Below are 57,671 nucleotides of genomic sequence, written 5' to 3'. Positions count from 1 at the left end.
TCAAGTGTCTCACTTAAAAAAGAAAGGGATTGTTGAGCTTGAAGTTACAACGCTTTCTCCTGAATTATCAAAAGATATTTTGACTTGGCTAGTTAAGGATTTGAATGAGTTTTGGAAATTACGTGATACAAAGAAATCCTCAAATACGATTGAATATCTACAAGACAAAGCAAATGAAACAAATGTTAGCGAGTTGAGAACCATGTTTTATGAGTTAATTGCAGAACAGACTCGTAATAAGTTGCTGTCTTCTGTGAGTGAGTTTTATCTTTTAGAACCGCTGTCACCGCCTGTTTATCCCGAGCAAAAGTCAGGCCCCTCTAAAGCGTTAATATGCGTAGCTATTACCTTTTTGGGCGGTTTATTGTCTATGATCATTGCGCTTATACTTGCGCTTCGAAGCAACTCAGATAAATCTTAAGGGCTGGTTAGCATATGAATAATAGTGGTCAGCCTAGTGTGGTCATTACGAGTAACCAATATAGACCAAATATTGGGGGAATTGAAAACTCATTGTACCACTTGGCCCAAGAATATAGAGCGATGGGTTATCAAGTCATTATTGTAACCAGTGATTTAAACCCCGACAATAGTACATTACCTGAACTTGAAGAAGAGCAAGGGGTGCGCATTTATCGATATCGCTCATGCCAAGGAACTGGGGCTTTTGGCTTTATTAAACATATAAATAATGCGTATCGTGTATATAAAAAAGTATTATCTTTATACTCACCAGACTTTACTGTCTGTCGGTTTCATTTTAATTTATTGATTTTGAAATATGCAGGTTACAAAAATATCGTTTACCTTGTCCCCGGAGTTGTTAAGAATGAAACTCGGGCTAGTTATCAGGTCGAAACAACTTTAACGAGAAGAATAAAAAGTGGGTTGTCATTCTCACTTCATAAGGTGATGCAATATTTTGCAACCAAATTTACTGATCAGCTATTTGTATTTAGTGAAAACATGCGTGAGCAAGTTTTAACCATTTCAAGCTTGAATAATATTAAGATATGTAAGCCTGGTGTAAGCTTGGAGCGATTTCAAATTTGCGATGAAAAAGAAAAGGCTAACCTCAAGCTGGCCTTAGGCTTAGATGCTAATAGAAAAGCATTTTTATGTATTGGTCGATTTGTAAAAGCTAAAGGCTTTGAAACAGCGATAAAGGCATTCGCAGAGCTGAGACATGACAGCGCTCAATTGTGGATGCTTGGAGAGGGGCCTTTAGAGGCTGAGTTTAAGGTGCTTGTAGCTGAACTAGGGGTTGAAGACAAAGTGCTTTTTTTAGGAAAGCAGGCGCAGCCTGAAGCTTATTATAAAGCAGCTGATTTCTTTATTATGTCATCGACCTATGAGCCGCTTGGTCAAACTATATTGGAAGCTTTAGCATCTGGCTTACCAATTGTTGCAGCGCATTCTGGTCCACAAGTGGTTACCGCAACTTCAGAGATCCTAACTGATTCTGATAACTTGTTATGTAGCGAATACTCAACATCACATTTTGGTGAGCAATTTACTGAGTGTATGAACATGACGTCAGATAGATATCTAAAAATTCAAAAAAGTAACCGAAATTTGGCTGAAACACGGTTCAGCTGGTTTAAATTAGCTGAGGATTTACGTCATCATGTATAAGCTTTTAGGGACTTACTATAGCTTACGAATTGCCAATACTCTGTTAAAAAGTAACCGTTTGGCTGCAGTCGTTGCTAAATTAGGTTACCAACTGCAAGTTGCTAGGTATGAAAAGAAGGGAGCTTCAATAGGTAAAAATAGCCAGCTAATATGTTGTACTCTTTCGTCGTCATCTAAAGGGGACCGATTTTTTATAGGTGATAATTGCACGATAACTGGGGTGACGTTATTAGCACATGATGCTTCACCAACACTTTTTATTGATGAACTCATAAATAAAAAAGAAAGTTACCTACCGGGTGCAAGGCGTTCATATCGCGACCCGATCACTATTGGCGATAATGTATTTATTGGTTGGGGAAGTATTGTTTTACCAGGGGTTAATATCGGTAGTAATGTTGTTGTTGGAGCCGGTAGTGTGGTGACAAAGGATATCCCTGATAATGTAGTTGCGGCTGGAAACCCTGCAAAAGTAGTTAAAAGCACCGAAAGATATGTTGAATCGTACCGGGAAAAATTGATGCAATATCCGGAAAGATTTTAATGCTTAAGTCTTTAATTTTGAGAGAAGAGCAACCTGGTACGTTGCATGTCTTGATTTGTTATGCAATGTCGCTCTATTTGCTGGCTGATATTGCGAGTGGTTTTACGGTATTGCAACTCGGCATCGATCTGAAAATTTCATTATTGTATAAGCTTCCTTTGTTTTGTACGTTGCTTTTGTTGTTACTTACATTAAATGCTAAGTATTTTCTTTATATGATGGTTTTGTTCTTTGTCTTGACTTTGAGTCCAACAATTCAATTACTATCCCGAACTGATGCTGCATTATTTATAGCTGACTTTTCACGTGCGACAAAATTACTCATGCCTATGAGTGTATTTCTGTATTTTGGACTCATGGCTCAGCGCTGGCCTCAATTTTCAGAGTATTGGATAAAGCGTATACTTTTATGTAACTTTACTATTTTATGCTTTAACTTAATTATTGGTTTGTTAGGGTTTGGGCGCCCGAGTTATGTGTTAGGTGAGGATGAAACGGCTGGTTCAAATGGCTTTATTTATGCTGCCAATGAACTCGGAGCAACGATTGTTGTTTTATTTTGTTTTGCTTTGCATATGTGTTGGAACCATTATAAGCGATGGTACTGGCTTGCTGCTATCTTATCATTATTTGCGGGTATTACGGTTGCGACAAAAACTGCGATGTTAGCATCTTTTCTTATCGTATTTATTATTCCATTAGCAAACGAACGAGAGCGTTTTTTTAAGTTTACTAAACTTAAAGCAGCTATATTTATACCCGCTTCAACTGTGCTTACCATTGTTATTATAATGATCGCTGATTTACTTAAATCAATTGGTTTATATGAACGAGTGATGTGGGTTTTTAACCAAAAAGGTATTGTAGGTATTATTTGGTCTGATAGGGAAAAGTTTGCAAAAGATATCTTAGAAGTTTATTTCAATAGTTTAGAGTTTTGGCAGCAGATTATAGGGGTCGGTAGTTCAGGTATCGCTGTATATATTCCCCGTAAATATGCGGCCGAAATTGATCTGATAGATACATTAATGTGGTTCGGCTTTTTTGGTGCATTTTTATGTTTGTTTTTTTACATTAGTATTTTTGTTAAAGCAGCTATTAACTTTCGCAACGCAACTTGCCTCTATAGCCCCGCAGTACTCGTTGGAAGTTTTATATTACTAATGTTATCTCAATTGAGTGGCCATATTTGGATTTCAGGTACATTAGGTATATCGTTGGGAGCGTTTGCTTCATTGCTTTGGTTAGATGAAAGGCGTGAGGTAAGCCAATGAGCATGAATCAACCTCTAGTTACAGTATGGTTACCAACCTGCAATAGATTAAGTCTGTTAAAGCGAGCGGTAGACTCTGTTTTATCACAAAGCTATGAAAACATAGAGCTGTTCATTGTCGATAATGGCTCTACTGATGGAACTTCTGAGTATTTAACTCAATTGGCACTCGATCATAATAACGTTAAATATCACTGTTTTTCTGAAAATAAAGGGGCGTGTGCTGCACGAAACTTTGCTATTTTAAATGGTACAGGTTTATTAGCGACAGGCTTAGATGACGATGATGAATTCTTGCCTAATAGAGTCGAAAGCTTAGTGGAGTCTTTCGAGCCAGAGTTTTCATTTGTCTGTAGTAGCTACGCTTGGGATTACGGTAAATACCGAAAACATTTATTGAATACTAATAAGGTTATTGAACTTGGATCGCAATTGAACTTTAATCAAGCGTCTAATCAAGTGTTAACTTACAGAAAGAGGTTAATTGAGGTTAACATGTTTGACGTTGATATTATTTCTTCGCAAGATTGGGATATTTGGACTCGCTTAATTATAACGTTTGGTAAAGCAAAGCGTATCGCTGAACCTTCATATATTGTTCACACTGCCCACGATAAACCAAGGATCACTGATAGCTTAAATAATAAAGTAAAGGGCCTTGAGCAGTTCTATTCGCGCTATAAGCACCATATGACGGATGAAAATAAGAAATGTTTTGCATTTTTGCTCCATTATAGTCGAGGTGATAAAATACGGCTTAATGATGTCAAGCGCTTTTTTTGTAAACCAATCGCCTATAAGTTATGCAAAGCATGGTTAGCATCACAGTTTCCGTCGCTGGCAAAAAAACGCTTAAACTATTTAAAAAAAGATATTTAGTGTGAAAAAAATTTGTTTTATTTCTAATATGTTTCCTTCGGTTAAGGATCCTTCGTATGGTAGTTTTGTTGGTAAGAGTCATAGGCAACTCCAAGACGTTGGGTTTGAAATAACAGAAACGGTTGTCATCGACCAAAGGGCAACAGGGCTTACAAAGCTACGGCTGTACCTTTCTTTTATTTCTAAAGGGATGAAAAGCTTATTTCAGAAAAACTATGATTTTGTTTACTTTCATTATTTGACTTATTCGACACTGTGCTTGTTGCCGTTTTTATTTTTAAGTAAGCCTAAGTATATTATCAATATTCATGGTGATGACCTTGTCGGTTGTTCTTGGGTGCATAAAGTGATGGGTACTTTCTCAGGTGTGATTTTAAAACATTGCGTTGCAGTTGTTGTACCATCTGAACATTTTAAACAAGAACTGATAAAGCGGTTTAGCTGGTTTAAAGAGCATAAAGTTATAGTGTCACCGTCAGGAGGGATTAACTCGGAGATATTTTATCCGATGCATAATAATGAACTTGCGGGATATAGCCTGGGTTATATATCCAGAATTGATGAAGGGAAAGGGTGGCCAGAGCTTTTACAAGCGATTGCAAAGCTAAAGACATTAGCCCCTGCGTTATATGACAGGATCTCTCTCGATATGTATGGTACAGGTTCTCAAGTTGAACAAATGAAACAGCTTATCGGTGAATTGCAATTAGAAGGTACTATTATTTACCATGGTGCAGTTTCACAGCCGGAGCTTGGTGAAAAGTATAGACAGATGACATGTTTTGTTTTCCCAACGCATAGAGAAAGCTTTGGCTTAGTTGCTGTTGAGGCTATGTCATGTGGGTTACCAATATTAGCCAGTAATGTAGCGCCGGTGAATGACATTGTTCAAAATGGGCGAAATGGACTGTTGTTTAATGTTAAAGATGCTGATTCATTAGCAAAGGCTATAATTGAATTCTTTGATTTAGAGCTAGCTGAGCGATTGGACCTATCACGTGAGGCCTATTCTAGTACAAGAGAGTTTCAAGCGCCTTTGGTTGCGGAACAACTTAAACATGATTTAGTTAAGGTAATAAAAAATTAATGGCTGAACAAACAAGTAAAGTTAAAGTAGCTGTAGCAGGTACTGGGTATGTAGGGTTATCGAATGCACTGCTCCTTGCACAGTATAATGACGTTGTCGCTTACGATATTGATGAAAAGAAAGTGGCATTACTTAATGAGCAAATATCGCCAATTTTGGATGAAGAGATATCGGCGTTTTTGAAATCTCAATCATTAAGTTTTAAAGCAACGCACGACAAAGAGCTGGCGTACGCAGGTGCCGACTATATTGTGATAGCCACGCCTACAGACTATGATCCAGAAACTAATTACTTTAATACTCAATCGGTGGAGTCGGTAATTGAAGACGTTCGGGCTATTAATCCGGATACAACGATCATTATTAAGTCAACAGTGCCTGTTGGTTATACGGCATCACTTCAAAATAAAAATCTAGATTTAGAAATTCTATTTTCTCCTGAGTTTTTAAGGGAAGGCCGGGCTTTGTATGATAACTTGTACCCATCTCGTATAATTGTGGGTGGTGAGCATAAGCATGCTAAGTTGTTTGGCCAGCTGTTGTCGCAAGGTGCAGCTAAAGAGGATGTGTCGGTGTTGTTTACAAATTCAACAGAAGCTGAAGCCATTAAGCTATTTTCTAATACCTATTTGGCAATGCGAGTTGCCTATTTTAATGAGTTAGATAGCTACGCTGAAACACATGGTTTAGATTCAAGGCATATAATAGAAGGGGTTGGCTTAGACCCAAGAATTGGCTCTCATTACAATAATCCGTCATTTGGGTATGGTGGTTATTGTTTACCCAAAGACACTAAGCAGCTTTTAGCCAATTATCAAAACGTGCCTAATAATATGATAGCAGCCATTGTCGATGCGAATACAACGCGAAAGGACTTTATAGCAAACTCAGTATTGGCAAAAAAGCCAAAAGTGGTCGGTATTTATCGACTGGTAATGAAAACTGGATCAGATAATTTTAGGGCCTCAGCCATACAAGGCGTGATGAAGAGAATAAAAGCTAAAGGGATCCCTGTTGTTGTTTATGAGCCTAGCTTTGAAGGGGATTCCTTTTATCATTCGCGGGTAATGAAATCGTTGCAAGAGTTTAAAGCTACGTCAGATGTAATCATTTCAAATAGGATGGTTGACGAACTATTAGATGTCAAAGCAAAAGTCTACACACGAGATATATTTGGTTGTGATTAATATTACTCCTCTTAATTATGTTTATTGAGGTATTTTGTCCTTGTGCTGGTATTGAGCAAGTGCTGTAATTGGCTATTTTACGTGATGGTCATTGCTCTTGTAATGATTTATGTTGTTGCTTTTGAGTATTGAAAGTAATTTTTCGAAATGTTTAGTAATGGGTAGTACAATGAAATCGCAGTTTTTTGGCTTGAATTTTCGCGGGTTAAATTTAAAAGATGTTTTAACATTATCAGAAGAAATCAAGTTTATTGTTACAGTTAACGCTGAATTTGTGATTGAAGCCCACAAAGATGAAAGTTTCAAAGGCATTGTAAATGATAACATATCGACACTTGACGGCCAGATCCCCTTTTTTTTCGCAAAGCGAAAAACGGATAAAATAATTGATAAAATTAGCGGTTCTGATTTGATTTTTAACGTTGTTAAAAATGCGTCAAATAAGCATAAAGTATTTTTGTTAGGCGATAAGCCTGAACATAATGCTAAGGCTGTTGAGGTTGCAAAAAGTCAGTATGGCTGCAACTGTTACGGCTACTCACCTGAGTTCGAACCTTTTCCATTTTCAATGCAAACAAATAAAAAGATTTGTGATGAGATAGAGCAGGTTCGCCCGACTTATTTATTTGTTGCATTTGGCGCTAAGAAGCAGGAGTTTTGGATTCAAGAACATCTGGAGTTTTTGGAAAAAACGGGGGTTAAGTGGGTAGTTGGCTGCGGTGGCAGTATTTCTTTTTTATCTGGAAATGTAAAAAGGGCCCCGAAAATAGCGCAAAGGGTTGGGCTTGAAAGTGTATTTAGGCTTTTGCAAGAACCAAAACTATTCAGATTTGTTAGGATTTTAAAGAGTTTTGCTTTTTTTAAATATGTATTTAAATAAAGTATTCTCGTAATATTATATGAGTTCAAGATGGAAAATTTAAATATTTGCCCAGTTATTATGGCTGGCGGCTCTGGCACACGGCTATGGCCTTTATCCAGGGGCAATTATCCAAAGCAATTTCTTTCACTGGCTGATGGTTGTGAAACAATGCTGCAAGAGACAATATTGCGCTTAGACGGCATCGCAGATCACCCCCCAATGTTGATCTGCAATGAGGAACATCGCTTTATTGCCGCAGAGCAACTTCGGCAAATAGATAAAAAGCACAGTGGAATTTTTTTAGAGCCTGTAGGGCGAAATACAGCCCCTGCTATTGCATTAGCTGCTTTTCAAGCATTAGAAGCTAATAATGATCCTTTACTTTTGGTACTTGCAGCAGATCATGTTATTGATAATGTTTCTGCTTTTCATCACTCAATAAAAATGGCTGTTGAGCATGCTGAATCAGGAAAGCTGGTCACTTTCGGAATTGTTGCTAATGCCCCTGAAACTGGGTATGGGTATATAAAAAAGGGCACTCAACAAGGTAGTGGTTTCATTGTTGAGCAATTTGTTGAAAAGCCTGATAGAAAAACGGCAGAAGACTATTTGAAATCAGGCGAATACTGCTGGAATAGTGGGATGTTCTTATTTCGAGCAAGCCGTTATCTTGATGCATTGAATTCATGTCGGCCTGATATTTTTGAAGCATGTAAAAAAGCAATTGGGATACAAGTACGCGATTTAGATTTCATTCGTATTGATAAAGAAGCCTTTATAGCGTGCCCCGATGAGTCGATTGATTATGCTGTTATGGAACATACCTCTGACGCAGTGGTGGTGCCAATGGATGCTGGTTGGAACGACATTGGCGGATTTGAAGCATTATGGCAGGTTTCTAAAAAAGATACCAAAGGGAATGCTGTGACAGGGGATGTTCACCTTGTTAATTGTGAGAATTCTCTAATTCATACAGAAAGCAAACTAGTCGCAGCAATTGGAGTACAAGATTTGATTGTTGTAGCGACAAAAGATGCGCTGCTTGTCGCTGATAAATCTCAAGCACAAAATGTGAAGTCAATCGTCCAATCATTGAAAGATGGTGGGAGAAAAGAAGTTAAGTTTCATCGTGAGGTATACAGGCCTTGGGGTAAATATGATTCAATAGATAGTGGTGAGCGGTTTCAAGTTAAACGTATCACAGTAAAACCTGGAGCGAAATTGAGTGTACAAATGCATCACCACCGTGCGGAACACTGGATTGTTGTTTCAGGAACGGCTAAGGTCACAATCGACAGTGTAGAGCAATTTTTGACTGAAAATGAGTCTGTGTATATTCCAATTACATCGGTACATGCCCTAGAAAACCCAGGTAAAGTGAACTTAGAGTTAATTGAAGTTCAATCTGGCAGTTATTTGGAAGAAGATGATATCGTTCGGTTTGAAGACAGGTATGGCCGCAGTTAAACAAAAAACTAAAAGGTTTTGAACGTTATGTTAGTGAGTTCAGAGGTTATTAAGCAAAGCGGTGTTGCTTTTGGTACAAGTGGAGCTAGAGGTTTAGTAGAAAGTTTATCAGAAAATGTCTGTGCTGCTTTCACTGTTAACTTTATTAATGCAATGCGTACGTCTTTTGATTTTAATGAAGTGGCGATCGCAATTGATAATCGACCAAGTAGCCGAATGATGGCTCAGGCGTGTTCGCAAGCATTATTACAACTTAATATTAAAGTAATGTATTTTGGTGTTATTCCGACTCCTGCGCTGGCGTATAGTGCGATGCTCGATGGTATACCTGCAATTATGGTTACTGGTAGTCATATCCCGTTTGATCGGAATGGGCTTAAGTTTTATCGGCCTGATGGCGAAATATCAAAACAAGATGAAGCTAACATACTCAATGCCAATGTTGAATTTGAACCACTCGAAATGTTGTGTGACTTGGATGTAAGCCAAGTTGCTGAAACACGCTATATAAAGCGATATACATCACTATTTAATAGCAAGATTTTAAGTGGTAAACGTATTGGAATTTATGAGCATTCAAGTGCCGGGCGCGATTTATATTCTAAAATATTCACAGAACTTGGCGCTGAAGTTATTGCGCTTGGAAGAAGCGACGAGTTTGTTCCTATAGATACGGAAGCCGTTTCAGCTGAAGATAAAAAGCGAGCACTTGAGTGGGTTTATGAATATCAGCTCGATGTGCTGTTTTCTACGGATGGAGACGGTGATAGGCCATTGGTTAGTGATGAGCAGGGCGAGTGGTTGAGAGGCGATATACTCGGTCTTTTATGCGCTAAAGCACTTAATATAAGCACTTTAGCGGTGCCTATTAACTGTAACAGTGCTATTGATTTGAGTGGTGCTTTTGCTCATGTTACTCGAACAAAAATTGGTTCACCTTATGTTATTGAAGCATTTAATAACCCACATACAGGTGATGCAAGAACTGACCTAGCTAGTTGTATTAAAGGGTCTGTCAACTTGGCTGGTTTTGAAGCTAACGGCGGGTTCTTACTTGGCTCATCTGTTCAATACAATGGTGAATTACTAAGTGCTTTGCCTACAAGAGATGCTTTACTACCAGCGCTGGTGGTGTTGGTCGAAACTATTTTACAAAAAAGTGCTCTATCTTCTTTGGTTAAAGGGTTGCCAAGTTGTTATACCGCCAGTGACCGCTTGCAAAATGTACTACCTATGATAAGCAAAAAGTTACTGATAGAGGCAGAGTCAAACCCCGTTGCTTTTTTAGATATGCTAGGGGTTGAGGTTCGGCAAGGTATTGTAGTAAAGACTAATACCTTAGATGGTTTAAGAATGCATTTTAATAATGGCGAATGCTTACATATTAGGCCTTCTGGCAATGCTCCTGAATTACGTTGCTATGTTGAGTCAAACTCAAAGCAACTAGCACAAAACTTATTATTAACTGCGATGGCTGGCCTTGAAAAAAGACTTCTAAACTAGGCTAAGTTGACTCTATATCAATTAGCGGACTAATAATGGCTTGATAAATCAACTTCATCAAGAGCTTCACAAGATGAGCGAGCAATCAATGCTCGCCTATCTTAAAAATGTCAAAATCACCAGTTTTGTGGCTGTAGGCGAGGCTTCATGCCTCGCATGTCTTCATGCTTTGCAGTTATTCAGGTGATACACCTTACCTCTGGCCATACGCCTCGCCGGCTTAGATTTTTACCTAATTCTTCAGGCATTACCCCAAATTCAATGTCAACCCTATTCCTGAAAGCAAAACCTCTGTGATAGAACTTACAAAAATCAATCAACCACCTCACAAAATAAGCGAGCAATAAATGCTCGCCTACCGCAAACGCACCAATTACCACCGCCCCCGTAGGAGAGGCTTCATGCCTCGCATGTTTTAAGGTTTTATGCCACATGTCTTAAGGCTTTGCATTTTTTCAGGTGTAGCAGCTCACCTTTGATCATACGCCTTGCTGGCGTCAAGTATTACCCCAAACTCAATATCTCTATATTTCAAGACAAAACCACCGTCATGGAATTTACAAAAACCAATCAACCACGCTTACAACACAAGCTAGCAATAAATGCTCGCCTACCGTAAACGCACCAATTACCAACGGCCCCGTAGGAGAGGCTTCATGCCTCGCATGTTTTAAGGTTTTATGCATCACATGTCTTCAGGCTCATGCCTTGCATTTATTCAGGTGAAACACCTTACCTTTGACCATGCGCCTCGCTGGCTCGGGTTTTTAACTATCATTTCAGGCATTACCCCAAACTCAATACTACTCCTATTCCTGAAAGCAAAACCACCGTCATAGAATTTACAAAAATCAACCAAATACCTCAAAACACAAGCGAGCAATAAATGCTCGCCTACCGAAAAATGCATCAATTGCCACAATCACCAACCCTACCGCTGTAGGCGAGGCTTTATGCCTCGCATTTTTAAACGTCTCGAATATTTATGCTTCACACCCCACATTATTTCATGTTCTGCTCACCAATCACCTCTACACACCATCTAAATCCACTTAAAGCGCCACCCAATTCAAAAAACAATTTGAGCTCTAATCCAATCGTATACCATTATTTTAATTTTATGCACACTAGCTCTTTACAACTCAACTTAGCGAACTATAATGTGCGACAATTAAATTGTATTCTTTTTGGCAGGCTATGGATTGCTGCAATATTCTAAACCTTTTACTACGTGCTAGGCTTAGTTTTACGCCATTTAAAGCAAGGTCGCTTTAAATTCCATATTTCTTCCATATTTTATTGTTTTAATTTGCTAAATAAAAACTAGCGAGTAAGTAAAGTTTTTTTAATCTTTAATTAACATGTGTGCGGGTAGTGCTTGCGGTCTGCTTGTGCTCGTGTTTTAATTCGGTAGATAACTGTCTTTAAAAAGCTATATGGAATAAAAATGGCTAAATGTTGTATTAAACTTCTTTCATCACTCGCGCTTATTTCACTTTCTGGTTGTAACATTATTCCTGGTAGCCACTTTGAAGGGCTAAGCGGTGGGCAAGACTATAATAATGCCCAACAAGAGCTAGAGCACGTCAATGTTAAAATGATTGACTCCCACCTTATACGTGCACAAAAACAAAGTTTACAAAAGAGTGCGTTAGCAACTCAAAAGTCACCTTCTCAAGGTGTTGATGTTACTGGTTATGAATATAAGCTAGGCATTGGCGATGTGCTGAGTGTGGGGGTCTGGGATCACCCTGAATTAACGATTCCTGCAGCAGTGCAAAGAACCGCTGAATTTGATGGTTTTAGAGTACAAGCCGATGGTAGCCTGAACTTTGCTTATGCACCCGGTATTAAGGCCGCAGGCCAAACGGTTAATCAAGTACGCACAGAATTAGTCAAGCGCCTAAGTCGCGTAATAGAAGATCCGCAAGTAGATGTAAAAGTAGTGGGCTTTAAAAGTCAGCGTACGTATGTGACAGGCGAAGTAAATAAACCAGGTGTATATGCTATTACAGAAACACCATTAACACTTATTGATGCAGTAAGTCAGGCTGGTGGCTTGACAGATAACGCAGACTGGCAACAAGTGAGCTTCACGCGCGGTGATGTCACTGAAAATATTGAGTTAAACGCATTTTATGCTGCGGGCGACATTTCACAAAATCGCTTATTACAACACGGTGATATTATTCACATATCACGTAATGATAAACAAAATGTATTTGTATTGGGCGACGTGAAACGAGCGGGCACCGTACAAGTTACCCGTTATGGTTTGAATTTAGCACAAGCGCTCAGTGAAACGGGTGGCTTAAACGAAACCACCGCAAATGCCAGTGGTGTGTTTGTATTACGCAAGCGTGACTTTGAACGCGATGGTGTGCTTGCCGATGTATATCAGTTAGATGCAAAAAGCATCGCTGCGCTCGTTATGGCTGAGCAGTTTGAATTACAGCCTAGCGACATAGTGTATGTAACCAGTGCACCACTGGCGCGTTGGAACCGTGTCATTAGTTTATTGTTACCGTCGCTTTCTACCGTCGATGCATTACAAGATATCGAAAACCAGTAAGGGCAGAATATGTTTGATAGTATTTTAGTGGTCTGCGCTGGTAACATATGCCGTAGTCCCACCGCTGAGTATATTTTAAAAGACAAGTTACAAGGTAAATCTATTCGCGTTTCATCAGCTGGCTTAACTGCACTTGAAGGCAAAAGTGCGGATGCAACCGCGGTTGAACTGGCACAGCAGCAACATATCGATATGTTAGCTCATAAAGGCAGGCAGTTAAATTCATCACTGGTTGCTGAAAACAGTGTGATTTTAGTGATGGAACAGCGGCATTTATCTGATTTATGTAATCGTTACCCGCAAGCACGAGGTAAAACTTTTTTGTTAGGCAAGTGGCTTGATGATAAAGAAATACCCGATCCATATCGCCAATCGCGAGAAGCGTTTGAACATGTTTACGAGTTAATTGAGAGCGCTTGTAGCGCTTGGCAAAAGTATTTATAGGGATAAAGGTGCGTTTATGAATGCTCAGCCTAATTTTGTTACAAATCAACAGGCAAAGCCTGTGCGAGAAACAGCTCAACAAGACTCGCAAGAAATAGATTTAATGGCGCTGTTTGGTACCTTACTAGACAGAAAACTTTTTATTATTTTAGTCACAACGCTATTTATGCTGGTCGGTATTGCTTATGCACTGTTAAGTACGCCAATATACCAAGCAACGGCCATGATCCAAGTAGAAGAAAAGGGCGGTTCAGTCCCAGGTTTTGATGATATGGCTGGCATGTTTGAAAGCACCTCTGCAGCTGTTACTGAAATAGAACTCCTTAAATCACGCAGTATTATTGGTGAAGCAGTTGATGCCTTAAAACTTGATATTGCGATTGGTTATAACCACTACCCGCTTATTGGTGGAAAGATGTTCCGTTCGTTTTCACCCAGTCAGCCTGATGAGCTGGCTGCACCGAGCTTTGGTGCCGGCAGCTATGCTTGGGGCGGTGAACAGCTAGATGTTTTTAGATTTGACGTACCAGCCAATGCGATTGGTCAGCAATTTACATTAGTCGCGAAAGAACAAAATAAAATTGAGTTATTTGATGCTAATGGCAATGTGATTTTAAGTGGTTTAGTCGGTAGCGAGCTAACTAATGGCATGTTTACGCTAACAGTCAAAACGTTAACCGCGAGAGCTAATACCGAATTTTTCATTGTAAAAAGAGATAGATTAAACACAGTGCTTGATTTACAAGCAGCGATTGGCGCAAGTGAAAAAGGCAAAGATTCAGGCATTATAAACTTAAGCTTACAGCATGCAGATTCGGCGTATGCTGAGCAAGTACTGGATAAAGTGGCTAGTGTTTATGTACGCAGAAACGTTGAGCGCAATAGTGCAGAAGCACAAAAATCATTAGAGTTTTTAAACGTTCAACTACCAGAAGTAAAAAAGCAACTTGAAGAAGCTGAACAGTTATTTAATGAATACCAAGTAAAGCGTGAATCAGTTAATATTTCATTAGAAACTCAAGCAGTGCTTGAGCAAATAGTAAAGCTCGATACAAAGCTTCAAGAGCTTGATTTAAAACGCTTAGAGCTTAGCCGCAAGTTTAAAAGAGAGCACCCATCGTACCTAGGAGTTATTGAGCAAATTGATGTAGTAAAAGAGCAAAAGCGTAAGTTGGCAGGCGAAGTACAAGTTTTGCCTGAAACACAACAAGAATTATTACGCCTAACGCGCGACGTTGAAGTGAATAACGAAATTTATACACTCTTACTTGCTAAAACTCAAGAGCTAGACATAGTACGCGCAGGCACTGTGGGTAACGTACGTATCATAGATTACGCCGAAGTAAATCGCTCAAAACCGGTTAAACCTAAAAAAGCATTAATCGTGGTACTGGCAACTATGTTAGGCGGTATGCTTGCTGTTTCGATTGTATTGGTGCAAAAAGCAATGCATAAAGGGATTGAAGACCCAAGTGAAATTGAAGCGTTAGGCTTACCTGTATATGCAAGCGTGCCTTACTCAGAATATCAAGTTAAACTGACTGGTTTTGCAAGGGCACGTAAAGGTAAAACCCAAAAAGCGAAGTCAATACTCGCTGTAGATAATCCAGCGGACCTCTCGATTGAAGCATTGCGAAGCCTAAGAACCAGCCTTCATTTTGCCATGATGGAAGCCAAAAATAACATCATTGCTATTTCAGGCCCAAGCCCTGGCGTTGGTAAGTCATTTATTTCAGTGAACCTAGCAACAGTGCTCGCACAAAGTGATAAAAAGATACTGATCATTGATGCTGATATGCGAAAAGGCTACCTGCAAACTCAGTTGGGTTTGAATTGGGATAACGGTTTGAGTGACTATTTATCAGGCCGGTTAAGTTTGACTGATGTGATTAAGCCTAGCCAAGTCGCTAATTTAGACGTAATTACCAGAGGCCAAATACCGCCAAACCCTTCAGAGCTTTTGATGCACAGTAATTTTAGCAAATTAGTTGAAGAAGTAAGTAGTAAGTATGATTTGGTCATTATAGATACTCCTCCCATCTTGGCAGTCACAGACCCTGCTATTGTGAGTGCCCATGCAGGCAGTACACTACTGGTAACGCGCTTTGGTCAGAGCCATGTAAAAGAGCTTGTAGTAACGCGCAATCGTTTTGAACAAAACGGTATTGATGTAAAAGGCGTTGTATTTAATGGGGTGGTTAAAAAGGCAAGTAATGCTTATGGATATTATGGTTACTACAATTACGAATACAAGTCTGAAAAATAGTAATTCATTAGGGTGTCGTAGCTCTTCATTCAGGTTTATAAACGAAGAGTTATTTTCAAGCCTCATTAGTAGCTACAAGTGATTAGTTAATGTAAGTCGTCATTTATAGCTAAAAATACACTTAACATTTTATAGCAAAAGTTTAGTCCTGAACTAGTTTCAAGGATAAACGAAATAATGAAAAATATAGGAAAACCTGTGAAAGTTCTTACAGTATTCGGCACAAGACCAGAAGCAATAAAAATGGCACCGCTTGTTCATACGCTTGCAATAGACGAACGTTTCGACGCGAAAGTATGTGTAACGGCACAGCATCGTGAAATGCTTGATCAGGTGTTAGAACTTTTCAAAATCATCCCTGACTATGACTTAAATTTAATGAAATCGGGTCAAACGTTACCTGAAATTACAGGGCGTATTTTGTTAGAATTAACGCCTGTTTTAAAAGAATTTAAACCTGATGTAGTGCTAGTGCATGGTGATACAGCAACCACATTTGCGGCAAGCTTAGCAGCATATTATGAGCAAATAGCTGTCGGCCACGTTGAAGCCGGTTTACGTACTGGCAATATATATTCACCTTGGCCTGAAGAAGCAAATCGAAAACTAACCGGTGCATTAACTAAGTATCATTTTGCTCCAACTGAAACATCTAAGAAAAACCTATTAACTGAAAACTACAGTGAAGAAAATGTTTTTGTTACTGGTAATACAGTTATTGACGCTCTATTAATGGTCAAATCGCAAATAGAACAAGATAGTGATTTATCTTCGGCGCTAGCTGCGCAATTTCCATTTTTAGATGAAACAAAAAAGCTTATTTTAGTTACAGGTCATAGGCGTGAAAGTTTTGGCGGAGGCTTTGAGCGTATTTGTGAAGCTTTAGCTCAAATCGCTAAAAATCATCCTGAAACACAAATATTGTACCCAGTACATTTAAACCCTAATGTGCAAGAACCGGTAAATCGCATTCTGGCAAATGTTGATAACGTCCATTTAATTGAGCCTCAGCAATACCTACCCTTTGTTTACTTAATGAATCGTGCGCACATTATCCTGACCGATTCAGGAGGTATTCAAGAAGAAGCCCCGAGTCTTGGTAAGCCAGTATTAGTCATGCGCGATACAACTGAACGACCAGAAGCGGTTGAAGCAGGCACAGTTAAGTTGGTAGGCACAAATGTTGAATTAATTACTTCATCTCTTAAAGGATTGCTTGCGAACGAGAATAGTTATGCAGAGATGAGCCGAGCCCACAATCCTTATGGTGATGGTAATGCATGCTCGCGAATTTGCGATATTTTAGCTAGCTAAAAAGAATATATAATGAATTTAATTTTGCTCATTGCTCATTGCTCATATATTTATAAAAAGGGATATCATGTCTTTTGAAACAATTTCAGTTGTAGGCTTAGGTTACATCGGGCTACCGACAGCAGCGATGTTTGCATCCCGTAAGAAAAAAGTAATTGGTGTCGATGTTAACCAAAATGCAGTAGATACAATTAATCGTGGTGAGATTCATATTGTAGAGCCAGATTTAGATATGTTGGTAAGTGCGGCGGTACAGCAAGGTTATTTAAAAGCTGTTACGACACCAGAGGCTGCTGATGCATTCCTAATTGCGGTTCCAACACCATTCCTTCCTATTGAAAATGAGGGTGATATTCCAAAACCTGAACTGCGTTATATTGAAGCCGCATCAAAAGCGATTGCACCGGTACTTAAAAAAGGTGACTTAGTAATTTTAGAATCTACATCACCTGTCGGTGCTACCGAGCAGATGGCTGAATGGTTGAGTGAAGCGCGCTCCGATTTAACATTTCCACAAAATCACGGTGAAGGTGCCGATGTCAATGTAGCACATTGTCCAGAGCGCGTTTTACCTGGCCATGTCGTGACAGAGCTTGTACAAAATGACAGAGTTATTGGTGGTATGAGTAAGCGCTGTTCAGAGCGCTGTGTTGAATTGTATAAAACCTTTGTTATGGGTGATTGTGTTATCACCAATGCACGCACCGCTGAAATGGCAAAGTTAACAGAAAATAGTTGTCGTGATGTGCAAATTGCTTTTGCTAACGAATTGTCGATGATTTGTGATGAATTAGATATTGATGTATGGGAGTTGATTGCTCTAGCTAATCGCCACCCTCGCATCAATATTCTTCAGCCTGGACCTGGTGTTGGTGGGCATTGTATTGCAGTTGATCCTTGGTTTATTGTTTCAAAAACACCAGAGTTAGCAAAGTTAATTAAAACTGCGCGTGACGTTAATGATAAAAAGCCTGAATGGGTAATTGATAAAGTTAAAATTGAATTAGCTGAATTTTTACAAGCTAATCCATCTAAAACCGCTAAAGATGTCACTATTGCTTGCTACGGCTTAGCATTTAAACCTGATATTGATGATTTACGTGAAAGCCCAGCACTAGACATTACAGAGTCAATTGCTGAATTTCATACCGGAGAGGTATTAGCCATCGAACCAAATATTGAATCAATCAACCATGAAAAAATCAAGTTAGTGACTATTGATGAGTCATTAAATAGAACAGATATACATGTTATGCTTGTAGACCATCAGCAGTTCAAGAAGTTTAAATTGCATGACTCTTTTGTGATTGATACGAAGGGTATCTGGTGAGGCAAAAGATGCTCTTTGGTAAGATCTAGCGGCTACCCTAGAATCTATAAAGGAACGAAGTTATATATTTAAGTTGCACTAAATGTAAACGAATGAATTGCGCGAAAACCATATAAGTAAGGTTTGGAAATTTTATGTGGAAGGGCGTTCATGCGCTTAATATATTAAAATATCACTTTACTACAATGAGTAAAATAATAATCATGAGCAAAAAAATATACTATATAACCCGTTCTTTTTATCCATATCAAAGTGGAGGTGGACCATTAATTAGAAAATCTGCAGTTGAATGGATGGAACGACAAGGTTTTAAAGTAGTAGTTGTCATGCCAAATTATGAGTCGAATAAAATCATAATGGATGAGAACATGATTCAAATTCCTTATCAGAGTGCAGTGTCTAAGTGGTCAAAGTTACTAATAAGAAAAGATCATTTATTAACTAGAATTGGAATCAACGATGATTATTTAGATAGTTGGGTGGATAGTGCCTACAATAAATTAGTCAAAGTAATAAAAAAAAATGATACCATATTTAGCACGACAGGGGGGGAGCTGGGGTGCATAAAACTTGGTGGAATGCTAAAAGAAAAATTAGGTTGCAAGCATGTTGTTAACTACCATGATCCAATAAACCATACACTTGTTTTTGGCCTAAAAGTAAATAAAAAATTCCATGTAAGCCGAGAGGAAAACGAATCAAAATATATATCAAAATCGGACATGATCATCACATCATCAAAGACGAATGCAGGTTCTTTGATTGAGAAATACCCTTATTTAAAAAGCAAGATAAAAAATAATTACTTTGGTTATATTGTCGATGCAAAACCTGAAGAGATAATAAAGAAGAAAAGTACTAGATTGAGAATAGCATACTCTGGTTCAATGGATAGCAAAACGCAGACACCAGAACTCTTATTAGATTTGTATCGAATGTTAAAAGATGAAATGGACTTAGAGATCTATTTTATTGGAGATGCTAGCTCCAACGAAAAAATATATGATTTGGATGGTAATGTTAACATTATGGGGTTAATGCCACATGATGAATATATGAGTTTTATGACAGAAAATATTGATATCGGTTTTGTTAGTCTGGGTGATGAATATTTCAAAGCTTGCGTTCCATCTAAAATATACGAATATATTAATCTTCATCTTCCTATAATTGGGGTTTTACCTGAAGGCGACGCGAAAGCGATTGTGAATGATAATCAATTTGGAAAAATTGTAAGTAAGCAAGAATTAGGTGAGTTGAGAGACTATGTGATTGGTCTGAAAGATCCAAGTAATTTAAATGTTTTAACAAAAAATGTAATTAGCAAAAGAAATCTATGGTCGATGGAGTATACATCAAAAGAATTGAAAAGTTTACTTAAAATGATAGAAAATTCATAAGGAGTGGCGCGTGGGGGTTAGCATTCTTATTTGTGATGAGAAAGATTTTAAGCCAGGTAGTTATGAAAGCTTTGATAAAATATACGTAGTATCAAATGAAGAATATCGAAATAGTAATGTGATATCAGTACAGCCTAATCGACTGTTTATTAAGTCTCACAAGAGAGGTAGAGAATTCAACAGGCACTTGATAGAAACAAGCCCAATAGGTAATAAGTTAACTTTGTCTTTGCTTAAAAGTATTGACCTTAGAGTTTTTCAATGCATGAGACTAATAGAATGCATGATAGATATCAATCTTGAAAAAGGAAGTCGAGTTAGTTTTCTGTCTTGTGAGCCTGAATTTTTAACTTACATATTGAAGTATTTTGATTTTAGTTATGAAACTATTTTTCCCCTTCCATCAAAAAGAAAAATAACATTAGGGCTTAAATTATATTTAAAGTCGCTTATTTTATATATTAATGGCCTTTTTTTTAGGGGGAATACAAGTAATAAAGTATTTATCTCTTATGATGATTCTGTTGCATATAGAATACTGGAGCCTTACGAAGAAGAATGCACAATTTACCCATTGTTGACGAATAACTTGATTTTTTCCAAAGGGTTAAATTTTTCAAAAGGACATTTTGACAGAAAGTTCTTGTCTTATTTTGGTTTTAAATATTTTTTATACGCATCAATAATGACTCGAAGAACTATAAAAAACAGTACGTTACCTAGCGTTATAAAAAATATATTCCTTGGTCAAGTTACTGAGCTCGAACTCGAGGTCGCTCAAATACTTAGTGTGAAAGGGAAGCAAAAAGAACTAACTCATGTTTATGGTTTTTTTGATACTTGCGGCTATATTGACTACGCAACAGAAAAATTAAATAATCTTCAAAGCGTAACGACAGTTTGCATTCCTCATGGTGTAAATTATAAAGAAAAGTGTCATTATATTTCTTATGGAACGAATATTTATTCTCTTTGGAGTGATAATCACTTTGAAAGAATGGAAAGTAGTAACTTATTAAAAGAAGAAGCAACTACAAAGTTAATTACCGGTCATATTGGGTATTATAAGAACGTTTTGGTGCCTAAAACGGTCGCTAAGCAAAAGAATATCCTAGTTGTAGGAGAGTATTTTTCAAAAGACGGCTACTATTCATCACCGTTCAATGAATCTACATCGAGGCGTTTATTTTCGGTTCTGAAACAGTTCGCAGAGCAAACTAATACCTCTATCACTATAAGAACACGTTTGGACGATGATTATATGAAGGTTGCTCAATACTATGCTTGTGAAAAAATAGTGATATCTACGGCCAATGTAAATTTAGTGGACCAGATACTGAATCATGATTTAGTGATTTCCGTTTTTTCAAATGTTTTACACGAAGCATTAATCTTAAAGCGTGATGTGTTGCAGGTTAATTTTTTGGGTATTTCTAATTATAGAGATTTAGCTAGTGATAACTTGGTCCACTACGCTACAAACGAACAGCAGTGTTATAATCTTTTATTTTTGTGGCATGAGTGTAATTTGCCAAAAATTGATTTTGACTACCATCTAAAAAAATATTGTAACGATGGTAAGTTTAATAAAGTCATTTGTTGAATAAGTATGAGCATGAATATCTGGGAAACAATAAAAAAACATGCTTTTAAGTATGTTGTCGGTTCGTTAGTTGCATCTATAACTGCTCTTTTAATGACCAAATATTATACAAGTGTTCTATCGCCAAGTGACTTTGGCATATTGGCGATGTATTTGCTTATGTTTAAGTATATTACAATATTTTGTTCTATGGACATGCAGAGTGGTTCAACACGCCTATATTTTGATTATGAAGGTAAAGAGAAATATGAATATATAAATACAATTGCGATACTGATTACTATAATAAGCGCGATTGTTTTTGTTTTTGGAATTTCACTACAAAGTTACATATCTCCTTGGATTGAGGTTGAAGGAAATGCTAGTTATATATTAGTTATTTTCTCTGGCATTATCTCGGTATATGTTACATTCTTTACTAGGATTCTAGTAAATGAGCAGAAGTCTTCGTTAGTGATGAAAAGCACATTAGTTCAGACTTTTTGCAATCATTCTACTTCAGCTTATTTAATGTATATCATGCAAAACGGTATATTTTCTAGATTACTAGGGCAGAGTATTGCTTTGGTTGCTGGATTTTTTATAGTATATAAAGATTTGGGGAAATTTAAATTAACTAAATTCTATTTTTGTTTTAATAAATCAATGGCAAAAGAGACTGTTAAGTTGTCTTTTCCTACGATGTTAGCAACACTTCAAACTTTAGTCTTTTCATATTTAGATCGGATATTTTTGAAATATTTTAATGGCGACTACGCTGTGGGTGTTTACAGTTTAGGTTTTATTTTGGGACAAGGGATATCAATAATATATGAGTCTATAGCACAATCTATATTACCTAGAGTTTATTCTGGATTGAATGAGAACTATGAGAAATCAAGATCTGAACTTGAGACTTTTTCTTTTTATTACTATATTGCATTATTATTCATAACCATATTCACTACCTACTTGAGTCCTTTTATAATAAAGTTTTTTTCAAATGATAACTATATTGACTCGTCTCTCGTTTTACCCTTTATAGTTGTAGGTTTTATGATTGCTGGGTTCTATAAAATACCCGCACTTATGCTTTCATTTCATAAGTTGGTGTGGTTTTACCCAATTTTAGCATTTGCTTCTTTCGGTGTTAATGCTGTATTGAATTGGCTCTTGATACCAAGCTTTGGAGTTGTAGGAGCTGCTTTTTCTAGCTTTGTTGGGCTATATTTATATTCTATATCTCTACAGTTACTAGCATTCAAGTATTTTAGCGTTAAATATAGATTTTTTGTTTCTTTGATTTACTGTGCAGTGCTATTATTTGTCGTTATTGGTTTTTTTGAAGTTAAGGTTAGATAACCATGAAGTTTTTGATTGTTAGTTATTATAATGCTGATGATATTACCCCTCGAGGCTTTCGGACAAGGGAAGTTTTTTTAGCACTGACTAAGTCCGGGCACGAAGTAGAGTTGATTTCCCCGAGTAAGAGCAAAAGTGAATCTTATAATGGGTTAACTAAAAAAGAAGGAAAAATAGGTTTTAAGATTAGAATTAAAAACCTTCTAAAGTACATACTTCCTGGGGGAAGGGATTTAAAGTGGTCCTTTGTCATGATACCAAAATTAGTAGATAAGAAGAAAACCTACGATTGCACTATATCTATAGGGCTCCCTTTTTCCGTTCATATAATGGTTGCCCTTTTGAAAGTGTTAGGGAGGCTAAATAGCCGTGTTCTAATAGCTGATTATGGAGACCCGTTTAGTCAATCTAATGCAACGAAATTTATATTTTCGACTAAAATAGAACGATGTGTTCTGAAAGCTTTTAATAAGGTTATTATTCCTACTCCTTTAATGCTACCTGCTTTTGATAACTTAGTACATCGTTCAAAAATTAAGATTGTCCCTCAAACTGTTGAGCATAAAGAATATAGAGTCGATTGCTATAAGGAAGGAAGTTCAATTAAATTTGCTTATGCTGGTGTGTTGTATCCAGAATTAAGAGAGCCTAAAGAGTTTTTCGAATATTTAGCGAAAATCCAAATGGATTTCATGTTCGTAGTTTATACAGATATGGACAACCATTCTTCTATGGAGCTATTCAGTGAGTATAAGCGTCTATTGGGTAGTAAATTGTCAATATTACCTTTGATTCCTAGAGAAGAATGTATATTTGCTCTGTCTGGTATGGACTTTCTCATTAATTTCACTAATAAAGGTGGAGTTCAGGTTCCAAGTAAATTAATTGATTATACAATTGCAGGAAGACCAATCCTGGAAGTTGATTCTGGAAGCTTTAGTAATGAAATTGATAGTTTTATTGAACGAGATTATACTCTTAAAGTAAAATATGATATCTCAGTCCATTCACGAGAGAGGTTTTGTGAATCTATTCAGAATATTTGTTTGTCTGAATTTAAAGTGTGAACCTTAGTATGTTAAGTCTTAATCGGTTTGTTTTTTTTGTCCTTTGCGTCTATTTGACTTTTGGTCAGCTAGAAATTTTTATAGCATATAAAATAACAAATGTTATTCAAATTACTTTGTTGTCTTTGATTTTTGTTTATCTTATATTTGTCGGGAAAGGTATTACTGGTAGATTTATATATATAGTACCCTTAACAATCCCACTGCTTATTCTTTTATCGTTGGCTGTAGGTGTTAATATATTTGGAGATGTATCTAGAATAGGGTTCTTTTTACTATTTATAGCAGTCCCATTTTTTGTTTCTAATTGTCGTTTAAAATTTGATGTTTTGGTGTCATATGTTATAAGGTTTTATACATTAATATCCTTATTAATAGTTCTTGATTTTCTGGCTTATATTTTTCTGGGGCGAGTGGTTTTGTTTTCTGTTGTTGTCTACATCACTCCAAGGTTTTCTGGCCCTTTTAACGACCCTAATTTTATGGGTTTTATTTTTGCTTTGCTTTTCCTTTTTGTTTATTTCGATAAGCAGGATATGAGCTTTGTTAGACGGAAAGTGATATTACTTTTGTTTGCATTTTGTGTGGTTTTGTCAGGAAGCGCTACAGCTGTTTTGCTATCTTCTTTTTCATTAATTCAAGCTCGAATATTTAAAGTTAGATATACTTTCATTAAGCCTGTTATCTGCATTTTTATTAGTTTTGTTTTTGTTCCTGTATTCGTGGAGTTTAAAGATGAAATTCATAGTGTATTCTCTGTTGTTGTTTCTGATGTCTTTGAATTGGAGCAAAGTTTAATTGATATTAAGTTTAATTCGTTACTATTTAGATACGAATCTGTTTACGCCGCTGTGGGTCTCATTATGGAAAATCCATTTGGTTATGGATACTTGACGTTGCTCGATTACTTGCCAAGAGATACACATAATTCATATATTGGTATGTCTTTTGAGTATGGTGTTGTGATGTTACTTGTGATTACCTTAAGTTTATTTAGTATAAATAAACAAAAAAGTATTGATTCAATTACTACATTTACATGTTTGTCTGCACTGTTTTTGAATATACATTACATGCCAATATATTTTTTTGTAGTGATAATTTGCTTTTTCAATAATTATTCAAGAAATGGCGAGGTTATAAAGTGAGAAAACGAGTCTTAATATTAAGTGGGGTGAATTGGGATGCGACTTTTCAAAGGCATCACAAGGTGGCTGAATTTTTTATCGATGATGGCTATGACGTAGATTTTGTTTCTGGAATAAAGTCGACATCTTTATTTACTTTCAAACGTTGGTACTCATACTTAAAGGCTAAGTTTTGCACTAAACCTCGCTCTCACTCTAATCCTTATCCGTCATCTGATTTTTTTGAATATAAATGCTTTAATATACCACATGTTACATTTTTGAATGATATTTCAGCTAAGATTCTGTGTAGGAATATGAGGTACGATAACTATGACCATATAATAGTGTATGTACCATGTTCTTTTACTAAATCTGTACTATCTTTAGTGTCAACTGATCACTTAGTGTATGACTGCGTAAGAAATTTTTCAGATTGGCCTAATATAAGTAAAAATGTTATTTTAAATGAAAAAGACTTATTGTGTCTTGCAAACACAATTCTGGTTGATTCCTATTATTTGCGAGATAAGTTAACCAGAGAGCATCATAATGTTTTTCAAATACTACCATCGGTTAGTGATATTTCTTTACCCAAATATGAATGTAATCCTATAAGAAAAACCATCACTAAATTAGCTTTCTTTGGAACTATTTCATCGCACTTTGATATGAGCATTTTAAAAGTTCTTGAGTCTAAATCAATTGAGTTGTTATTTTGGGGGGTTGATGATTTAGGAATTGTTGATGAATATGACTTTATTACCGCTATGGGGTACGAGAGTAATGAAACCTCCCTCTTGGAATCTATTATGAGTAATTCAGATGGGATAATAATTCCTTATAAAGGTGTGATGAATGGAGTGATCCCAGCAAAAATAATGCAGTGTTTACTAACCGGAATGCCAGTGTTTATTTCTGATTTTTATGATTCAAGAATTATGAAAGATAACCTTTATATCTATAAAAACCCTAACGAACTTGGACATTTATTGAGTAGTTTCTCTTTCGAAAACCATGAGTGTAAATCTGAGTACAATGTTGAACTTGCAAAGGAAAATTTGGATTCAAAATTTAATAAAAAACTGCGAAATAGTATTACCTAATGCTCGTAGTATCACTTTAAATATTTCACTGCTTTGTAGTATTTTTATTTTAATTAGGGGCGTATATGTTTTTTATAGCAGGACCATGTGTCATCGAATCTGAAAGTTTAGTTCTAGATACTTTTGCAGAGTTACAAGAAATTACAAATAATCTTGGTATTGAATATATTGCCAAGTCTGCTTTTACCGCCCCGGGTATTGAAGAAGGGTTGAAAATTCTTTAGAAAGCAAAAGATCAGTTAGGTGTGAAAGTTATTACAGACGTTCATGATGATACACCGTTAGATGAAGTCGCATCAGTTGTTGATGTTTTACAAACTCCGGCTTTTCTTGTGCGTCAAACTGGTTTTATTCAACGAGTTGCTTCAATGGGTAAGCCAGTAAATATCAAAAAAGGCCAATGGATACACCCTGCTGACATGGCGCCAGTCGTTGAAAAGTGTCGCGCCGTTGGCAATGAGGATATATGGCTATGTGATCGTGGTACTAGTTTTGGCTTTGGTCAGCTTGTTAACTACATGCCCGGTTTAACCATCATGAAAGAAACAGGATGCAAAGTTGTAATGGATGCAACGCACAGTGTTCAAATGCTTGGTACTCTGAATGGTTCAACTGGTGGCGATCGCTATCACGTACCAGCGATTGAAAGAGCAGCAGTAGCCATCGGTATTGATGGCTTGTTCCATGGAAACACATCCCGACCCAGATAAAGCATTGTGTGACGGTCCAAATATGTTGCCGCTGAAACATATGGAGGAGCTATTAGAGACCCTACTCGAGATTGATGGGGTTGTTCATCGTCGTGCTTGTATCGAATCTAAATTGGCCTAGTTATGTTAGATAACCAAGTTTGTAAGAATATAAAAATGGTTTTACTTGATGTTGATGGGGTCATGACTGATGGCTCTATTTATATTCACCAGGAAGGTGAGTTCTTCAAATCGTTTAATGTTAAGGATAGCTTAGCAATAGAGTTATTACGTAGTCACAATATTCTTACTGGCGTTATTTCAGGTAAAGCAAGTTCCGCTTTAGATACTCGCTGTCAACAACTGTGTTTTGATGAAATAATTACTGGTTGTAAAAATAAGCTTCCCGCTTTAATGAATATCTGCTCTAAGTATGGAATCACATCAGATCAAATTGCTTTCCTAGGTGATGATGTGCTGGATATACCAGTCTTTGAGAAGGTAGGTTTAGCTATCGATAGTGCAGATTGGGTTTCGTCTCTTGAAGGTGGAAATGGGATGGTAAGAGAGTTTGTTGATCTATTGTTAGTGCCACAACTTGATAAACCACTAAAAGAGGTATATCAACCTTTACTTGATAAAATTTGCTTAGATGACTTTGCAACAATGGAGCAATAAATAATGAGTGTGAAAGTTGTAATCCCAGCACGGTATGGCTCATCTAGACTGCCTGGTAAGCCTTTATTAAATCTAATCGATAAACCAGTTATTTGGCATGTAATTGAGCGGTGTAAAGACGCGGGTATCAAGCAAGCTGATATTTTCGTTGCGACTGATGATCAAAGAATCAGTGATGCGTTAAAAGGAGAGGATATTCAAGTTGTTTTAACAGCTTCCGCGCACCAATCTGGCACTGATCGTATTAATGAGGTTGTGCAGATCAAGGAGTGGGGCGATGAAACCGTTGTCGTTAATGTGCAAGGTGATGAACCTATGATTCCGCCGATGCTTATTCAACAACTCGTTTCATTTACGTTGGCAAATCCCTCTTACCATCTTACAACCGTTGTTGTTCCTTTGCGTTCTCAAGATGATTTTGTAAACCCTAATGTTGTCAAAGCTGTTCTTGGCCATAATGGTCGAGCGCTTTATTTTACTCGTTCCGCGTCGCCAATTAATCGTGATAGCCCTTCTGATTTGTCATTTGCAAAAAGACATATCGGGATTTATGCCTACCGAGTTTCTGCTTTGAAAGAATTTTGTTCATACGCAGAAGATGAACTTGAGAGTTATGAAAATTTGGAGCAGTTGCGCGCTTTAAGTCACGGAATGAGTATCGGGACAATGACATTTGATGGTGTAGTCCCTCATGGTATAGGTACTAATGACGATTACGAAACTATCAAAAAAATAATGGAAGAGAAGACATTTTAAATGGCTAGTTCAATTGATATTGCAAGAGAGGTAATTCAAACCGAAATAGAAGGATTGGATTACATGGCAAGAAGGTTAGGTTCTGAATTTGAAGTGGCTATCAATGCCATTATTAACACAAAAGGTCGAACAATTATTTGTGGGATGGGAAAATCCGGAATTATCGGGAAGAAAATAGCAGCATCTTTTGCGAGTACTGGTACACCAAGTTTCTTTATGCACCCTGGAGAGGCATTTCATGGTGATCTTGGAATGGTGAAGCCAGAAGATGTGTTCATTGCTATATCGAATTCAGGTGAAACTGATGAAGTGTTAAAGCTATTACCTTTCTTGCGTGATAATGATAACTTCGTTATTGCGATCACAGGTAAAGAAAACTCTACACTTGCTTTAAATTCGCACTGTCATCTAGATATTGCTGTACCTAAAGAAGCTTGTCCTTTGCAGTTAGCACCAACATCTTCAACTACTGCAACTCTTGTTATGGGTGATGCATTAACAGTCGCTTTAATGGATGTACGTGGTTTTAAACCTGAGAACTTTGCACGTTTTCATCCTGGGGGGAGTTTAGGTCGTCGATTACTGTCAAAAGTGCGAGATGAAATGTTTTCTGACAACCTTCCCAGCGTTGCTTCGGATGCTGATTTTACTTCTATTATTGATAAAATATCATCAAGCCATTTAGGGTTAACATTAGTCAATTTAAATAATGAAACCTTAGCTATTATAACTGATGGCGACTTGAGGAGAGCTATGGAATCAAAAGGTAGAGATGCCTTCGATTTGGTAGCAAAAGATATCGCTTCAATTAACCCGGCTTCAATATCTCCTGAACTGAATATACAAGAAGCTTATGAAGTAATGGAAAGTAAAGAGATAACTTCACTGATAGTTCGAGAGGGTAATGCTGTTGTGGGGATTTTAAAAAAATAACCTTTATATTAATAAAGCCAATGGTTAAATTGGCTTTATTAATGATTAAGGTGCGATTTTATGTCTATTTAAAGAGTATATCTTAGATAGAAACTTACTTGGAACTAGTCGTAACAGAGCCCTTAAAGAAAAATAAACTAAAACTAAAGGGTTTAGTGTTAGTTTTAGTTTGTAAACTTCTTGCATGATTTTAATTTCACTCTTTGCATACCTGAAGCCTCTTCTTCTTTCCAGCATACCGTTACCAACTCTTGCACTTACTAAAATCATATTTTGGTTAGCTAGTGAATAACCTTTAGCCTGTAGCCTTAGCCATAAGTAATAATCTTCCATAAAATGCAGATGTTGATAACTACCAACATTAATTATTGCTTTTTTTCTAAATATCACAGCCATATGGTTGATAGGGTTACGCCTAAGTGAATAAGCTTTGATGTCTTCTGATTTAGGCACCGCTCTAATTCTTGAAGGTAAATCTGGGTCTGTTTCAAATTCGTTTATGTTGCAACTTAATGCTGCTACATCTGGATTTAAGTCCATATAAGTGATTTGTTTATCGAATCGGTCTAGATGGTTAATATCATCGGTATCAACTCTCGCTACCAAATCATAGCTGCATTCTTCCAACCCCGCGTTTAAAGCTTCTCCTAAGCCTACATTACAAGGTAAAATAACTTCTTTGACAGGAAGCTTTTTTTTCCATTTATCTAACGTTTTGTATAGTGCATCAGTTAAAGGGCCATCATGAACTACAACTACTTCGTTGGCTTCAAGTGTTTGCCACGCTAAACTTTCGAAGCATTGCTCTAGGTAAGCGGGCTCTTCTTTAAAATACAGAGAGCATAATACGGAAAATTTTGAACTCATTGCTACCTTCCCATTCCAAAAATAACGGTTTTAACGGTTAAGAGTAGAATCTTCAACTCCATACGCCAGTTCTGGTGCTTAATGTAATAAATATCAAACTTATGCTTCCAAATAGCATCTTCCGTCGATGCGCCATAAGGGTACTTTACTTGAGCAAGCCCTGTGATACCAGGTTTTACAGCATGACGAAATCGGTAATATGGTATTTCTTTTTCTAATTCATTGATAAATACTTCCCGCTCAGGTCGTGGACCTACAATTGACATTTCACCCTTACACACATTAATTAATTGTGGTAACTCATCAATTCGCGTTTTTCTAATAAATTTACCAACTTTAGTTACTCTTGCATCATTTTGGGTGGCCCATTGAGCACCGTTCTTTTCTGCATCATTACGCATAGAGCGAAACTTAATTACATCAAATTCTTTATTATATTGGCCTGTTCTACGTTGTTTAAAAAATATAGGCCCTGGAGATTCAAGTTTGATGAGGAGTGCAGTTATTATCCCAACAGGGATGCCAATGATGGCGATTAAGATTACAAAAAGTAGATCAATGCAGCGTTTTTCATTCTTGTGTCGGTTGTTAGACAGCAATGAAAAGGCTTTTTGATGTAAAAAATAACCAGTGTGTAATAATTTAACCTCTGTATAGCCCAACTTTCTGTCCAGGTAGCCCACTAGAGGTTCTACCCAGCTCCCATGTTCGGTGGCTGAGATGAGAAAAGCCTGTTGCTGATCATCCAGTTCGGAACTTTGAAAGTGGCATAGAGTAGCATCAGCAAAGTCTTGAATTGCGTAATTATTTATATCGTATGCCACCTTATGATTGGCCAATACGGATTCAATGGTATTAATACATGAAGTTGGGCAATAAATGTGAATGAAATTACTTCTTTCAGATACAATATTTTCGTTTTGATTAAAGTGTACACTCCTTATATTTTTTGGAGTTGTTGATTCAGAGTTATCTCGTGCTGCTGCAGATGTTTTCATTGTAGTCCGTTATAATGTTTGTTTTGTATCTGGAATAGCCAACGGGCTTTACTATTATATGATATTTTTAAAAGGATGGGAATTAGGTATCGGTTTGTTATTGTTTTAATTTTATAAACAGTGATGGGTGGTGTTGAGTAAACTCAACACCACCCATCACTGTGCTGTTTTCTTCCTTCACATTAACAGTGAACCTTTGTTAATTGAGCTTGAAATAAGCCTCGCGTAACCTAGGTAAGTGATGTTGAATGTAACTCTCTGATAACCTACTCTGATTAAACAACTCTGTTTCAATTGAGGTATCATCAAACGGCAATTTGCCTAGACCAAATGCGACGTTGTTATGTGATTCACCTACACGGGTTTGTATACGCTCCCTCCAATTGCTCTTACCTTTTATAACTCCGTACGGGGTTGCATAGTCTTTACGAGGAGTGAGTGGCACGGTTAAGCCTATACCAACAAACCGGCCTTTGGTGTCAAGGTAATAAACATCGAGTGATGTATCGCCAAACCAGAATTTACTGGTGAGCTTATAGCCGCTGTCTTTATTGAAAAACTTACCAACGCTTGCTGATAGGCTGATATCGTATTCTGATAAGTTGTACTGATAGCTGGTATTGTAAATTGTTTTGTCACCATCAAAATCTTGATAGTCAAAGTAGCCAAGCTGTGCACTGACTTGGTGACGGCCGCTTTCACTCATCCACATACTTTGGTGTTTAAAGCCTAAGTAATCAGTAAAATCGTAGTAATAGCCAATTTGCGTTTGGTTATAAATATTGTAGGGTAACTGCCAGTTTTGTTTGTAGGTTAAGCTGGTAAGGCCATCTTTATGCCTAAACCTTGTAAAAGGCTTGTTGTCTTTAAAATCGTCTGACGTGGCAATACCTTGCGTACCGGTAACGTTAATAGAGCCACCTTGCCAAATCGGTACCTCTAGCTGCGCTTTTAATGCAAGTGAATAGTCAAGTACACCAAGTTCAGTGGCTACGCCTTTTACAATGTCAGGGCTTAGCGTTAAGCGGGGCGTGTAATACGGGCTATTCGTCGAGCCAAAATTAACCCAAGTCAGGCCGCCATGCTGTATGTTTACTCGGTTGGTGATGGCTAAGTTTGGTGCACTGCCTGATTGTATAAAGCCTCTGTAATCATCTAACTGGCCAGATATTTGTATTTGCGGTATTTCTAGCTTTTGCAGTACTAAGTTGAAGTCCATACCCGGGTAGTTAAAGTGCGCTTGTAGTCGGCCTAATATCAACCCTATTGCGTCTAATTCGTTTTGATTAAATACATGGTTTTCAATAATAACGTGCACACTAGATAGGCTATAACCAACATGAATGTTTTCAAATCCATCGTCAAGCAACGCTGCTTTAAAGGCCATGGCTGTTTGTTCTAACTCTGAGTCAGTGGCTGTGTGCTTTACTTGCTTTGATTTCAGTAAAGTTGGCTTATTTTTTAGTTGGGGAGCTTTTGGCCCAGAACTGTTTGAATCAGCAGTGTTTGGTACTATTGGTTCTATGTGAGTCGTGGTTTGAGGCAAAAGCTGTGGTGCCGGCTTTACCGGCCTAAAGCTTTTATGTTCAGGTTTATTTAATTGGTATTTAAAGTTAATACCAAAATAGACATCGTCTTCACTTTGTTTATGGTCGTAGTAGTTTACAGCTAGGCTAATGGCAAGTTGATTGCTTAACCACTTGCTTGGCACATGTAGTTTGAGGCCTGAGCTGGTTGCTTCACCATCGTGTTCAGCAGTTATACTTAACCAGTTTGTTGCATGCCACTGCACACCGGCGAATGGGCCATCTAGTCGATTTGTTAGGTTATCTGTTGTGCCTGCACCAAGTGTTAAGTCAAAGTCGCCTAAGCGTTTGGTTGCAACCGCATAGTAAGCTTTGTAGTTGTTAGCAGCACCGCCTATGTCTTGTGCGCCCACGGCCAATGAAAACCAATTTTTGGGAATAAACGGCAACTGATATTTAGCATTGAAAGAGAGATCACGAATTTCACTAATGCCTTTTTCTCGATCATGAAACATGTTGTTGTGCATGCTATTACTGGCAATTTTACCGCCTACTTCTAACCCTTCAAATACACCGGTGTTGATTGTGAAGTTATGTCCATCAACAACGTCTGCTCGGTATTCAAGTTGATTATTATATTGCGTATGTAAGCTACCGAAGTCGGTTACATAAGCATTTGGGATGTTAATTAGCCCTGTGTAGCCGTAAAAAGATTGATTATCTGTTGTTGCAGCCATAAGTGGGGTGCTTGCCATCAAGCAAGTCCACATTAAAGTGTTGGTTTTTTTGCGCATGAGTCAACCGTGTTGTAGTGTTATTTTGTGTCGCAACAACTCAAAATCGAGAGTTTAAATGCGTTAAAATACGATTGTATCGAGGTTAATAAAAAATACCAACGGATTACTGTTGAGATGAGAAAAATATAAGTTTAATAGTAAAGTAGCAACAAAATTTATGATTAATAGCAAGTGTTTATCATATTAGTACCATTTTATATGATCTCATGTCGTACATAGGTATTATTCTGTTGGATGTTTGCGCTGCATATGCTACATTTGTAACGCTAAAAGTTAAAGCTAGGCCTTGGTTTGTATAAACTTTAGGTAAACTTAACTTGGCAGAAGTTCAGGGAGTGAATGAAGTCCCTGCTTAACTTTATTAAATTTTAATGTCTAAATTGCCATTAACTGTTGCTATGCATATAGTAATGGTTGAATTTAATGTATTGTTAACAGCGCACTTAAAAGTAGTTGTTAATTTTGAAAGGAACACAAGGACTAACCATGCTTGCTAATAAAAAATCACTTCTCGCTCTATCTGTTACTGCTGCGCTAACTCTAACGGGTTGTTTCAGTGATGATGACAACAATGTAACTGTACCACCTGTAGAGCCAACTGACCCAGTTGTTGTTGCACCTGATGCGCCAGCTGAATTGGGTTTAGTTATTAATGCAAACGTTGTTGATTCAGTAACAACTAACGTTTTAAATGCGAAGCTATCATTTTTAGAAAATGGCGAAGCAGCGAATAACATTGTAGATGTTAATGGTAACGAATTAAAGGTTGTGGATGCAGCAAACGGTAACGTTGTATTTACTAAAAAAGCAGACTCTGACATTACTGAAGTGACAGTGAGTGTTACTGCTGACGGTTACATTGGTAAAAGCTTTATAATTGATTTAACGGCTGCTGAAGGTGTTTCATCTGTCGCTGCTCAGTTAGCGTTAACATTGGCGAATGGTGCGGGTGTTACGACGGTCGCTGAAACTGTTGGTGCTGTTGGCGGTGCTACGTCTACGGCTGTAGAAGCTGCGTCATCAGGCAAATCAGGGGCTGGTGCAAATATTCCTGCGGGCACTCAGTTATTAGATGCTGCCGGAAATGCAATTTCAGGTGAGTTGTCATTAAGCGTAAGTGGTGCTGATAGCTCATCAAGCGCGGCAGCGGCAATTGTTCCTGCTGGCTTAAATGCTGCGGACGCTGCAAGCACGGCTAAATCTGCCGGTGTAGCAAACATTCTTATGGCTGATGCTAACGGGAATAAAGTAAAAAGCTTTGGTGACAGTGAGATCACTGTAACAATGGCCATTCCTGCTGATACCAAGAAAAATGGCGTTGCAATTAAAACGGGCGATACGCTCAAGTTGAAGTCGCATAATGAAGACACAGGTGTTTGGTCTGACGAAGAAAATGTAGTGACAATCGGTGATTTGGATGCTGAATCAAATACCTTCACTGGTACATTCCAAACAAACCATTTAACGTTCTTTTCATCTACGGTTGAAATTGAAGCATGTTCTTCAGATATCTCTATAAATGTGACAGGTGATGCCGTTCCAGCAGATGGACTATATGTTCAATTAGCTTCAAGTGATGCATCAGCAAACAGCTACATTGCTGGTGGTTCAACGACTACAACATTAGTTTCAGCAGATAACGCTAAACGCTTTGGTATCTCTGCAGATGCAACAGCATCAGTATCAATCGTTGATGTTAATGGTAATGTATGGTTTAGCTCAAACGAGGAAGTAGAAGTGTGTGGTGCTGTTACAGCAACACTTGTAAACCCAGTTGAGCAGCCAGTTAGCGAAAACTTTACTGTGACAGCTGCATGTGGTGACGGTCAAACAGTTGACGTAAGTAATGCGGTTGTGACGTATGGTTTAGCTGGTAAAGCGCAATCTATCGCGGCAAGCGCTGGTAATGGGTCATTCTCACTGGCTAATATGGTTCCAGCCACTACTGCTACGTATACTGTGACAGTTGATGCTCGTATACCTCTTGATAATGGTACAACTATGGCAACAGGTCCAATTACAGTAACTCCAGATGGAACTGCAGAATCAATCGCGCTAAGAGCTGATTGTGGTGACTTAACTGGTGGTAACTAATTTAATTAGTTAAACATTGGTTATACAAAAGGCCGCTGTAAAGCGGCTTTTTTGTGCGTGATCGAAAATTGATAGCAATAAAGTTATAGACGAATATAGAAATTAAGGTATTCAAGCGAGCGATAAACGCTCGCCTACGGTGGGGTGGTTTTAATTCGGACATTGGCGGTGCTTTATGCCGCGCTTTCTATAAAGGTTTTTTTAAGCGAACGATAAACGTCCGCCTACGGTGGGTTGGTTTTAATTCTGACGTTGGCGGGGCTTTACGCCGTGCTTTTTGAATTGAGGGTTTAAAGCGAACGGCAAACGTTCTCCTACGATGCATTGGTTTTATTCGGTCGTTGGTGGGGCTTTATGCCGCGTATTTTAATAAAGGCTTATTTAAGCGCACGGTAAACGTTCGCCTACGAAGGGTGTGGTTCTAATCGGTCTTTGGCGGGGCTTTACGCCCGCTTTTTTAAATTGAGGGTTGAAGCGAATGGTAAACGCTCGCTTACGGTGGGTTGGTTTTATACGGCCGTTGGCGGTGCTTTACGCAGCGCTTTTTGAAATGAGAGTTTAAGCGAACGGTAAACGTTCGCCTACGGTGTCATTGGTTTTATGCGGTCGTTGGCGGGGCTTTACGCCGCGCTCGGAAGGTGAACTGGGCATAAATATTAATTATGCCTATCTAGAAACCTCACCCAGTGCACATTGTTATTGATCACGCGTAGTGGTGATATCACTTGCTTTAATGCACTCAGCGGCGGAGCAGCGGCAGTTGTCTCGTCTTTTAACCCTAACAAATAGTAAAATGCAGCTTTGTTGGCGCGTTGCAACGCAGCAATGCGAATTTGTTGTTCAAAGTTTAAACGTAAGCTACTGATGGCTGTTTTATGACCTTGCTGATCGATAGAGGGTAAATCACATTTTTGTAAATACCCTAAACGCTCACCCTCGCCAGAAAACCAGATCCTGACTTTTTCGCTATAACGGCCTGACTTACTGGGTAAGTCGTAGAGTAAACGTGAATGCTGTTCTTCTTTTACGTGCTCAATATAGTCTTCCAAACCAGCTTGCCATAATGCGGTATGAATCGGAATAAGTCTGTGGCGTATCTTTCCGTGTGTTGTAAAGCTAAAGCAGTGTACCCCGTCTTTTTTTATTATGTCAGTAAGGTTGAGGCTGCCAATTTCATCGCTATAGGCACCTGTGTAGTAAGCAATCAGAGGGAGCCAAAAGTGCCAATGTTTAGGTTGTTCACGTTTTTGCCGTTCATCGCCATAAATATAGCCATTAAACAATGTGTGTAGCTCCATGGCTGAAAATGCTCGACGACCTAAATGGGACTTCATGGTGAACTAAATACCTACTTTATACGTAAGTGCCTAGTTTATATTGTATTTGAGGTGTGGAAAAGAGATGTTGTGTTTATGGGGTTAAAAGGGCGTTTTTGCGAGCGGTAAACGCTCGCCTACGGTAGGTTGGTGTTGGCGGGGCTTTATGCCGCGCTTTTTAAAAAGGCTTTTTTAGCGAATGGTAAACGTTCGCCTACGATGGGTTGGTTTTACTCGGTCGTTGGCGGGGCTATACGCTACGCTATTTTTAATTGAGGGTTTAAGCGAACGATAAACGTTCGCCTACGATGGGTTGGTTTTACTCGGTCGTTGGCGGGGCTTTATGCCGCGCTTTTTAAAAAGGCTTTTTTAGCGAATGGTAAACGTTCGCCTACGATGGGTTGGTTTTACTCGGTCGTTGGCGGGGCTTTATGCCGCGCTTTTTAAAAAGGCTTTTTTAGCGAATGATAAACGCTCGCCTACGAAGGTTTGGTGTTATTCGGTTCGTTGGTGGGGCTTTACAGCGCGCTTTTTTAAATCGAGGTTTAAAGCGAACGGTAAACGCTCGCCTATGACACTTTTTATAAGTATTTGCACCACCAATAAGGATATTGACTAATTTTCTGTACGAGTTTTGCACGTAGTGGGTTTGCGATGATGTATCTCGCATTATGCAGCAGCTCGGTTTCGTTTCGGATCATATGGTCATAGTAATCGCGTTGCCATAGTCGTTGATTGTTTATTAACGGGCGAAGTATGCTCGTCAATGTGCCTTTAAATGAACGTATAAAGTCACTTAAGGTCGTTACCGTGGATAGTTGAATAAGTAGGTGGATATGGTCCGGCATGATCACAAAGGCAATTAAATCGATTGATAGTTTTTCACAGCGCTCAACTAGCTGTTTTGTCACGGGTCGGTTTATTGTTAAAGATGAGAAGTAGGGGGTTCTTTTATGTGTGACGAGGGTGATTGAGTAATAGTGGTGTGGTATTGAAACTCGACCTTTTGTCAGCAAGTGTGATTTATGCATATTTCATCCATGAAAATTAGCGTGGTGTGTTGGTAAAAGGTAGTAGGTAAATGCGCTCATTGATAGTTTAAGCGAACGGTAAACGTTCGCCTACGGTGGGTGGGTTTTATTCCACTGCGTTGGCGGGGCTTTACGCCGCGCTTTTTATTGGGGGTTTAAAGCGAACGATAAACGTTCGCCTACGGTGCGCTTTTTGAGGTTTGAGCGAACGGTAAACGTTCGCCTACCTAATACATGCAGTTTTGGTGGGTATCGTGTATACTGCGCGACCTAATTTATGACAGTCTAATGTTTTGCGTTGCGGGGTTGATAATGAGCCAAATCGAAAAAATAATTAAAAGTGATCATCTATTTACACAAGGTGGTGACTTTAGGCGTTTCTCCGTGGCACCTATGCTGGATTGGACTGATAAACATTGCAGAACCTTTCATCGTAAATTGACTAAGCATGCGGTGCTGTATACCGAAATGATCACAACCGGGGCCATTTTATTCGGTAAAGGGGATTATTTGGCGTTTGGCGAACATGAAATGCCTGTGGCATTGCAGCTGGGTGGGTCTGATCCTAAAGCGTTAGCTGAATGTGCGAAACGTGCTGGCGAATATGGTTACAATGAAATTAATTTAAATGTAGGTTGCCCGTCGGATAGAGTTCAAAATGGGCGATTTGGCGCTTGCTTAATGGCTGAACCCCAGCTGGTGGCTGAGTGTGTTGCGGCGATGAAAGCTGAGGTTGAGATTCCTGTTACGGTTAAAACGCGTATTGGTATAGATGAGCAAGATTCATACGAATTTTTAACGGCGCTCATTGAGGCATCACAACAAGTTGGCTGTGACGATTTTATTATTCACGCGCGAAAGGCGTGGTTAAAAGGGTTAAGCCCGAAAGAAAACCGCGAAGTGCCTCCGCTTGACTACCCGCGAGTATATCAACTGAAAAAAGACTTCGCAGATCTGCACATCAGTATTAATGGGGGGGTTAAAACCCTTGATGATTGTCAGCAGCATCTGGCGCATTTAGATGGTGTGATGATCGGTCGTGAAGCTTACAGTAACCCCTATATGCTGAGTCAAGTCGATGAACTTTTATATGGTGAGCCTGCCTTTACGCAAAGTCGTCATGAGGTAGTACGCAGTATGTATGACTACTTTGAAGTGCAAATGACGCAAGGCGCTAACTTTTGGCATATTGCACGTCATATGTTGGGTATTTTTCAAAGCCAGCCAGGTGGGCGTGCGTTTAGACGCCACTTATCAGAGAATGGTCACAAACAAGGCGCTGATATAAGCGTGATGGAAAAAGCACTGGCGTGTGTTCCTGAGTAAGTATTTGCACAAACACTAAAATTTAAAAAAGCCATACAATTTTATTGTGTGGCTTTTTTAGTTTAAATCACCACTTTTTAGTCAAAATCTTCATTGTACTCCCTCTCTGAAATACTCAGTATGCTATTAACTTTATGAATTATAAGTGTTTTTAATCTTTGGCATAAAGCTTGGAACATATTATTTATATCAAGTTTTATTAGTTATGTTTACGCCAATGCAAAGGAGCAGATCATGGCCTTAATCAATCGAATTGAAGATCTCATTAAATCAGAAGTGTCAGCTTTTTTAGATAAAGCTGAAGATCCAAAAAAAATGACTGCACAAATTAAAATTGAATTGCAAGACACGTTAGCACAGTGTCGTGCGACTGCAGCCACAGTGATTTGTGAACAAAAGTCACTTTCACGAAAAATTGCAGCTAATCAAAAGCAAGTGAATGATTGGCAACAAAAAGCGGAACATGCGTTAAGTAAAGGCAGAGAAGATCTCGCTAAGGCTGCACTCAGTCATAAGCATACAGCACAAGCGCAAATTGATGCGGCTCAGCCTCAGCTTGTTTCATTGTCAGATGCGCTTGCTAAGCTGAATGACGATGCAGATCGTCTTGTGGCTAAAATAACGGCATTGAATGTCAAAGAGCAGCAGTTATCAAGGCACGAGAGAGTTGTCTCGGCACGAGCTCGTATTAGGCAAACTCTGGCTTGTGACGAAGTTGAAAGTGTATTGACGCGATTTACACAGCTAGAGCGTAAAGTAGATCGTATTGAATCTGAAGTAGATAGCTATGATTTAGGTCAGCAAAGCACACAGGCGCAGTTTGATGCATTGGAAAAAGAAGAGCAACTGTCGAGTGAGCTGGCAAAACTAAAGCAGCAAGTCGCCGAGAAGTCTCAACAAGCTGCAAACTAAGTTCGGTATTAAACCTTGACCATGCGTTTTACCGGTGAGCTTTAAACTCTTTTTTAAAACCAAAGATAGGCTCACCAATATAAGTCGGTATTTTGGAGGCGTTATGTATACACAATCTAAATCTAATTTTAAGCAGCAATGTTTTCGTCACATCAAAAATAAAAAATTGGGCGGTGTCTGTGCTGGGCTTGCGGAGCGGTTTAATTTGCCTCGTTGGTTAACCCGGGTGCTGGCGCTCTTTGTATTTTTGAAATTTCCCCTTTTAACCGTTATCGCGTATGGCGTCGCTTATTATACGATGCCAACCAAATAAGGCTAAGGAGCAAGCGATGAAAACTGTATTTTTAATATTGGCTGCCCTGTTTTTATTTTCTACAATTTCGTGGTTGAATGCACCGCTTGCTTGGATAAGCATTCCAAACTTTTTTAATGAACTAAGCTGGGTAGGTATGGAACTCGCAGGTTTGTTAGTTGGCATAGTACTGGTGATTGCGCTGCTTGCATTGCTTAGCATTGGCGTAGTGGGGCTGGCGCTAGTTTTGTTGATAGGGGTGGTGTTAGCGCTGCTCTTTAATTCTATTGTTATCGCGGTTCCGTTATTAATGTTAGTGGCATTAGGGTGGCTGTTAAGCGAGGGTTTATCTACATGATTTTACACTCCATATGAGGGGAATTAGTACTAAACTATTTACTTCAAATTACTGACTTCATGGTATGATTTAAATAGTTGCTATTTTATTTAAGGAAAGCATATGTTTGCTAAATTTATGGCGTTGGCCAGCGGCCTTGCTGTTTCGACTTTCGCACTTTCTCATCAACATAACGAACATTCGGCGCATGAAAGCAGCGATCATACTCAAAATAACGTTAATATTGTTATAAGCGATGCTAAAGTGCGGGCTTTCCTGCCTGCTTCTCATTCTACAGCTGCTTACTTTACTTTAAATAATCAGTCTCGCAACGACCTTGAACTGGTTAAAGCCACAATTAAAGGGCTAGGGCGGGTCGAGATCCATGAGCATGTGCACCACAATGGCATGATGAAAATGCAGCAAGTAAACAAGTTAGTTGTGGCTGCAAATGAACAAGTAAAATTTCAGCCGGGTGGTTATCATTTAATGGCCTTTGAACCTGAGTATGCTTTGAAAGCGGGCGAGAAGCGTAAATTAACACTACATTTTGCAAGTGGCAGCCAAGCTTTTACAATGATAGATGTTGTTTCATTGAAAGATTCATTTAAAAAAGTAGAAAAAGCACATCACCATCATGAGGATTAATAATGCAGCAATATTTAAATAAAATAATAGCAGGCTTAGTTGGCCTGGTATTATTAGGCTATATTTTAGCCGTGTATTGGAGCGCGGAGCCCGATGTTTTCGATGTAGTTGCTGCTGCGCAGCAGCAAACTGCACAGAAGCCAGTGATTGGTTACGTTACTGCGAATACTTTAGTTGAAGTGAGCGCAACGTTACTAGATAAGCCGGGTGGATATTTGTCAAATGATATGCTCCCGCCAAGCGTATTCATGGATAACATGCCTGCATGGGAGTATGGCGCTTTAGAAATGGTACGAGATCTTGCTTTGTCTATGCGTAAGGACTTTAGCCGCTCTCAATCGCAGTCTACCGAACATATAGCACTGAAAAAGGCACAGCCTCAGTTTAATATAAGCTCAACAGCATGGGCTTGGCCAAGTGCTGAGGGTGAATATCGCGTCGGTATTGAACACTTGATAGCGTATCGAGACCAGATTGCTGATCCGAGTAATCGCGATAGCCAATTTTATGCCAGAGCCGATAATTTAAGAGGCTGGTTAAAAGAAGCAGAGAAGCGCTTAGGAAGCCTAAGCCAGCGGTTAAGCGCAAGCGTAGGCCAAGACCGAGTCAATACTGATCTAGCTGGAGATAGTGCTGCAGAGCAAGCGACTTACACGCCAAGTAGTGCGCAAGTCAAAACGTCTTGGTGGAAAATTGACGATGTATTTTACGAGTCACGAGGTGCAAGTTGGGCGCTGCTGCACTTTTTGAAAGCGGTAGAGCATGATTTTGCAGATGTATTAGAAAAGAAAAATGCGCGGGTGAGCTTACAGCAAATCATTCGCGAATTAGAAGCGACTCAAGAAACAGTCTGGAGCCCGATGATCCTTAACGGCAGTGGTTTTGGTCTTGTTGCCAATCATTCATTGGTGATGGCAAATTATATTTCACGAGCTAATGCAGCTCTTATCGAACTTAGTGAACTTTTAGCGCAAGGATAAAAAATGAAAAAGTACTGTCTAGTTGCAGCTTTGTCTATGGCAAGTTTGGCTCCTGTTGCCCATGCCGATACTCTACTTGGTTTATACTTAGGAGCGGAAGGCTGGCAAGCGGATAGCTCAGGGAGTTACCAAGAAAAAGGCAATGCCCAATCTTTTGACTTTAAAGATGAAACGTTTACCAGTTTTTACGCAGCCCTTGAGCATCCAATTCCATTAGTGCCCAACATTAAGTTGAAATATACCGAATTGGAATTAGATGGCTCTGCCACTTTATCTGAAACGTTTGAGTTCAATGGTAAGAATTACACGGTTGGCACGCAAGCAAACACAGTGACAGACTTAAATCATATTGATTACACATTATATTATGAGTTGTTCGATAATGATTTGGTGTCATTTGACTTTGGTTTGAACTTCAAGCAATTCGATGGCTCTATTCAATTAGCAGGCACAGCAGAAGGGCAATCAATCACTGAAACGAGGGATTTTTCTGGTGTAGTACCACTTGGCTATTTACGTGCTGAAGTTGGCTTACCTATGACGGGGTTGAGCGTCTTTGCTGAGGGCAGCATGCTTGCAATTGATGATAGTAAGATCAGTGATTATCAAGTTGGCATTGCATGGGAAGTGATTGATAACTTGGCTGTTGATGTTGCAATTCGTGCCGGTTATCGCTCAATGACACTTGAACTTGATGACGTTGATGATATTAGTACGGACATTGATACATCTGGTCCATTTGCGGGTATTCAGCTGCATTTTTAATACTGATGCGTACATTACTTAATGACTTAATTAAACCCTGATATTTCAGGGTTTTTTATATTGATTACGTTAGCTTGAGCCAGTATTTAAAGAGGACTGTTCACTCCCAGTTACACTCAAATTCTTCATTGAAAGCATGCTCTAATTGCCCTTTATATTGCTTATTTATTGGTACGGTAATGAGTTTTTTTAATTCATCACCTGTTTGCGTTAGTTTGTAATAGCTCAACACCAAGTCATTACTTTTTGCTGTTAATGAGAGTTTTTTGCCCTGAAATGACAAAGAGAACGGCTGTTCAGGTTTCAGGTTGGACGATTCAATCTCTTGTCTATAAAGCAGTCCAATATCCATTAAAGTTAATACATTAGGAAAACTCAGTCCCGCTTTACTAAGGTTAATAGATTCCTTATTCCCTTTACGTAATAAGTCGAAAAATGATGGTTTTTTGTAATACCCAATTAAAATAATATAGCTGTCTTCTTTTGCTAAATATCCACATAAAGGAGCGCACTTTTGTAAAGCACTCGCTTCTCGTTGTGTCATTTGTTTGAGGGTTTGTAAGCTTTTAATTGAAAAAGTACCCGGAGAGACGGTTTCACCCACTAAGATTTTTGCCCACAGCTTTTGCATCGACTGGTTAGCAATATCTTCCGCTAAATCGATAAAGTGTTCTAACCAGTCAGGATCTGGCCTGCCGCGGCTGGTGACATCAGGGCATAAGGCCAAAGCATTTGCCATAATTGACTCAATGTTGAGTTGGCGCTGTATCTTCGTGAGTTGCTGGCGTTTCAACGCTCTTTTTAACGGGCTGTCGTTACTTTGCACAACATAGTCAATAGGTGTCTTTCCTTGCGCACTGTAGCTATCATCTGAGCCAGTATGTGCGCCTCTATGAGCTTTTTTAATCATAGTGACACCAAGCTTTTCTTCAATGAGTAGCGCTAAGCTTGATTTTACTTGTGCATTCTTTACGGTCATTGGTTTGCCTGTAACTTTACGTGTGTATTTATGTTGTTGATTGCAGATATTATCATTTGCTCTAGGTAAAACTCACAATAGAGCGCAATAAAGCCACCGAATAAGCTTGAGTAGATCATGCCATTCAGATGCCAGTTAATCTTTGTTTTGTTGGCAGATGTTGTGCTTGTTAACCTACCATAGCCGGCGTGTTCATCATTTATGAGTAGTGAGAACTCTAAGTTGTGGTCACTTTGTTTTACAACTGTTATTTCCAAATGTCCTAATGCATGCTCTAGCTTAATATGCGCACCAGTTCCAGTACTGGGGGTTGATATACTCGTGTTCCTGATTCCTGTCAAACGATGCCAAGCCATGATATTTGGCCAGTTTTTAAGATCTAGCAAGAGCTTAAATGGATGAGGCTGTGTTGTTGCAATTGTTTGACTATGGTTAACTTGGTACTGATGAGGCAGTAACCAACCAAAGGTTATGAACAATAACCCTGCAAACAAGAGTGCTTTTGCACTAGATAGGAAAAGTTTGATAAGTCGCTCCTAGTTTTATTTATCAACATACTTCACGCAAGTGTTTGAACATCGACTATAATATTGCTTGGGTGTTAATAAATTTCAAACGTGGTAGTAAAAATGTACCACATTTCGTAGTATGGTAAACATGCGATTAAGCGCAAAGCTTTAACTTTAAAGCGGTAAGTGGGTTGAAGGATAGAGAATGGCGTCTGAGCAAGATGATTTTTTGTTTTTAGATCATGATGAAGAAACGCATGAACAAGCGAGTACCAATGATTTTTGGGATGTGCTTGTTGTAGATGACGATCCTGAGATTCATTCTGTGACTAAACTGGCTCTTTCTGGGGTCGAGTTTTGGGGGCGTTCACTTCGGTTTCATCATGCATATTCGGGGAAAGAGGCGATTGAGTCGCTGATTCATAACCCTGAGATATGTATTCTATTACTCGATGTTGTAATGGAAAGTGATGACGCAGGTTTAACGGTTGTTAAACGTGTGCGCGATGAACTACAAAATCATAATGTACGTATTATTTTAAGAACAGGGCAACCCGGTTATGCTCCTGAAGAGCAAGTGATCCGAGAATACGACATTAATGACTACAAAATGAAAACGGAGCTAACTCGAAGTAAGTTGGTTACGTCTTTAATGACAGCTATTCGCTCTTACCAACAAATATGTGAACTAGAAGCGCAAAGCACAGCATTGACGCGTATTCTTGAAGCATCACACGCGATTTTAGGTCACAGTGACATGAAAACCTTTGGGTTAGCAGTAGTCATGCAGCTAGCCAAGATTCTGGGGAGCGAGCCAAATGGTATTGTCAGCGGCATTCATGGTGACGATAAGCGGATTTTAGTTTTAGGCGGTACATCTGATTACCAGGCATTTTTCGGTCAAGGTCTAGAACAATTAGATAATGGTCGCGTGATCATGCAAGTACAAAACTGTTTTGATTATGAAAAACATCAACAAACAGAGCATGATATTACTGTATTACTACAAGGTAAAAGCCGCCGCGCAGCAGTATATCTTGAGTTGGATGTGAAGCCTAATCCAGCCCAATTGCAGTTTATGGAAATATTTTTAGCGAATGTCAGCGTGGGCTTAGATAACATTAAGTTGTTCAATGAGCTTAGAGATGTCGCTTATAAAGACCCTTTAACAAAACTACCTAATAGAAGCAGCTTTGCTCAGCAAGTCGAGCGGTATTACATCGAAAGTAATGAAAAATCTCCTGGAATCAACAACGAACTATTATTTGTTCTTATTGATATTGCACAATTCTCAGATATTAATAATGGGCTAGGTCAAGAAGTGGGTAATCAGCTTCTTTTAGTGGTTATGCAGCGATTACAGCAAGAGTTTATTGATTCAGAGCTTATTGCCAGAATTGGCGCTGATGTATTCGGTTTATTGTTACCTAAAAGCAGTTTTGATGAGCAGCACTTCATTGATGCTTTAATGATACCGTACCAAGTTAATGAGCATATTTTAACAATGCACTTTCACGTTGGAATTTGTGAACAAAGCGATTTCAGCCAACAAGGGCTAGACACGTTAAAACTGGCCTATATTGCTTTAAATCAAGCTAAGCAAGGCAAAAAGTTTTTAGATTGGTACTCACCAGATTTAGAAGAGAAAATGGCATGGCGGTTGGGTTTGATTCGCCAATTAAGACAAGATTTTGAGTATGGTAAATTAGAGGTGTGGTATCAGCCACAATTGTCACTCGACACTCTTGAGGTGATTGGTTGTGAAGCCTTACTGCGTTGGCCCTCAGACAACGGACATTATATTTCTCCAGCTATTTTTGTTCCGCTAGCAGAAGATGCAGGGCTGATAGTCGATATTGGACAGTGGGTTTTAGAGCAAGCCTGTTTGCAACAAAAAAAGCTGGTGGCTGTTGGCATGGATATTAGCGTGGCTGTGAACGTATCTGTGCCACAATTTAAAGTAGCCAACTACGCACAAGGCGTTAAAGACACCTTGTTAGCCCACAAAGTTGACCCTAAAAAGATTGAACTTGAAGTAACAGAAAGCGTTGTTATGGATGAAATTGGTGTAGTAATAGATACCTTACAAGAGCTACAGGAGTTTGGCGTTGAAGTAGCAATTGATGACTTCGGTACTGGCTTTTCTTCCTTGAGTTATTTACAAAAGCTTCCTTTAGCAAGGCTGAAAATTGACCGAGCATTTGTGAAAGATATTCCAGATAATGACAGCGGTGCTATTGCCGATTTGGTTGTGTCATTAGGCCGTCACTTGGGGTTGAAGACTATTGCTGAAGGTGTTGAAACACAAGCTCAGGCCGACTTATTGAAACAATTGGGGTGCGATGAGGTGCAAGGTTTTATGTACGCAAAACCGATGCCTAGCAATGAATTAATGGCTTTTTTGAAAACGCATAAACCAAACTAGTATCTAAGCAGTGGCAGCTTTTTTATTTGTTTAGGTTGAAGCTAGAGGGGCTTTTATTTTGCTAGCGTGTTGTTATGGCGGTGAGCGCTTATTATTGTGTTAAGTGGTCATTTTCTGATGTTCAAATCGTGAATAAAAAGCGCAAATAAGGGCTTAGGCTTACTTGGCCTCGAACTTCGTTAATAAACGTTGGCTCTGTTAAGTAATAGACCCTCTACAGTTAGCCTAGAAGAGGTAATGAGTATCGCCTCGTAATGTGATTGTTATAAAATTAATAACTGTGACTGATATACAAAAAAACCTCATCCAGATGAGGTTTTTTTGTATGTTAAGGTTAGCTAATGTTCTTAAGCTGAATATAGTTGCTACTGCTACTTATTAAGTGCCAGCTGTAACTCTCTATGCTTTTGCAACTGAGCCAATAACGTTTTTGCGATTGGCTTAAATTTAGCTAATTCACCTTTTGGTAGCGGTTGTGATTTTGGTAGTTGTACGGTTCTTGGGTTTCTATGTACACCATTTACCAGAAACTCATAGTGTAAATGTGCGCCAGTAACACGGCCAGTCGCACCGACAGTCCCAATTTTTTGACCCTGCTTCACCTTTTGACCATTTTTTACATGGCGCTTATTTAGGTGCAAGTATTTGGTAACGTATTTACTGCCGTGTTGTATGAATACGTAGTTACCATTGAGCCGGTTATAGGCTGATTTGATAACTTTACCATTACCGGATGAAACGACCGGAGTTCCTGTTCTTGCTGCGTAATCAATACCTCTATGCGCAGAGCGGCGTCCCGTGACTGGGTGTAAACGTCGAGGGTTGAAATTAGAGCTTATATATTTGAAGTTAACAGGCGCGCGTAAGAAGGCTTTTTTCATACTGCGGCCCTGCGCGGTATAAAAGTTATTGTCGGTATGCCTTATTGCGGTGTAGCGCTCGCCTTGGTTAATAAATTCAGCGGCGATGATTTTACCATTGCCAATCTCTTCACCTTCGACATAGTGAGATTCATAGATAATAGCAAACTGATCACCTTTGCGAATATCATTGGCAAAATCCACATCCCAACCAAATATATCTGCAAAGTTCATAATTTGGCGCTCGCTTAAGCCCGCAGCGATACCCGCAGTCCAAAAGCTTGACGCAATTTCACCACTGGCCGACTTTTCTATGGTGTCAATTTCTTTACTTTCAATCGCTGTGTCATAGCGACCTTCATCATTGAGTGTTACCAATAGTGTGTCTGTTTTTGACAGAACATATTTGAGCTGTGCTAAGGCACCACTTTGATCACTTGCAAAGCTGAGTGTTTCGCCAGGGTGAATTTTAGTGAGCTTGCGCGTTTCTTCATTTGTGTTAACAAGGGTATGAAGCGTTTTTGCTGAAAAGCCCGCTCGCTTGAATATGGTTGCAAGGCTATCACCCGATTTCACTTGATGATCTTTAAAGTTGAACTCAATATGCGTTTGAGGAGCTATATCAGTGCTATCGATAGCATTTAATTCAGTAAGTTGCTCAGGCTGTTCACTGACTTTAACGGGGAGTTCATATCGTTTGCCGACTTCTAATGCTTTTTTGTCATGGTCTTTGGATGCAGTGGCTTTTTCTGAAGGAATTAAAGCAACAATAGCCATTGCTGACGCAACGCCCAGAATTAGCAGTTTGTGTTTTTTAGGGAGCTTGTGCACCACGTTCACCATAAAGCGCCTTTTCTGATGTCAAGAAATATAATAAATATTATTGCAGGATATACGCAATAAAGCGTTAATACCAGTATTTTGTGCATTTAAACTGATCCAAATATAGGCTAGAATCGACCGATAAACTGAATTTTTTGGAGTGATGAATGGTGGACTTAGATACTGCATTTGCAGAGATAAAACGCGGTGCAGAGGAGATCCTGATTGAGGACGAATTACAAGAAAGGCTAAAGTCAGGTAAAAAGCTGAAGATCAAAGCCGGTTTTGATCCAACAGCCCCTGATTTACATTTAGGCCACACTGTTCTGATCAATAAACTTAAGACCTTTCAAGACCTAGGCCATGAAGTGATCTTCTTGATTGGTGATTTCACCGGAATGATTGGTGACCCGACAGGAAAAAATGTAACACGTAAGCCGTTAACGCGTGAAGACGTGCTTGCCAATGCAGAAACGTATAAAGAGCAAGTGTTTAAGATCTTAGACCCAGCTAAAACCACGGTTGCGTTCAATTCTACTTGGATGGAACAATTAGGCAGTGCCGGTATGATCAAGCTTGCAGCCAACCAAACTGTTGCTCGTATGCTTGAACGTGATGATTTTAAAAAGCGTTATGCGAATGGTCAATCAATTGCCATTCATGAGTTCTTATACCCATTAGTGCAAGGTTGGGATTCTGTTGCGCTTGAGGCCGATGTTGAACTAGGTGGGACTGATCAACGCTTCAATTTGCTAATGGGTCGTGAGCTACAAAAGTCTGAAGGGCAAAAGCCGCAAACAGTACTGATGATGCCGCTACTAGAAGGGACTGACGGTGTTCAAAAAATGTCTAAGTCTTTAGGGAATTATATTGGGATCACCGATGCACCAACTGATATGTTTGGTAAAGTGATGTCTATCTCTGATGATCTTATGTGGCGTTACTACGAACTACTGAGTGCCTTATCACTTGACGACATTGCGGCTTTAAAGCAAGAAGTAGTTAATGGCCGTAACCCTCGTGACATTAAAATTGATTTTGCGAAAGAAATGATCGCGCGCTTTCATAGTGAAGAAGATGCACAAGCGGCACATCAAGACTTTATTCAGCGTTTTCAAAAAAATGCCTTACCAGATGACATCCCTGAGATGACGATTGAAATTGCTGAGCAGACAACGTTTATCACCGCTTTGTTAAAAGAAGCTGGATTAGTGGCGAGTACTTCAGAAGCCATGCGTATGATCAAGCAAGGCGCTGTTAAGCTAAATGGCGAGGAAAAGGTGACTGACACTAAGCTTGCTATTGAAAAAGGAACAACGGCGATTTACCAAGTTGGTAAGCGTAAATTTGCAAAGATCACAGTCAGCTAAGTTGATTGTCTAGTTCGTTACTAGGGCACGATTTAATATAAAATGGTCAGCATTGCTGGCCATTTTTGTTACTTCTTCCTATGGGTTATAGAACGTTATTATTTAATGCTAAGTAATTGCATCACTATGAGTGACAGCACCCAAGTTAATACCAGAAGCAACCCACTGAAGACCTGAATTCGCTTGAGCAACGCTAGCAATGCAATGAGATCATTGGGTTCTGGATGGCGTTCACTACCTACACGCATCTTTTTAAACCGTTCCCCATGGTACAAACACGGCCCACCTAATTGAATGTGCAGGTTTGCTGCAAATAAGCATAAAATCCAACCAGAATTTTTCTGATAAAAAAACCGAGCGTAGTGTTTTAAATAGTGACGGACTTTTTTGTAGTTTAAGCTAAAAGCCATTATGAGGACAAAGCCGCGCACAGGTAGCCACTCTAATACGTTAAGTAATCCAGAAAGCGGTTTTATAAAAGCTGAGTTTGGCTTTATCTCAGTTCGCCAAGCATGATTGCAGAGCAATAACAGTTTGTAAGTTAGCGCAGCGATGGGGCCTGCAATTAAATAGAATACGATGACTAAGTAGTAATGGCGTATCGTACGCATAGCCGTGCTATCTATACATGCTTTAGCTATTCCGATGCTAGATAGAGTGTCGACCTCTCTGGCCACGATTGTTGACAATAATTGCCTCGCAGTCGCTTTTTGACCTTGCTTAAGGAGCGTTGCAATACGTTTTGTTCGGGTTGCTGTTTGAGTATCTAGGCATAAATAGAGTACTAAACCGCCAAGCCATTGCGGGTGAAATGCCAACATACTCAATCCCAAAGCGAGGGTAAGTAAGGTCAGTATGGGTAAGCTAAAGGCTAAAATACCCGATAAAAATTGGTAGTTTTTAGTATGTTTAGGCCGATAAACGCGTTGTACCACGCCTTTAAACGTTAATTCAAATAAAGTAAAAGGGTGGTAACTACTTAATACGGGAAAACTATGTGCACACAGTAGTGCTACTGCAAAGATAAGCAAGCCCTGTAGGGCCTGCAATAGGTCTACCATCACTATTAAAGCGTAACGGTTTTCAGCTGCTCTAGTAACTCATTAACAAGCTTTGATGAGTTAATAGATGCCACTTCTAAATATTCTTCAAAAGACTGCGGTGACTCTTTACCCGCAATATCAGAGAGTGAACGGATCACAACAAACGGTGTATGGAGCACGTGGCACGCTTGTGCTATTGCTGCACCTTCCATTTCTACCGCGAGCATGGTTGGGAAGTCTTTACGTGTTTGATCAATGCGGACTGGATCACACATAAATGAATCGCCTGTACAAATTAGGCCTACCATTGTTTGTGTATCCGAAAGTGTTGCGACACTTTTTTGTGCTGCTGTGATAAGCGCTGGATGTGCTGCAAAACCTGCTGGCATTTGCGGTACTTGGCCAATTTCATACCCAAAAGCAGTTACGTCTACATCGTGGTGACGTACTTCATTTGAAATAACTACATCACCTACATTTAAAGAAGGCTCAAACCCACCTGCAGAGCCGGTGTTGATAACGCAATCAGGTGTAAAGTTGTCTATTAGTAGCGTGGTTGCTACTGTTGCGGCTACTTTTCCAATTCCTGATTGAACCAGAGTAACAGTGTGGCCCGCCAATTCACCAGTATAAAATGTAAAGCCACCTTTGCTGGTTTCTGTCTTGTTGGCAATAGCGCCTCGCAAAATCGCTACTTCCGGCTCCATGGCACCAATAATACCTATTTTCATGATTAAATTCCTAAACAAAGTTGCTGATTATTATACCTAAGGTTGGCTTAAATGCGAGTTTGTAAAATGAGCTTTAAAGTAAATGAAAATAGCAGGTGTGAGACCTGCTATTATTAAATATGTTAAATTTCTGCCAAGCTGGTGGAATGCGCTTTTGCTTGTGAGGGCGACATTACTGCGGGTTTTTCCACACGGGTTCTTAATTTTTTTGGTGGTTGAGGTGTTTTACCCAATTTGAATAAAATGGCGTTGCGAACTTCGCTTGCCTTGTAGCCCGCCTTCACTTTCATGCGTATGTGAGGAATATTTGCTGATTCAAGCGCGCCATTTACGAACCAGTCACGTTGAGCTTTGTGCCCACCTTTATTGCTGTTATTAACCAAATCTACCGCAGCAACAATGGTCAGTGTTTCTTTATCTACCAGTACGTAGTCAAGCTGTTTGTTTTTTGCTTTCGTTATGGCTGCGCGACGGGCTTTTTTTGATAAACCAGGCTTACATTCAATAAGGTCAATGAGTTTGACTCGGCTTACAATTTTAAACTTATCACCGACCGCACGTTCTAGGAGAGTTAAAAAAGACGCTTCGACAGTGCTAAAAACAGATTCTTTTCTACTAAAGGGATAAGGATTGCCTCCTACATCGCTATATTTTGCCGCAACAACTGAAGCAACTACAACTAGGGCTAGGATAGATAATAAAGCGAATTCCATAAAACACTCCACAACGACATTTTGACAGTTGATTTAATTAAGCAATTGTCGTGCCTGTTTGTGGAGTGTAAAACATTAACTTGGTTATGAGCCTTGATTATGCTTTATAGCCACTCGCGATGCCTTTTACAGCATAGGCAACAGCATCATGAGCATGGAGAGACTCATAGTGATTTATTTTAATATAAAAATCTTGGTATGACGTTTTTTCAAATAACGCTTTGAGTTTTCTTGCCGCATCCTCGCAGAACATCAGGTTTTGACCATTTAATCGAGCAAACTCTTGCTCATCCTCACGTTTTACGGCTGCTTGAACGGGGGTTTTTAATTCGTCTTCTACTTGATTGATAAGTGCAAGGATATCGAATTCTTCACAGTCAGCAGGTAACAATACTTTTATATTGGCGATGCTTCTTTGTGAGTGCGGTGTGGCAAGTATACCTTCTGTGGTGCCAAGCCATGCATGCACTTGTTCTTTATCAACAGTTGCTTGTTGAAACTTTTCTGCAAATGCATTTTGGATAAGTTGCCTTGCTAATGCTGCGGAGCATGGGCAAGTGGATGAGTAGGTTACATCTACACCAAGTTCTATTAGGGCTACACCGTCTTCTAATATCGCTGTTATCGTAATTGGGTAGCTTTTCCAGCCTTGCTTTTTGCTTAAAAGTGAAGGACGTCTTAGCGGCAATTCGAAGGTAATTGAGACTTTTGCCGCATTGCTTAACTCTTGATGACTTGAGATAAAGCTATCTAACACTTGAGTTAATGTTTTAGGTGTGAGGCTTTGTTCACAAGATAAGGTATCTAGTGCTAAAAATAGCCGTGACATATGGATGCCTTTCGCATCTTCTTTTTGTAAGTTAACAAATGCATCGGCTTTTGCTGTAACATGCGTATCGCTAAGACCTTTACTGGCAAATAGTAGTGGTAGTTCGATATTTCCCATACCTACCCAGTCTAGCTTGCCTGTTTGCAAAGCATCTGCTGAGTGTGCAATGTCTGGCATTGTTGTTTGCATTTATACCCTCATAGTCACGACAATTAAAGTCGCGCATATTACACTAAAACCCAGCGACTTGCCTATGAATGTAAAATAAATGGGATTGATAAAGTTTCATTTTGTGCAGTTGACTATACAGGTAACAAACATGTGGTACGAATATAAGGGATAATTAGCTTCTTATTAGCGCTTAGGTATAATAAACGAGTTAATAGGCTATGTGGTAACTATGATAGAATCTTCTTTTGGCCCCTGGGCCCGAGTATTAGTAAACTTAATCAATAGATTTGGCGATAAAGTCGCTGGACTGTTTTGCTATGCGTTTATGTTATTAGTGTCACTTATCTTGTCGTGTATGTTCTATTACATTGCGTTAGGTGAAATAATAATTGTTGATGTGTTAGCGGTGCTTTTTTTTGCTGCGGTGACATCTCCTGTGCTTATTTCAATGACCATTCTTGCGATGCGGCAATTGGAAGCATCTAAAACTTACCTAGAGTCTGCGACACAGCAAGAAAAATTGTTAAACCAAACATTGAAAGACAATATCAACCGCCTCAACAATGAAGTTGATGAACGAAAAATGGCACTGCATGCCAAGCATCGTGCGATTGAAGAGTTACGTAAAGAAATAGCCGAACGAAAAAAAACACAACAAGAGCTAGCTCAACAAAGCATGCTACTGCGCTCTATTGTTGATTCTTCCCCTGATTTATTTTATTACCGTGATCAACATGGCGTTTTTGCCGGATGCAATAAAATGTTCGAATTAGTCATGGGTAAAAATAGTGCTGAGTTGATAGGGAAGTCAGTTGAAGATATCTATCCGCGCAGTTATCTGCCAGAAGTGCTGCGCACAGATACCGAAGTTGCTACTACTCAACAGCCAATTACTTTAGATGTTGAGTACCCTGTTGATGGCGAACATCGCTGGTTTGAAATGCGAAAACTACCCTTTATTAACGATAAAGGGGAATATATCGGGTTGTTGGCCTTTGGACGAGACATAACCAGTCGTAAAGAAGCTGAACAGGCGTTAGAAACCGCCTATAAAGATAAAGGCAAGTTTATTGCTACGTTGAGCCATGAATTAAGAACACCGCTGAACGGTATCGTTGGCTTGACCCGGATGATGTTAGATTCTGAATTGTCACAACAGCAAAAAAGTTGGTGTAATACGATTTTCTCAAGTGCCGAAACACTTGGTAATATATTCAATGATATTATAGATTTAGATAAAATAGATCGTGAGCAATTAGACATTGCAACAGACAGTATTAATGTCTCTGATTTTATTAATGACGTTGTTAACTTTACTGGTTTGATCGCAGACCAAAAAGGGCTGGAGTTTGTAATTAATCGTACTGGTGTACTCGATGTATATGCATTGCTTGATCCGACTCGGTTACGACAGGTTCTTTGGAATTTAATTAATAATGCCGTGAAATTTACCCACAGGGGTAGCGTTACACTTGAATTTAAACGCGAAAATAGAGAAAGCGGGCAATGGTTGTCGTTTAGCGTGATCGATACAGGTATGGGGATCCCGAGTGATCAACAAGCACGTATTTTTGATATGTATTACAAAGCACCGGACTCAACGGGTGCAAATGCAATTGGCTCTGGAATCGGGCTTGCTGTGACTAAAGCATTAGTAAGCGCTATGCATGGGCAAGTACATGTCAGTAGTATTGAAGGTCAAGGTAGCCGATTTGATGTTGAGATCCCATTAACATTGTGCAGTGCACCAAAAGAGCAAAGCTATGCTGGTAGAAGTTTATATATTCTGCTGGTGGAAGACGTGCCTCTAAACGCTGAAATAGCCACTAATTTATTGGAGCAGCGTGGTCATGAAGTGATTTGGGCTGAAACAGGTGAAGATGCTTTATCTTTAGTTGCTACTGAAGATGAACTCGATTTAATTTTACTGGATATGCAGCTTCCCGATATCAATGGTGATGTTGTTGCCAAAGAAGTGAGATCGGATAGTCATTATGATAATTTACCTATTGTTGCGCTAACGGCGAATGTGAGAAGTGCAGAAAAGGAATTGCAAGGGATCAGTATTCAGGGCGCATTAGCCAAGCCAATAAATACCACTCGATTAGACAAAATGCTCGCGGAGTTGTTTGGCATTGACTCGCAAAAAGGCCAAAGTAATTCAGAGTCCACTATCAACCCCCTTGATCATGAACAATATGCATTACTGGATGTTGAAACAATTATCGATTTTGTTTCATCCATGGGAGTAACACCCTTTAAGCGCAGTAGTGACCTATTTGAGACGCTTAGCCCTAAATACTGTTCTGAACTACGAATCGCTTTGGAGAATAACGATATAGCTGAGTACAGCTCTGTTGCGCATAAACTCAAAGGGGCTGCGGGTTCTGTGGGGCTGCAAGACGTACAACTACATGCAAAAGTCATGGAACTTGATGCCGACAACGTTGACGGTGAAGTGATGGAAAGTTGGATCCTTGAACTTGAGGGAAAAATTGAGTGTGGTTTGAGCTCGTTAAAAAGTGCGATAGAAAAGCTCGCGGATGTAGATAAATAATGGTGTTTATTGATGCGCTTGTTGGTGTTCTAACAGGGTAATTTATTGACTAAGCTAGCAATCGATTGTCTAAAGGCTTAGTCGCTTTTTACACGACACCGGGGGATATCCTCGCATCACTCTTTGGCTTATTTTGTATGGTAGACATTAGGTTTGCAATTAACATGAAAAGTCTCTGCGCAGAGTCAGGGAGTTGTGAGAACACAAGGTAAGTTTTGTTTTAGTACTGTTTAGTGGAGTCTTACCAGAGGTTGTGAGCGCCAGGCAAAACAAAGGGGCTAAACAGCCCCCTTATATAATTGCAAAACTCGCATAAACCATAAAAACTATGGTTAGCCGTCAATTTTACCGATGAATCGATAACCTTCACCATGAATTGTGCTAATAAGCTCGCTGGTGTTGCTGTCACTTTCAAAGTGTTTACGGATACGACGGATCGTAACGTCAACAGTTCGGTCATTGGCACGCAGTTCGCGACCCGTCATATGCTTAATTAGTTGCTCACGGCTGAATATACGGCCTGGAGAATCTAGCATTAAACGAAGTGCTCTGTACTCACCTTTGGGTAAGCGTTTAGCTTCTCCAGCAGGCGATGTTAAACAGCGGCTGTTTTCATCTAGTTCCCAACCGTTGAATGTGATCACACCGTTAGTTTCTATTGCTGACTCTTCACCAGAAGAACCTGTTCTAGAAATTAGGTTGCGAGCACGAATTGTCAACTCACGTGGGTTAAATGGTTTCGTAATGTAATCATCGGCACCAATTTCTAGTCCTAAAATACGGTCAACATCATTATCACGACCGGTTAGGAAGATAAGGCCAATGTTTCTCTTTTGGCGTAATTCACGCGCTAAGATTAAGCCGTTTTTGCCTGGAAGATTGATGTCCATAACTACAAGGTTGACGTCGTCATGCGTTGTCAGTTTGTCATGCATGTCATCGCCATCAATGGCTTCAATTACTTTGTAACCTTCTGCTTCAAATAAGCTAACGAGGTTCAGGCGAGTTACGTCTTCATCCTCTACAATCAGAATGACTGGCGTTTGCATTATAAATTAACCTTTTCGGAATATATTATTTACATGTAATTCGGTACTATCTAATAAAACCGAATATTTACGATTATAGGAGTATATTCAATTGTTAACAAGTAAAATCAGTTGGGATGAAACTTAGAAACTGCAAGCAATCTCGATAACACAGTAAAGTTATGCTGGGCAATCTGTCGCCTATTTATATACAACCGGATTTTACTCCCTTCTTGGACCAATGAAGCTATACCACCACCTTCAAGGAACTTAATACTATCTCCAACCAAAACCATATTTAAAGAGGTTGTATCGGTCCAAGTAGACAGTATATCATTTTCACTCAGTTCATCAATGTATGTGATATCGCACTGCTGAGAAAGTTCCATTATATTAGTATTTTTATCTATTTTAATAACTTCTATAGGACGGTTACGCACTGTGAGGTTTTTATTCTCTGATAAAATAGCACCTGGGCCATTATTAATACGGTAAAAGCAAAATCGGGTGGTGGCTTTTGTTTGTTGATTAGGGAATTCAATAAACTTGGCCATTTGATAGAGAAAAGCAGAACGTACCTCATTTGGACTTTTTGCGCTTGCATAATTCGCAAACATGAGGAATATAACTATTATACACCGCATTACCCAAGCTCAACTAATGGTAGTGTAATAATGAAGCG

Annotated in this window: 51 protein-coding genes and 1 pseudogene (2 of these 52 cut by a window edge); 37 read left to right on the top strand and 15 right to left on the bottom strand. The window is 39.0% G+C overall.

Going from position 1 to position 57,671, the window contains the following annotated elements; all coding sequences use genetic code 11:
* From PCIT_RS02630 to PCIT_RS02510, 26 genes and pseudogenes are all read left to right on the top strand, one after another.
* Positions 1-421: the 3' end of a Wzz/FepE/Etk N-terminal domain-containing protein gene (locus PCIT_RS02630; RefSeq protein ID WP_162144425.1), read on the top strand. 512 nt of this gene lie to the left of the window's left edge; the window shows 421 of its 933 coding nt (coding positions 513-933); its start codon lies beyond the left edge, outside the window; the stop codon is at positions 419-421.
* Positions 422-435: 14 nt separating this feature from the next.
* Positions 436-1,635, top strand: a complete 1,200-nt coding sequence (locus tag PCIT_RS02625; protein ID WP_010361450.1) for a glycosyltransferase family 4 protein — start codon at positions 436-438, stop codon at positions 1,633-1,635.
* Positions 1,628-2,179: a DapH/DapD/GlmU-related protein gene (locus tag PCIT_RS23210; protein WP_010361451.1), complete on the top strand. Its 552-nt coding sequence runs from the start codon at positions 1,628-1,630 to the stop codon at positions 2,177-2,179. Before PCIT_RS02625 ends, PCIT_RS23210 begins: the two co-directional genes overlap by 8 nt.
* Positions 2,179-3,453 (top strand): O-antigen ligase family protein, encoded by a 1,275-nt coding sequence (locus PCIT_RS02615; protein WP_010361452.1) that lies wholly within the window; start codon positions 2,179-2,181, stop codon positions 3,451-3,453. Before PCIT_RS23210 ends, PCIT_RS02615 begins: the two co-directional genes overlap by 1 nt.
* Complete coding sequence (locus PCIT_RS02610) at positions 3,450-4,331, top strand: glycosyltransferase (RefSeq protein WP_010361453.1); 882 nt, start codon at positions 3,450-3,452, stop codon at positions 4,329-4,331. The genes PCIT_RS02615 and PCIT_RS02610 overlap by 4 nt, the downstream gene beginning before the upstream one ends.
* A gap of 1 nt (position 4,332) precedes the next feature.
* The gene (locus PCIT_RS02605; protein WP_010361454.1) at positions 4,333-5,418 is read left to right on the top strand and encodes a glycosyltransferase family 4 protein; all 1,086 of its coding nucleotides are present in this window, start codon (positions 4,333-4,335) and stop codon (positions 5,416-5,418) included.
* The gene (locus PCIT_RS02600; RefSeq protein WP_010361455.1) at positions 5,418-6,605 is read left to right on the top strand and encodes a nucleotide sugar dehydrogenase; all 1,188 of its coding nucleotides are present in this window, start codon (positions 5,418-5,420) and stop codon (positions 6,603-6,605) included. The genes PCIT_RS02605 and PCIT_RS02600 overlap by 1 nt, the downstream gene beginning before the upstream one ends.
* A 169-nt stretch (positions 6,606-6,774) precedes the next feature.
* On the top strand, positions 6,775-7,485 hold the full coding sequence (locus PCIT_RS02595; RefSeq protein WP_010361456.1) for a WecB/TagA/CpsF family glycosyltransferase: 711 nt from the start codon (positions 6,775-6,777) through the stop codon (positions 7,483-7,485).
* Positions 7,486-7,515: 30 nt separating this feature from the next.
* The gene (locus PCIT_RS02590; RefSeq protein ID WP_010361457.1) at positions 7,516-8,934 is read left to right on the top strand and encodes a mannose-1-phosphate guanylyltransferase/mannose-6-phosphate isomerase; all 1,419 of its coding nucleotides are present in this window, start codon (positions 7,516-7,518) and stop codon (positions 8,932-8,934) included.
* 27 nt (positions 8,935-8,961) lie between these two features.
* The gene (locus PCIT_RS02585) at positions 8,962-10,437 is read left to right on the top strand and encodes a phosphomannomutase (RefSeq protein WP_010361458.1); all 1,476 of its coding nucleotides are present in this window, start codon (positions 8,962-8,964) and stop codon (positions 10,435-10,437) included.
* Between the two features lie 1,447 nt (positions 10,438-11,884).
* Positions 11,885-13,009 (top strand): polysaccharide export protein, encoded by a 1,125-nt coding sequence (locus PCIT_RS02580; protein ID WP_010361462.1) that lies wholly within the window; start codon positions 11,885-11,887, stop codon positions 13,007-13,009.
* Positions 13,010-13,018: 9 nt separating this feature from the next.
* Positions 13,019-13,453 carry a low molecular weight protein-tyrosine-phosphatase gene (locus PCIT_RS02575; protein WP_010361463.1) on the top strand — a complete coding sequence of 145 codons (435 nt, stop codon included), beginning with the start codon at positions 13,019-13,021 and terminating at the stop codon, positions 13,451-13,453.
* 16 nt (positions 13,454-13,469) lie between these two features.
* Positions 13,470-15,719 carry a polysaccharide biosynthesis tyrosine autokinase gene (locus tag PCIT_RS02570; RefSeq protein WP_010361464.1) on the top strand — a complete coding sequence of 750 codons (2,250 nt, stop codon included), beginning with the start codon at positions 13,470-13,472 and terminating at the stop codon, positions 15,717-15,719.
* Between the two features lie 198 nt (positions 15,720-15,917).
* On the top strand, positions 15,918-17,033 hold the full coding sequence (gene wecB, locus PCIT_RS02565; RefSeq protein ID WP_010361466.1) for a non-hydrolyzing UDP-N-acetylglucosamine 2-epimerase: 1,116 nt from the start codon (positions 15,918-15,920) through the stop codon (positions 17,031-17,033).
* Positions 17,034-17,100: 67 nt separating this feature from the next.
* Positions 17,101-18,363, top strand: coding sequence for a UDP-N-acetyl-D-mannosamine dehydrogenase (gene wecC, locus PCIT_RS02560; protein WP_010361467.1), 1,263 nt, complete (start codon positions 17,101-17,103; stop codon positions 18,361-18,363).
* Between the two features lie 134 nt (positions 18,364-18,497).
* The gene (locus tag PCIT_RS02555) at positions 18,498-19,763 is read left to right on the top strand and encodes a glycosyltransferase family protein (protein ID WP_010361468.1); all 1,266 of its coding nucleotides are present in this window, start codon (positions 18,498-18,500) and stop codon (positions 19,761-19,763) included.
* Between the two features lie 10 nt (positions 19,764-19,773).
* The gene (locus tag PCIT_RS02550; RefSeq protein ID WP_010361469.1) at positions 19,774-21,366 is read left to right on the top strand and encodes a hypothetical protein; all 1,593 of its coding nucleotides are present in this window, start codon (positions 19,774-19,776) and stop codon (positions 21,364-21,366) included.
* A gap of 12 nt (positions 21,367-21,378) precedes the next feature.
* Positions 21,379-22,707 carry an oligosaccharide flippase family protein gene (locus PCIT_RS02545; protein ID WP_010361470.1) on the top strand — a complete coding sequence of 443 codons (1,329 nt, stop codon included), beginning with the start codon at positions 21,379-21,381 and terminating at the stop codon, positions 22,705-22,707.
* Positions 22,708-22,709: 2 nt separating this feature from the next.
* Positions 22,710-23,774 carry a glycosyltransferase family protein gene (locus PCIT_RS02540; protein WP_010361471.1) on the top strand — a complete coding sequence of 355 codons (1,065 nt, stop codon included), beginning with the start codon at positions 22,710-22,712 and terminating at the stop codon, positions 23,772-23,774.
* Positions 23,775-23,827: 53 nt separating this feature from the next.
* Positions 23,828-24,922: an O-antigen ligase family protein gene (locus PCIT_RS02535; protein WP_238347988.1), complete on the top strand. Its 1,095-nt coding sequence runs from the start codon at positions 23,828-23,830 to the stop codon at positions 24,920-24,922.
* A gap of 62 nt (positions 24,923-24,984) precedes the next feature.
* Entirely contained in the window at positions 24,985-26,007 is a 1,023-nt protein-coding gene (locus PCIT_RS02530) for a glycosyltransferase family protein (RefSeq protein ID WP_010361473.1), read from the top strand.
* 65 nt (positions 26,008-26,072) lie between these two features.
* Positions 26,073-26,717, top strand: a pseudogene (gene kdsA / locus PCIT_RS23030) (3-deoxy-8-phosphooctulonate synthase).
* Positions 26,692-26,838, top strand: coding sequence for a hypothetical protein (locus tag PCIT_RS23025; RefSeq protein WP_238347985.1), 147 nt, complete (start codon positions 26,692-26,694; stop codon positions 26,836-26,838). The pseudogene kdsA and the gene PCIT_RS23025 overlap by 26 nt, the downstream one beginning before the upstream one ends.
* Positions 26,839-26,840: 2 nt before the next feature.
* Complete coding sequence (locus PCIT_RS02520; protein ID WP_040697973.1) at positions 26,841-27,374, top strand: KdsC family phosphatase; 534 nt, start codon at positions 26,841-26,843, stop codon at positions 27,372-27,374.
* 3 nt (positions 27,375-27,377) lie between these two features.
* The gene (gene kdsB / locus PCIT_RS02515) at positions 27,378-28,130 is read left to right on the top strand and encodes a 3-deoxy-manno-octulosonate cytidylyltransferase (protein WP_010361475.1); all 753 of its coding nucleotides are present in this window, start codon (positions 27,378-27,380) and stop codon (positions 28,128-28,130) included.
* Positions 28,131-29,063 (top strand): KpsF/GutQ family sugar-phosphate isomerase, encoded by a 933-nt coding sequence (locus PCIT_RS02510; RefSeq protein ID WP_010361476.1) that lies wholly within the window; start codon positions 28,131-28,133, stop codon positions 29,061-29,063.
* 45 nt (positions 29,064-29,108) lie between these two features.
* On the opposite strand, the gene PCIT_RS02505 is transcribed toward PCIT_RS02510, so the two are convergent.
* From PCIT_RS02505 to PCIT_RS02495, 3 genes are all read right to left on the bottom strand, one after another.
* Positions 29,109-29,930 (bottom strand): glycosyltransferase, encoded by an 822-nt coding sequence (locus tag PCIT_RS02505; protein ID WP_010361477.1) that lies wholly within the window; start codon positions 29,928-29,930, stop codon positions 29,109-29,111.
* A gap of 2 nt (positions 29,931-29,932) precedes the next feature.
* A complete protein-coding gene (locus PCIT_RS02500; protein ID WP_010361479.1) occupies positions 29,933-30,928 on the bottom strand; it encodes a sugar transferase in 996 nt (331 codons plus the stop codon).
* 199 nt (positions 30,929-31,127) lie between these two features.
* A complete protein-coding gene (locus PCIT_RS02495) occupies positions 31,128-33,248 on the bottom strand; it encodes a YjbH domain-containing protein (RefSeq protein ID WP_040697972.1) in 2,121 nt (706 codons plus the stop codon).
* Positions 33,249-33,737: 489 nt separating this feature from the next.
* On the opposite strand from PCIT_RS02495, the gene PCIT_RS02490 reads away from it, so the two are divergent.
* Positions 33,738-35,345 carry a hypothetical protein gene (locus PCIT_RS02490; RefSeq protein WP_010361481.1) on the top strand — a complete coding sequence of 536 codons (1,608 nt, stop codon included), beginning with the start codon at positions 33,738-33,740 and terminating at the stop codon, positions 35,343-35,345.
* Between the two features lie 656 nt (positions 35,346-36,001).
* On the opposite strand, the gene PCIT_RS02485 is transcribed toward PCIT_RS02490, so the two are convergent.
* Together PCIT_RS02485 and PCIT_RS02480 are read right to left on the bottom strand one after the other, a co-directional pair.
* Positions 36,002-36,679, bottom strand: coding sequence for a site-specific integrase (locus tag PCIT_RS02485; protein ID WP_010361482.1), 678 nt, complete (start codon positions 36,677-36,679; stop codon positions 36,002-36,004).
* A gap of 563 nt (positions 36,680-37,242) precedes the next feature.
* Positions 37,243-37,692, bottom strand: coding sequence for an REP-associated tyrosine transposase (locus tag PCIT_RS02480; protein WP_010361483.1), 450 nt, complete (start codon positions 37,690-37,692; stop codon positions 37,243-37,245).
* Positions 37,693-38,004: 312 nt separating this feature from the next.
* On the opposite strand from PCIT_RS02480, the gene dusA reads away from it, so the two are divergent.
* The 7 genes from dusA to PCIT_RS02445 all read left to right on the top strand — a co-directional run bounded on the left by dusA (position 38,005) and on the right by PCIT_RS02445 (position 42,952).
* Positions 38,005-39,018: a tRNA dihydrouridine(20/20a) synthase DusA gene (gene dusA / locus PCIT_RS02475; protein ID WP_010361484.1), complete on the top strand. Its 1,014-nt coding sequence runs from the start codon at positions 38,005-38,007 to the stop codon at positions 39,016-39,018.
* 234 nt (positions 39,019-39,252) lie between these two features.
* The gene (locus PCIT_RS02470) at positions 39,253-39,930 is read left to right on the top strand and encodes a PspA/IM30 family protein (protein WP_010361485.1); all 678 of its coding nucleotides are present in this window, start codon (positions 39,253-39,255) and stop codon (positions 39,928-39,930) included.
* 103 nt (positions 39,931-40,033) lie between these two features.
* The gene (locus tag PCIT_RS02465; RefSeq protein ID WP_010361487.1) at positions 40,034-40,243 is read left to right on the top strand and encodes a PspC domain-containing protein; all 210 of its coding nucleotides are present in this window, start codon (positions 40,034-40,036) and stop codon (positions 40,241-40,243) included.
* A 16-nt stretch (positions 40,244-40,259) separates the two neighbouring features.
* Positions 40,260-40,580, top strand: coding sequence for a hypothetical protein (locus PCIT_RS02460; protein ID WP_010361488.1), 321 nt, complete (start codon positions 40,260-40,262; stop codon positions 40,578-40,580).
* Between the two features lie 102 nt (positions 40,581-40,682).
* Positions 40,683-41,207: a copper chaperone PCu(A)C gene (locus PCIT_RS02455; protein WP_010361489.1), complete on the top strand. Its 525-nt coding sequence runs from the start codon at positions 40,683-40,685 to the stop codon at positions 41,205-41,207.
* Positions 41,208-41,209: 2 nt separating this feature from the next.
* A complete protein-coding gene (locus tag PCIT_RS02450) occupies positions 41,210-42,187 on the top strand; it encodes a DUF2333 family protein (protein WP_010361491.1) in 978 nt (325 codons plus the stop codon).
* 3 nt (positions 42,188-42,190) lie between these two features.
* Entirely contained in the window at positions 42,191-42,952 is a 762-nt protein-coding gene (locus tag PCIT_RS02445) for a TIGR04219 family outer membrane beta-barrel protein (RefSeq protein ID WP_010361492.1), read from the top strand.
* Between the two features lie 100 nt (positions 42,953-43,052).
* Here the strand turns inward: PCIT_RS02445 and PCIT_RS02440 are convergent, their stop codons facing one another.
* Together PCIT_RS02440 and PCIT_RS02435 are read right to left on the bottom strand one after the other, a co-directional pair.
* Positions 43,053-43,931: a TIGR03899 family protein gene (locus PCIT_RS02440; protein WP_010361493.1), complete on the bottom strand. Its 879-nt coding sequence runs from the start codon at positions 43,929-43,931 to the stop codon at positions 43,053-43,055.
* Positions 43,928-44,410 (bottom strand): SRPBCC family protein, encoded by a 483-nt coding sequence (locus PCIT_RS02435; protein ID WP_157592879.1) that lies wholly within the window; start codon positions 44,408-44,410, stop codon positions 43,928-43,930. The genes PCIT_RS02440 and PCIT_RS02435 overlap by 4 nt, the downstream gene beginning before the upstream one ends.
* 235 nt (positions 44,411-44,645) lie before the next feature.
* Between PCIT_RS02435 and PCIT_RS02430 the strand changes: the two genes are divergently transcribed.
* On the top strand, positions 44,646-46,865 hold the full coding sequence (locus PCIT_RS02430) for a bifunctional diguanylate cyclase/phosphodiesterase (protein ID WP_010361496.1): 2,220 nt from the start codon (positions 44,646-44,648) through the stop codon (positions 46,863-46,865).
* A 371-nt stretch (positions 46,866-47,236) separates the two neighbouring features.
* Here PCIT_RS02430 and PCIT_RS02425 read toward each other — a convergent pair whose 3' ends face one another.
* Positions 47,237-48,568, bottom strand: coding sequence for a peptidoglycan DD-metalloendopeptidase family protein (locus PCIT_RS02425; protein WP_010361497.1), 1,332 nt, complete (start codon positions 48,566-48,568; stop codon positions 47,237-47,239).
* A 149-nt stretch (positions 48,569-48,717) separates the two neighbouring features.
* Between PCIT_RS02425 and tyrS the strand changes: the two genes are divergently transcribed.
* Positions 48,718-49,917: a tyrosine--tRNA ligase gene (gene tyrS / locus PCIT_RS02420; protein ID WP_040698008.1), complete on the top strand. Its 1,200-nt coding sequence runs from the start codon at positions 48,718-48,720 to the stop codon at positions 49,915-49,917.
* 98 nt (positions 49,918-50,015) lie between these two features.
* Here tyrS and PCIT_RS02415 read toward each other — a convergent pair whose 3' ends face one another.
* The 4 genes from PCIT_RS02415 to folE2 all read right to left on the bottom strand — a co-directional run bounded on the left by PCIT_RS02415 (position 50,016) and on the right by folE2 (position 53,422).
* Complete coding sequence (locus PCIT_RS02415) at positions 50,016-50,966, bottom strand: cobalamin biosynthesis protein CobD/CbiB (RefSeq protein ID WP_010361499.1); 951 nt, start codon at positions 50,964-50,966, stop codon at positions 50,016-50,018.
* Between the two features lie 17 nt (positions 50,967-50,983).
* Positions 50,984-51,691, bottom strand: a complete 708-nt coding sequence (gene mtnN, locus PCIT_RS02410; protein WP_010361500.1) for a 5'-methylthioadenosine/S-adenosylhomocysteine nucleosidase — start codon at positions 51,689-51,691, stop codon at positions 50,984-50,986.
* Positions 51,692-51,813: 122 nt separating this feature from the next.
* Positions 51,814-52,404, bottom strand: coding sequence for a DUF2726 domain-containing protein (locus PCIT_RS02405; RefSeq protein ID WP_010361501.1), 591 nt, complete (start codon positions 52,402-52,404; stop codon positions 51,814-51,816).
* A 97-nt stretch (positions 52,405-52,501) separates the two neighbouring features.
* The gene (gene folE2 / locus PCIT_RS02400; protein WP_010361502.1) at positions 52,502-53,422 is read right to left on the bottom strand and encodes a GTP cyclohydrolase FolE2; all 921 of its coding nucleotides are present in this window, start codon (positions 53,420-53,422) and stop codon (positions 52,502-52,504) included.
* Positions 53,423-53,633: 211 nt separating this feature from the next.
* Here folE2 and arcB point away from each other — a divergent pair, with 211 nt between their 5' ends.
* Positions 53,634-55,961 (top strand): aerobic respiration two-component sensor histidine kinase ArcB, encoded by a 2,328-nt coding sequence (gene arcB / locus PCIT_RS02395; RefSeq protein WP_010361504.1) that lies wholly within the window; start codon positions 53,634-53,636, stop codon positions 55,959-55,961.
* Between the two features lie 332 nt (positions 55,962-56,293).
* Here arcB and arcA read toward each other — a convergent pair whose 3' ends face one another.
* From arcA to PCIT_RS02380, 3 genes are all read right to left on the bottom strand, one after another.
* A complete protein-coding gene (gene arcA, locus PCIT_RS02390) occupies positions 56,294-57,010 on the bottom strand; it encodes a two-component system response regulator ArcA (protein ID WP_010361506.1) in 717 nt (238 codons plus the stop codon).
* A 107-nt stretch (positions 57,011-57,117) separates the two neighbouring features.
* Entirely contained in the window at positions 57,118-57,606 is a 489-nt protein-coding gene (locus tag PCIT_RS02385; RefSeq protein WP_010361507.1) for a YfiR family protein, read from the bottom strand.
* Positions 57,607-57,632: 26 nt separating this feature from the next.
* A protein-coding gene (locus tag PCIT_RS02380) for an ATP-binding protein (RefSeq protein ID WP_010361508.1) crosses the window boundary here: on the bottom strand, positions 57,633-57,671 show its 3' end. The gene runs 1,581 nt beyond the window's last position; the window shows 39 of its 1,620 coding nt (coding positions 1,582-1,620); the start codon falls outside the window, past its right edge; the stop codon is at positions 57,633-57,635.

It is taken from the genome of Pseudoalteromonas citrea, from assembly GCF_000238375.3.
In the GTDB taxonomy this organism is placed as follows: domain Bacteria; phylum Pseudomonadota; class Gammaproteobacteria; order Enterobacterales; family Alteromonadaceae; genus Pseudoalteromonas; species Pseudoalteromonas citrea.
The sequence above is the reverse complement of the archived record's forward strand: the minus strand, read 5'-3'. Positions and strand labels throughout refer to the sequence as shown.

What these genes read in the sequence shown, in the direction of transcription:
- PCIT_RS02555 (WP_010361468.1), top strand. Translation starts at nt 18,498, where the DNA reads ATGTGGAAGGGCGTTCATGCGCTTAATATATTAAAATATCACTTTACT.
- PCIT_RS02455 (WP_010361489.1), top strand. Translation starts at nt 40,683, where the DNA reads ATGTTTGCTAAATTTATGGCGTTGGCCAGCGGCCTTGCTGTTTCGACT.
- PCIT_RS02385 (WP_010361507.1), bottom strand. Translation starts at nt 57,606, where the DNA reads ATGTTTGCGAATTATGCAAGCGCAAAAAGTCCAAATGAGGTACGTTCT.
- PCIT_RS02545 (WP_010361470.1), top strand. Translation starts at nt 21,379, where the DNA reads ATGAATATCTGGGAAACAATAAAAAAACATGCTTTTAAGTATGTTGTC.
- PCIT_RS23025 (WP_238347985.1), top strand. Translation starts at nt 26,692, where the DNA reads ATGGAAACACATCCCGACCCAGATAAAGCATTGTGTGACGGTCCAAAT.
- PCIT_RS02595 (WP_010361456.1), top strand. Translation starts at nt 6,775, where the DNA reads ATGAAATCGCAGTTTTTTGGCTTGAATTTTCGCGGGTTAAATTTAAAA.
- PCIT_RS02615 (WP_010361452.1), top strand. Translation starts at nt 2,179, where the DNA reads ATGCTTAAGTCTTTAATTTTGAGAGAAGAGCAACCTGGTACGTTGCAT.
- kdsB (WP_010361475.1), top strand. Translation starts at nt 27,378, where the DNA reads ATGAGTGTGAAAGTTGTAATCCCAGCACGGTATGGCTCATCTAGACTG.
- PCIT_RS02500 (WP_010361479.1), bottom strand. Translation starts at nt 30,928, where the DNA reads ATGAAAACATCTGCAGCAGCACGAGATAACTCTGAATCAACAACTCCA.
- wecC (WP_010361467.1), top strand. Translation starts at nt 17,101, where the DNA reads ATGTCTTTTGAAACAATTTCAGTTGTAGGCTTAGGTTACATCGGGCTA.
- PCIT_RS02485 (WP_010361482.1), bottom strand. Translation starts at nt 36,679, where the DNA reads ATGAAGTCCCATTTAGGTCGTCGAGCATTTTCAGCCATGGAGCTACAC.
- PCIT_RS02450 (WP_010361491.1), top strand. Translation starts at nt 41,210, where the DNA reads ATGCAGCAATATTTAAATAAAATAATAGCAGGCTTAGTTGGCCTGGTA.
- PCIT_RS02425 (WP_010361497.1), bottom strand. Translation starts at nt 48,568, where the DNA reads ATGGTGAACGTGGTGCACAAGCTCCCTAAAAAACACAAACTGCTAATT.
- PCIT_RS02510 (WP_010361476.1), top strand. Translation starts at nt 28,131, where the DNA reads ATGGCTAGTTCAATTGATATTGCAAGAGAGGTAATTCAAACCGAAATA.
- PCIT_RS02440 (WP_010361493.1), bottom strand. Translation starts at nt 43,931, where the DNA reads ATGACCGTAAAGAATGCACAAGTAAAATCAAGCTTAGCGCTACTCATT.
- PCIT_RS02495 (WP_040697972.1), bottom strand. Translation starts at nt 33,248, where the DNA reads ATGCGCAAAAAAACCAACACTTTAATGTGGACTTGCTTGATGGCAAGC.
- PCIT_RS02480 (WP_010361483.1), bottom strand. Translation starts at nt 37,692, where the DNA reads ATGCATAAATCACACTTGCTGACAAAAGGTCGAGTTTCAATACCACAC.
- PCIT_RS02520 (WP_040697973.1), top strand. Translation starts at nt 26,841, where the DNA reads ATGTTAGATAACCAAGTTTGTAAGAATATAAAAATGGTTTTACTTGAT.
- PCIT_RS02490 (WP_010361481.1), top strand. Translation starts at nt 33,738, where the DNA reads ATGCTTGCTAATAAAAAATCACTTCTCGCTCTATCTGTTACTGCTGCG.
- PCIT_RS02590 (WP_010361457.1), top strand. Translation starts at nt 7,516, where the DNA reads ATGGAAAATTTAAATATTTGCCCAGTTATTATGGCTGGCGGCTCTGGC.
- PCIT_RS02575 (WP_010361463.1), top strand. Translation starts at nt 13,019, where the DNA reads ATGTTTGATAGTATTTTAGTGGTCTGCGCTGGTAACATATGCCGTAGT.
- PCIT_RS02445 (WP_010361492.1), top strand. Translation starts at nt 42,191, where the DNA reads ATGAAAAAGTACTGTCTAGTTGCAGCTTTGTCTATGGCAAGTTTGGCT.
- PCIT_RS02505 (WP_010361477.1), bottom strand. Translation starts at nt 29,930, where the DNA reads ATGAGTTCAAAATTTTCCGTATTATGCTCTCTGTATTTTAAAGAAGAG.
- dusA (WP_010361484.1), top strand. Translation starts at nt 38,005, where the DNA reads ATGAGCCAAATCGAAAAAATAATTAAAAGTGATCATCTATTTACACAA.
- PCIT_RS02460 (WP_010361488.1), top strand. Translation starts at nt 40,260, where the DNA reads ATGAAAACTGTATTTTTAATATTGGCTGCCCTGTTTTTATTTTCTACA.
- PCIT_RS02540 (WP_010361471.1), top strand. Translation starts at nt 22,710, where the DNA reads ATGAAGTTTTTGATTGTTAGTTATTATAATGCTGATGATATTACCCCT.
- PCIT_RS02405 (WP_010361501.1), bottom strand. Translation starts at nt 52,404, where the DNA reads ATGGAATTCGCTTTATTATCTATCCTAGCCCTAGTTGTAGTTGCTTCA.
- PCIT_RS02610 (WP_010361453.1), top strand. Translation starts at nt 3,450, where the DNA reads ATGAGCATGAATCAACCTCTAGTTACAGTATGGTTACCAACCTGCAAT.
- PCIT_RS02430 (WP_010361496.1), top strand. Translation starts at nt 44,646, where the DNA reads ATGGCGTCTGAGCAAGATGATTTTTTGTTTTTAGATCATGATGAAGAA.
- PCIT_RS02580 (WP_010361462.1), top strand. Translation starts at nt 11,885, where the DNA reads ATGGCTAAATGTTGTATTAAACTTCTTTCATCACTCGCGCTTATTTCA.
- arcB (WP_010361504.1), top strand. Translation starts at nt 53,634, where the DNA reads ATGATAGAATCTTCTTTTGGCCCCTGGGCCCGAGTATTAGTAAACTTA.
- PCIT_RS02625 (WP_010361450.1), top strand. Translation starts at nt 436, where the DNA reads ATGAATAATAGTGGTCAGCCTAGTGTGGTCATTACGAGTAACCAATAT.
- PCIT_RS02465 (WP_010361487.1), top strand. Translation starts at nt 40,034, where the DNA reads ATGTATACACAATCTAAATCTAATTTTAAGCAGCAATGTTTTCGTCAC.
- PCIT_RS23210 (WP_010361451.1), top strand. Translation starts at nt 1,628, where the DNA reads ATGTATAAGCTTTTAGGGACTTACTATAGCTTACGAATTGCCAATACT.
- PCIT_RS02585 (WP_010361458.1), top strand. Translation starts at nt 8,962, where the DNA reads ATGTTAGTGAGTTCAGAGGTTATTAAGCAAAGCGGTGTTGCTTTTGGT.
- PCIT_RS02570 (WP_010361464.1), top strand. Translation starts at nt 13,470, where the DNA reads ATGAATGCTCAGCCTAATTTTGTTACAAATCAACAGGCAAAGCCTGTG.
- mtnN (WP_010361500.1), bottom strand. Translation starts at nt 51,691, where the DNA reads ATGAAAATAGGTATTATTGGTGCCATGGAGCCGGAAGTAGCGATTTTG.
- folE2 (WP_010361502.1), bottom strand. Translation starts at nt 53,422, where the DNA reads ATGCAAACAACAATGCCAGACATTGCACACTCAGCAGATGCTTTGCAA.
- PCIT_RS02470 (WP_010361485.1), top strand. Translation starts at nt 39,253, where the DNA reads ATGGCCTTAATCAATCGAATTGAAGATCTCATTAAATCAGAAGTGTCA.
- PCIT_RS02600 (WP_010361455.1), top strand. Translation starts at nt 5,418, where the DNA reads ATGGCTGAACAAACAAGTAAAGTTAAAGTAGCTGTAGCAGGTACTGGG.
- arcA (WP_010361506.1), bottom strand. Translation starts at nt 57,010, where the DNA reads ATGCAAACGCCAGTCATTCTGATTGTAGAGGATGAAGACGTAACTCGC.